The following is a 57318-nucleotide window of genomic DNA, read 5'->3' as shown; positions in this document are numbered from 1 at the left end:
CCCCGCTAGTGCAACGACCAATTCCTGCCACGGTTTTTCCGGCATCCGTTCGAGTCGGGCCACCCCGCCGATCGGCAGGAGGGTGATGTCCGGCGTGCGGATTCCGTAGCCACGGGCTGCGAGCGCGTGTCCGAATTCATGCAGCACCACGCATACGAACAGCAGGACGATGAAGGAGAGTCCCGCAACCGCGGCCTCGACGCCGCCCTCGGCGTAGTAAACAAAGCCCAGCCAAGCGAGCAGAAGGAGAAACGTGGCGTGAATCTTCACGTCGATGCCGGCGATTCGCGCAACCTGAAACGACCATTTCACGCGCGGCAAAGTCAGTCAGGAAGAGCGAAGCGGCAAGGGGAAAACCGCCCGCGGTCCTTTTTCGGACTGGCCTCCCTGATGCCGGCCGGGCAATTTTTGCGCCGGAATGACTTGGGAAATCGCAGTTGTGCTCGGACTTGTCGCCTTTGCGCTTGTGCAATTCGTGCGCGAGAAGTGGCCGCTCGATCTCACCGGTCTCGCGGTATTCGCGATCCTGCTTTTGCTTTCGCAGTTGCCCGGCGGAAGCGCATTTCCTGATGCGGCACGCTTGTTGAAAGTGTTCGCCAACCCGGCGCCCCTTACGGTTGCGGCGATGTTCGTCCTGACCTACGCCCTCGAAAGGACCGGAGCGATCAGTCGCGCGCTCGTTGCACTCGAGAGCGTCGGCAACTTGGGGCCGCGCGGTTTGCTTCTCTTGATGATGCTCGCCGCGGGCTTTGTGTCGGCCTTCATCAACAACACACCTGTCGTGGTTGTCGGCTTGCCCGTTGCGATCCACCTCGCCAAGCGCGCCGGCGTTCCGGCGTCCATTTTTCTGATCCCCCTCTCCTATGCGGCGGTTTTCGGCGGCTGTTGCACCCTTGTCGGCACCAGCACCAACCTCCTTGGCAGCGGCCTGCTTGCCGATGCCGGGCAGAAACCGCTCGGCATGTTCGAGATCGGAGCGGTCGGACTGCCATTGGCGATCATCGGCACCCTTTACACGGTGTGGGCTGCGCCGAAGCTTCTGCCCGTGCGACGGATGCTCGCCGAAGACCTCGGCGGCGAAGATGGCATTTCGGAATACGCCGTCGAGGCGACCGTGCATCCCCGATCGCCCGTGATCGGCAAGACCCTTGCCGAGGCGGGGTTCGGCCCGCGCACGGGCATGCGCATCATCGAAGTGTTGCGCCGAGGGGAACCGGTCTTCGACCCATTGGACACCGTGCGGTTGGAAGAGGGCGACCACCTCGTGATTGCGGGTGCGCCGAAAAGCGTTGCCTCGATTCTCGGCATGCAGGGGGTGAACTTGAAAGCAGAGAGCGGAAAGACCGGCGAGTTCCTTGCCGCGCACGAGACGCATTTGGCCGAGGCCATCGTCGGCCCGCTCTCGGAAATCGCCGGGCGCAGCCTTCGCGACATCAATTTCCGCCAGCGCTTCGGTCTCGTTGTTCTGGCGGTCCACCGTCGCGGTCTCAATCTCAGCCGCGGTTTCGAGTCCGTGCCGCTCCAGGCCGGCGACACTTTGCTGTTGATGGGCAGCGAACCCAGCCTCAACCAACTGCGCCGCAGCAGCGACCTGCTTCTGCTTGACCGGACGCGTGTCCCCACGTCCGCGCAGAAGGCGAGCGCCCCGTTGGTCTTCACGACACTCGCTGCGGTGATTGTTGTTTCCGCCTTCGAATGGCTTCCGATTGAAGTCGCCGCCATCGCCGGATGTGTGCTGCTGATGGTCGCGGGCGCTATCAAGCCCCGGGAGGCATACGGGTCGGTTGATTGGCCGCTGATGTTTCTTATCTACACGACACTGGCTCTCGGAGTTGCCATGGAGTCGACCGGCGCTGCGCGCTACATCGCGGAGGGCATGGTGCAAACGTCAGCCGGGTGGTTCAGCGATGCTTGGAAGCCCGTGGCCATGCTGGCTGCCATTTACCTGCTGACTGTCATAATCACGGAAGTGCTTTCGAACAACGCGACGGTTGTTCTCATGATGCCGATAGCGCTTGGTATCGCCACCCAGCTCGGTCTCGACGTCCGTCCTTTCGCTGTGGCGATCATCTTGGGATCCAGCGCCGGCTTCGCCACGCCGATCGGCTACCAGACGAACACTTTTGTTTATTCAGCGGGAGGATACAAGTTCACCGACTTTCTGCGGATCGGGTTGCCGCTCAATCTTCTCTACCTCGTGGGGGCCGCAATCCTCATCCCGCTCGTCTGGCCCCTGCACAAATGAAAAGACCCCGCGGAATTCCGCGGGGTCTTTGCAGAAACAACCGGCCTATCAGGCTTCTTGTGCCTTGAGGGCGGACGACATCGAGATGAAGAAGGCGCCGGTGAACATGAGGTTGATACCAAAGAGCAGTCCGAGCAGCCAAACAGCGGAGCCCGGGAAACCGCTGAATATCATCCACGACAGAACAAGTGAAACAACCCCGCTCAAGAGCATCATCCACATGGTTCCAGTCCCGGAGAAACGGAACGCGGAGATAATGGTGACTATGCCCTGCGCGGCAAAATACGAAGCCAGCAAAATGGTGAGCGTAAGGACGCCTGCTCCGATCTTGAACAACAGCAGCAGACCTGTGGCCAGCGTGAGAACGGCCCACAGGGCGGAAACCATGCGGTGGGCGAAGCCCGACTCCTTCCTGCCGAGGGCGGCGGCAAGGGCATAGCCGCCCGCAATGAGCAGCAGGGCGGCGAACAGTTGCTCCACCGCAATGCTGGCGACAAGCGGGAAGATGATGGCAAGCGCACCGAGCACGATGAGGAGGATTCCCTGGAACATTGTCCAGGCTGGCGAGTTCCGAGTGGTGTTGGAAGTCATGGCAAGCGAAAACGTGGCCGCGAATCCGGCGCGATGGAAGCGATTTTTTCGGGGAACCATCGGGCTTTGCTGTTAGCTTTCCTGCTTCTCTATGCCCTCCGCCAAGCGTCCCCGCCGCCTCCGCGCCGAGCGCACACCCGCCGTCCTCAGGCTGCGGAGTCGGCGCCGCCGCGCGCGCAGGCAGAGGACGCGGAAACTCGGGCGTCTGATCTTGGCGTGCTTCCTCCTTTGGGGATTGGTGGCCGCGTTCTACGCCGCATGGGCGTGGACGTTCGATATGCAAATGGTCGGGCGCATTCCCGAAAGTTCGCTTGTGCTTGATTGCCGCGGGCAGGTCTACACGCGGTTATCGGGGGAAAATCGGCGAACTGTTCCACTGTCCGCCGTCAGTCCGTGGTTTGTCCGCGCGGTTATTGCACGCGAAGACTCGCGGTTCATGGACCACTTCGGCATTGATCCCGTCGGGATCTTGCGTGCCGCGGCGAGGAACTTGGCCGCGGGTGGCGTTCGCCAAGGCGGAAGCACCCTAACGCAGCAACTGGCGCGCAACAGTTTCCCGCTCGGCGGCCAGACCATCCATCGAAAAATTCTCGAGGCATTTCTCGCCTTGCGGATGGAGGCCGTTTTGACCAAGGACGAAATACTCACCCACTACATGAACCGGATCTACTTCGGGTCGGGTCTCTTCGGAGTCGAAACGGCGAGCCAAGCCTATTTTCACAAGCCCGCGTTGGAAATAACGCTGTCCGAGGCGGCTTTGCTCGCGGGGCTGATACGCAGCCCGAACCGCCTGTCACCGTTCCGCGATCCCGACGGTGCTCTCGCCCAGAGAAATCTTACTTTGCAGCAAATGGAAGACCAAGGGTTCATCTCTCCCGGTGAGCGTTTCGAGGCGCAAGCCGAACCATTGCTTCTGGCCGCGGAGCGGCCGCCGCCGCCGCAGGAGGACTGGGCGATGGAACTGATCTCGCGCGAACTCGAGAAGATCCTGCCGCAGGACGTGATCGATTCCGCCGGCTTGAAAATTTACACCACGCTGGATGGTGCGATGCAAAAGGCCGCTGTGGCAGCAGTGGAGGAACAGTTGCATTCCGTGGAGGAAAGGTCCGGCTATCCGCACCCGCGCAAGGCCGACGTCGCCAGTGTGGACCCGCAAAGCCGCGAAGGAACGCCTTACTTGCAGGCGGCGGCCATGGCGATCGACAATCGCAGCGGCGGCGTGCGGGTTTTGGTCGGCGGACGCGACTACGCGGCGAGCAAATACAACCGTGCGTATTTTGCGGAACGGCAGGTCGGGTCCGCGGTGAAGCCTTTTGTTTACGCTGTGGCTTTTGCCGGAGGCCTGAGCCCCGACTCGCCGGTGAGCGACAACCGCCTTTCGCCGGGAGAATTGCCGAAATCGTTCGGCAATTATGATCCGGGCAACAGCGATGACACTTACCGGGGCATGCTGCCGGCAAAGGACGGGCTGGTGCTTTCGCGCAACACGATGAGCGTTCGCGTGGGCATGATGGCGGGAATAGACCGGGTGCGGGAATGCCTTATGGCCGCGGAGCTGGCCGCGGACCTGCCGCGTTTTCCTTCGATCTTCCTCGGATCTTTCACCAGCACTCTGCGCGCCTTGACAGTCGCTTATGCCGCACTGGCTAACGACGGTGTCGCGCCGTCGCCTTACTTGCTCGAGCGAGTAGAGGATGCGCAAGGCCGCGTGCTTTATCGTCATCGCGGCACGCTGGGCAGGATTCTGACGGCTGGTCCTGCGAGGACAACTGTCGGGGTGCTGCGCGAGGCGATGACCCGCGGGACCGGTGCCGTGGCGGCCGCACTGGGATACAAAAATGACGGCTCGGCGGCGGGCAAGACGGGCACGACGAACGACTACCGCGATGCGTGGTTCATCGGATTCGACCGGGACACGACATGCGGGGTCTGGGTCGGATTCGATCAGCCCAAAACCATTGTCGATCGCGGCTACGGCGCGACCCTCGCTTTGCCGATCTGGACCAAAGTCATGGGCGCCAAGGCGGCGGAGAATTAACGGCTTCGCGCAAAGCGCAGCATTTTTTGCAGAACCTTTGCGGCCGCGCCGGAGTCGATCGATTCGGCCGCGCGCGACATCCCCTCGCCCCAAGAGGTCGCAATGCCGGCAACCAAAAGCGCGGCCGCGGTGTTGACCAGCACCAGGTCACGGGCAGCGCCGCGCATCTCGCCGGACAGCAACAACGTCATGATGCGCGCGTTTTCCGCCGCATCTCCTCCTTGCAAATCGGCAAGTTTCCCCTGGCGAACACCCATTTCCGCGGGATCCAAAGTGAATCTGCGGGAGTCTTCGGAAGAGATCTCCACCACCATCGTCGGCCCGAGGGTCGACACTTCGTCCATTACGCCATGATCGCCCGCCCGCCCGTGGACTACCCATGCCTTGGTCCGGCCGAGACCGCGAAGAACATTCGCGTAGATGTCGGTGAGTTGCGCGGCAAAAACACCGGAAAGCTGGAGTTCGGGTTGGGCGGGGTTGAGCAGAGGTCCGAGAATATTGAAAACGCTCGCGCTTCCGCGCGCGGAGAGGATTTTGCGCGCCGGTGCCACTGCTCGGAATGCCGGGTGAAAACTCGGGGCAAAGAGAAATGTGGCGCCGGCTTCCTCCAGCATTTTTTGCAGCTGTTTTGTTTCAAAGTCCAGTGGCAGTCCGAGTGCCTCCAGCACGTCGGCTCCGCCGCTCTTGGAGGTCGCGCCGCGGTTCCCGTGCTTGACGACCTTTGCGCCTGCGCCGGCGGCGACAAACATCACGGCGGTCGAGACATTGAAAAGGCCCAAGCGGTCTCCACCGGTGCCGCAAACCTCCAGCAGCGGGCCGATATCAGCCGGCGCTTCAAACGGCTTTGCCTCGCGCAGGAATCCCCGGGCGAAGCCGAGGATTTCATCCGGGGTTTCGCCGCGCCGGTGGAGAGCCTCGAGAAAATCCGCTTTTGCCTCGTCGCTGTGGCGCGAGGAAACCAAATCCGCCACGACGCCGGCCGTCTCATCGTCGCGAAGGGCAGAACCCGTGACGATACGCTGGATCCAGTCTTTCAAGGCAGCACCTCGCCGAGCCTCGCAGCAAGCACAGGAGCCTCCCACTGTCCCTCCACTTGTGCCCGGTCGAGGTAACCGTAATTGAGGTGCGACCCGGCTGCCGCGAGCACAAGGCGTGAAACGCGGCCGAGAGGCCCCATGCCCATCGTCGCCAGGCCAATCTGCGGGTGCGAAGTTTGAAGAAGAAGCAGTGTCGCCAGGTCGCGGGCACTGCGCAGGGTCGAGGCGATTTTCACAACATCCGCACCGGCTCGTCGCGCGGAGGCCACTTTTGCACGCAGGTCGGCAAGCGGAGGCGTGCGGCCGAAATCATGGAAGGAGAGCACGAGAGTTTTGCCCGCCCTGCGGACCGCGGAAGTCGTGTCCCGCATGTCCGGAACAGAGCGCAGTTCGACATCTACGGCGGAGGCCAAAGGAAGAAACTGTTCGAGCACGAAGCGGCGGTGTCCGGCAGGCACTCCGGAGGCGCCGCCCTCCCGAGGATGCCGCGCCGTGAAGAGGAGCGGACAGCGGATGAGCGGCCCAAATTCCGAGACGATCTCCGAATGACGCGCAAGGCAATCGAGCCGGATCTCCACAAGATCGATGCCCTTGGGCACGGAGCGCGCGGCTTGGCGTAACCCGCGCGGCGTATGGACCGTCGCAACCACCAGCGGGGCACGGCTCATCGCAGGCTTTTTCTTCCGTTTCATGAAAAAGTGCTTTTCATATAGCTATTCCGCGCGTTTGTCGCCATGCGTATTTCGCCGGAAATTTACCCCGACATGATTTCGCGAAGACAGGAACTCTCGCTGCAACTGAACCAACTTGCCGATGCGGCGATCTTGGTAGGCGCTCTGTATATCGGATTTGCCCTACGCCACTACCAGATGATCGACTTCGATGTTCTCCCGGATATCCCGCCGCTCCAGGCTTTTGTGTGGATGTTCATTGTGGTCGGCCTCTTCGGGCCTCTGCTTTTGGAGATGCAGGGATTTTATCAGTATCCTTTGGAAAAATCCGCGGCGCGGTCGTTGCGGCAGATTACCTACGCGGGAGTCTGGTTGGGGTTGATCCTCGGTGCCTGTGTCGTGTTTCTGAAACTCACGATTCCCAGCCGGTCGGCGTTTGTCCTTTTTCTTCTTATCGCACCCCCCGGCCTGTTGCTGCGGGAGGCTGCGTTTCGTCACTTGCGACTCCGCCGCCTGCGCAAAGGAGCGCACGGCGAAAGTGTGATTCTGGCCGGGGAACCGGAGCGGATGAGCGAACTCGTGGAAAGCCTCTCACCGGTGCAAAAACTCGAACTCAACATCGTCGAGCGGATCGATCTCGGCACCGAACCGGTGCAATCGCTGGTCGATGCCATACACCGCCACAGCGTCGGGCGTGTCATCCTGAGTTTCGGATCCCACGCCACGCCGGGTTTGCAGGAAGCAATCGCCGCCTGTGAAACGGAAGGGGTCGAGGCATGGCTCGCCGCCGACTTTGTGCGCTCGTCGATCGCCCGCCCCGCCTATGACTCGCTTGGGTCCACCCCGATGCTGGTCTTTCGACGGACGCCGGACCTCTCCTGGGCTCTCTTGGTCAAAAGCACGATGGATCGTCTCGGGGCGTTGCTTGGCCTTGTGCTTTTGATGCCGTTTTTCGTTGTCGTGGCGACGATCATCAAGGTCTCCTCCCCCGGCCCGGTCATCTTCAAACAAACCCGCGCCGGGCGCTACGGCCGCCCGTTCACCATGTTCAAGTTCCGGTCGATGAACCCGGGTGCCGAAACACAGCGTGACGAACTCCTGGCGCTCAACCAGATGAGCGGTCCCGTCTTCAAGGTTGCCGACGATCCGCGCGTGACAAGATTCGGACGTTGGTTGCGAAAAACCAGCGTTGATGAGTTTCCGCAACTGATCAACGTGCTCCTCGGCCAGATGAGCCTGGTGGGTCCGCGTCCTCTGCCGATCTACGAAGTGGACAACTTCGAACTCACGGCGCACCGGCGGCGATTGAGCATGAAGCCGGGCCTCACGTGCCTTTGGCAAGTCAGCGGGCGCAACGATGTGCGGGACTTTGACGACTGGGTGAAGCTGGATGTCCGATACATAGACAATTGGTCGCTCTGGCTCGATCTGAAGATCCTGCTGCGGACCATACCCGTGGTTCTTTTGGGCCGCGGTGCACGCTGACGCTTAAGTTCTCGAAAATTTGCCGGCCGTCCTGTAGTCTTTCCAATTCATGTCATCTTCCTCCAAGCATGTTTCCCTCGTCACGGGCGGCGCAGGCTTCCTCGGGTCGCATCTCTGCGACCGGCTGCTTGCCGAAGGACATCAAGTCATCGCCATCGACAACTTGATCACCGGCAGCATCGACAACATAGCCCACCTGGCGGGCAATCCCGACTTCCGCTACATCAAGCAGGACGTCACGCAATACCTCTACATCCCCGGCAGGATCGATCACATCTTCCATATGGCTTCGCCGGCCAGCCCGATCGACTATCTCGAGTTGCCGATCCAGACCATGAAGGTGGGGGCTTTGGGGACACACAACGCCTTGGGGTTGGCGCGAGCAAAGGGAGCGTCCTTTCTGCTGGCCTCGACGTCGGAATGCTACGGCGATCCGCTTGTCCATCCGCAGAGCGAGGAATACTGGGGCAACGTCAATCCCATCGGCCCGCGCGGCGTCTATGACGAAGCCAAGCGATTCGCCGAGGCCATGACCATGGCCTACCATCGCTTCCACAAGATGGACACTAAGATCGTGCGAATCTTCAATACCTACGGGCCGCGCATGCGTCTGCGCGACGGTCGCGTCGTTCCGGCTTTCATCGGCCAAGCGCTCGCCGGGCAGCCGATCACTGTCTTCGGCGACGGCTCGCAGACCAGAAGTTTCTGCTTCGTCTCGGATCTGATCGACGGAATCTTCCGGCTCATGATGAGCGGCTTCCACGAACCTGTGAACATCGGCAATCCCCACGAAATGACGATCAAGGAGTTTGCCGAGCGCATCCGCGACCTCATAGCGCCGGAAAGCGAGATTGTTTACCGCCCTCTCCCGGTTGACGACCCCAAGGTGCGTCAGCCCGACATCACAAGGGCCCAGCGCGAGCTGGGCTGGCGGCCGACCGTGGCGTTCGACGAGGGCATCGCCCGCACCATCGACTATTTCCGCGGCCGCGTCCCGGCGGCCTGAACCAACACATCCTCCAACAACATCGAACAACACCATGAAAAGACACATCCTACCGACACTCGCGATCATGCTGGCCACGCCGCTTTGCGCCCAGCAGACCCCGAGCGGCGACTTCGCCATCGCCAAAATCACCCCAGAATATGTGAGCACGCCGGACTACCAATTTTCCCTCGGCCCGACCGGCAAGAAGGTCAGCAAAAACAAAGATTTTCTGGCCGTTGAAGTGAATTTCGATTGGCAGCCTCGCCAGAAAAAGCCCGAATTTCTCGATGAGATCACGATCAATTACTATATCCTGCTAAACAACAAAGACCGCGAGAATCCCAAGGGAACCCTTCTCTCCGGTTCTGTCACTCACGTCGCGATTCCCCAAGCCAAAGGCCTCAACTCCGTGATGTATGTCAGCCCGCGCACCCTTGAGCGCTTCTTTGGCGGCAGGGCCCCCTCGACCGCCGCGTCGGCCGTCGTCGATGTGGGAGTAACCATCTCGCAACAGGGCCAACTCGTGGCCGAGGCCAGTTGGAAGGGCAAGGGCAAGTGGTGGGAGCAGCAGACAACCACACAAGGATATGTGCTCAACAAAAACGAAACGCCGTTCGCTCCGCTTGTGTGGGACTATTACGAGGCGATCAAGGCCCGTCCCGCTGGAATGTAAGGCCCCGCCAGCTACAGATCCCGCTTACCAAGACTGCTGATATGCCAAAAGCACCGTCCCGCGTCGCCACCCTGAACCTTGGCATGCAGACCGTCACCATGGCGGTCTTCGAGGCGGCGAACGATGGTATCTCGCTTGTTTCCTACGCGCAGACGGACCTCCTGCCTGATCCTGCCGCTGATGACAGCCGCCCTGGACAGCTGCGCATCGCTCTGAGTGAGCTCAAGGCAAAAACAGGCTGGAATCACGGCGAAGTATACTGCGCCATCCCCTCTCAGGGGGTCTTCGCGAGATTCGTGAAAATCCCCAGCGTGGCGCCGGAGAAGATCGGCCAGATGCTGTTTTTCGAGGCGCAGCAAAACGTGCCCTACCCGATCGAAGACGTTGCGTGGGCCTATCAATTGCTGCCGGATAAAGACGAAGCCGGCATGCACGCGCTGATCATCGCAACCAAAGTGGATGCGTTGGAGGACACGGTCGGTGCTCTCAAAGGGGCGCGCCTTACCCCTGCCCTCATCGAGCCTTCCCCGACAGCACTCTACAACGCCTTTCGCTACAATTACCCCGAGGCGCAGGGCTGCTCACTGCTCATCGACATCGGTTCACGCGCGACAAACCTGATCTTTGCGGAGGGCGAAGATATTTTCATGCGCACCCTGCCGATCGGCGGGAACTCGATCACGGCAGCTTTGCACAAGAAGTTCGAGTCACACACTTTTCATGACGTCGAGGCATTGAAGAAAAGCGAGGGCCTTATACCCCCGCCCGGCAACTACGCGGGGGCGAAGAGCGAAGAAGTGACGGAAATGGGAAAGATCGCAAGGACCGTGATGACCCGCATCCACAACGAAATCACGCGTTCCATCACTCATTACCGCACCAACCAGAAAGGCGGCGCACCGATGAGGGTTTTTCTCGCGGGTGGCGGGGTTTCGCTTCCCTACACGCTAGAATTCTTCAACGAGAAGCTTTCCCTGCCGATCGAGTTTTTCAATCCGCTCAGACGCGTGGGTGTGGCGCAGACCGTGGAGACTTTGGGCCTCTCCGGCAAAGCCCACCTTCTGGGCGAATGCGTCGGTCTTGCTCTGCGAGCGATGAAGCCGGAGTGCCCGATCGAAGTCTCGCTGAAATCACCTTCCCTCGAATCCGAGCGCAAGACCGCCCGCAAAATGCCGTTCTTCGCAGGCGCGGTTTTGCTCGCCCTTGCCTCTTTGGCGCTCTTAGCCCTCTATTTCCGGGGCGCGGAAGCCCACATCGCCGGGATCAACGCGGCCATCCAGTCGCAGATCGCCCCGCTGCAGGATACAGCCGCCCGTATCAAGTCTCTTGAGGCGAAGAGGGACAAGATGCTCAAAGATGCCTCCGATCTGGCTTCCGCCCCGTTCATGCGCACGGCATGGCCGGAAATCCTCAACGAGTTGAGCCGCCGCCAGCCACCCAAGTTCATTTGGATCACAAAACTCCAGCCATCACCCGCCGTTCCGGGCTTCGCGCTGCCGGATGGCGGCAAGCGTCCAAACCAGACAGCCTCCGCGGAGTCGTCCGACAAGACGGCAGCGGCAGTCACGGCTTTGAGTATCGAGGGCCTTTATATCGAGGCAGGCAACCCTCAGGGGGCCGGCGTGGTTGATGCCTTCGTGGATGCGCTCAAAGATTCCAAGCTCTTTGCGGTGACCGAGGAAAACAAGGCGGACGTGGTGAAGCTCCGCACCACTCCCGACGGTGAGTCTTGGGCTTACCGCTACAAGCTGCTCGTGCCGCTGCGGCGCCCGATCCCCCTTTGATGCGATGAACTGGTTCCGACAAAATCCCAAACTCAGCGCCGCCGCCATCACCGCGGGTATTGCGGCCGCCGCGGCAATCTACCTGATCTATACGTTTCACGCATCCTATGTCGCGGCGTCGGAAGCCTACGCCGAAAACACGTCCATCTTGGCACGCTTGCAGAGCGGCAAGCCGTTTCCGAACAAGGAGAATTTGGACAAACTGGAAGCCGAGCTGAAAGACGTCGAGACCACACTCGCGTCATTGTCCTCGGTCATGGCCAAGGATTCCGGAGTTGTCGAGGCAGACATCGATCCGCAGGAGTTCCAAGACCGGCTCAACAAAGCGGTGGGCGAGATCACGGCGGCGGCGGAAAAAGCCGGCAGCAAGCTGCCGGAGGACTTTTACCTGGGGTTTGACAAATACCAAACCGAGCTGCCGAGCGTTGAAGCAGCTCCTTTGCTCGGTCAGCAACTTCTTGCCGTCGCCTCCGCAGTGAACCAGCTCTTGGCTGCCAAAGTCGAATCCGTCACCCAAGTCAGCAGACGTCCCCTGCCCGTGGAGACCGCAGACCAAAAGCACGGCGACAAAAAGCAAAGCGAAACCTCCACGGTCATGTCCCTTGCGCCTTTCGACATCGCTTTCACCGGCGACCAGAGCCGCTGCCGTGATGCGTTTGCGCGAATCGTGGCATCCAAGCCGATTCTCTTCGTCCGTCTTGTCGAGATCGCCAATTCCACGCCCGACCCGCCGGCCAAAAGCCAATCCGCCGCAACTCCGCCTCCCGCGGCACCCGACATGGGAGTGGCGGGACAAGTCCAAGGCGAGGCTCGCATTCCGGTGATCTTCGGCGAGGAAAAGATTTCCATGATTTTGCGTTTGGCCTCGCTCTCCGGAAACGGCGCTGCCGCGCCAACAGCAAAATAGCAGACGCACCAATGGACTACCTGAAAGCCAACTACGAGCGCCTCCTGTTGATTTTAGCCGCACTGTTCCTGCTTGGTGCCGCCTTCTTCGCTGTCACCGGAATGCAGGAGTGCCGCACGACTTTTGTCTCTCCGGCCCAAGCCGGAAGGGGCGCGGCCTTCGCCCCGAACGAGTCGCTCGCCGCACTCAAGTCCGAGTCCGCCAAGCTTGCCGAACCGGGAGAATTTACTTGGGATGCCGCCGACGGCTCGCTGTTTGTCAGCCGCGTTTACCTGCTCCGCGATGGCGAATTGGTCGATATTTTCGAAAGCAACACGCAGCTCTATCCGGGAGTTCCAAACGAATGGATTTTGCAGCACGAATTGGATTACGCCGACCGCGATTTGATGATGAAGGACGCCGACGCTGATGCCTTCACCAACGAGGAGGAATTCCGGGCGGGATCCAACCCGCGTGACCCTGAATCCAAACCCCCTCTTTGGTCCAAGCTCCGTCTGGCTTCCTACGAAAAGATACCTTTCCGCATCAAATTTATGGGCGCGCCCAGCTCGAAGCCTTGGGATTTGCCGGAAGGCTCCAAATCCTTCCCGGCAGACACGCTCTTCGCCATCGCCAATCCCACCGACTCCAATGAGCCCACCCAGTTTCTCAAGATCGGAGATAAGATCAAAGGAACAGAGCTGAAAATTATCGAGGCCATTCCAAAAATGACCAAAAACCGCATTGGGGCGGATATCGATGTCTCCGAGCTTGTGGTTCAAGATCTTGGAACTAGCGACAAAATTGTCCTGACAGCCGAAAAGGAAGTGGACTCGCCCTACTCCTACGCAATTTTTAACTATGCCGTGACAGGCGAAGATATTCGGGTTGAAAAGGGCAAGACATTTCCCCTGCCGCCCGGTCGTGACTCCTACAAACTCATTGACGCAGATGCCACGGGGGCGGTAATAGAGTCCGTATCTGTTCCGGGTGAGCGTCATACGGTGCCACCGGCTTCGGCCCAGACAGCACCAGCCCCGGAATCTCTGCCGTCCCCATGACCACCGTGACCAAGTCCCGATCCCACCAGCGGCTGGGTGCACTCAAGCAGCGTTTCGTCTGTGCAATCCTGGTTTTCACTGCCTCGCCGGCGTTGTTGAATGCAGGCGGCACGTCGGGCCCGGCCCCTGCATCCGGTGTCGAGGCCCAGGCAGAATTGGAAATTGCCAAGCGCATGAAGCTTGCGGAGGACTATGCACCCCAAGCCATGCAGAGGGGCTCCGTGGCGCTGATGGAGCGCGACTACGAGACGGCCTACGCTCAATACAAAGCGGCGGTGGATGCGCTTCCCGATGCTCCCCGTGTTCGCGACCTGCGCACCACGGCAATGGACGGATTCTCCAAAGCATGCATGGGCTTGGCCGAGCAGCGCATTGCCGAGGGAAGATGGGAAGATGCGAAAGAAACCGCGCAAAAGCTCCTCGAATACAATCCGAACTACAAACCAGGCCAGCGGTTGCTGGCCCGCCTCGAAGCTCCCGACTATTTCAACAAAACGGTAACCCCCGGCCAGGTGGCGAAGGTCGAGGAGGTCAAGCAGCTCCTCGTCGAAGCCCAAGGCCTCTATGATTCAGGACGCTTCGACGAGGCAACCGCGCGCTACGAATCTGTCCTGCGTCTAGACAGATACAACGTCGCGGCGCGCCGCGGCATGGAACAGGTCAATGTGGCCAAGATGCGCGTCGCAGATACTGCTTACAGCGAAACGCGCGCCGGCATGATCACCCAAGTGGACAAGGCGTGGGAAACGCCGGTCAAGCGGGTGGATCTCGGGCCGGCCGCAGTCATCGAGCAGCCCGTCCTCACAACCCGAGGCACGCAGTCCCTTAACCGCAAGCTCGACGAAATTATAGTGCCGAGGATCAACTTCACCGATGCTACCGTTCGCGAGGCTGTCGAATATCTGCGGCAACGATCGGCTTCCCTCGATACCGGGGCTGTTGATGCCGCGGATCGCGGCGTCAATATTGTGCTAAAACTCGACGCGGCAGCCGCTTCGCAGACCATCACCATCGACCTCTCGAACATCCCGCTAAGGGAAGCGCTCGATTACATCACACGCTTGGCTAACCTCAAAATAAAGGTGGAGCCATACGCGGTGCTGATCGTGCCGCTTTCCGAGCCGACGGACACCCTCCTGACAAAGGAATACCGCGTGCCGCCTGATTTTCTCACCAGCATGCCGTCGGGCAGCGGCGCACCTGCTGACACCGCCGGAGGCACTGCGGGCAGCAGCACGGCGAAGGCTTTCCTGGAGTCGCAGGGAGTCCTGTTTCCCGCCGGAGCCAGCGCGAACTTCCTTGCCAGCAGCAGTCGCCTCATCGTGCGCAACACCCAAGAGAATCTGGACCTCGTCGATGCGCTCGTCGAAAACGCAGCGGGAACGGTCCCATCTCAGGTCGAGATCGAATCCAAATTCGTCGAGATCACCCAAAATAACCTCAAAGAACTCGGCTTCGATTGGCTGTTGGGGCAGTTCGCTTTACCCGGCGGCTCCGGCATTTTTGCCGGCGGCGGCACCACGGGCAACCAGTTCAACACCGTCGATCCCAGCACTCCGGGAGCCGCGCCGTATTACCCCTTTTTGAACCCGGGAGGCACGCCAGTCGGGCAAAATCCCTTGACCGCAGGCAACCGCACCGGACAAGCAGCCATTTCCGCCAGTGCTCTGGATGCGCTCCTCTTCGGCTCTCCCGTAGGGCCAGCCGCCGGCGTTCTTTCTCTGGCCGGTGTGTTTACCAACCCTCAGTTTCAGGTTGTTCTGCGCGCACTCAACCAAAAGAAAGGTGTGGATGTTCTATCCGCGCCGAAGGTTACGACCAAGAGCGGACTGTCCGCCAACATCGAGATTGTCCGCGAGTTTCGCTATCCCTCGCTTTACACTCCTCCGGAGGTTCCGCAGGATCAGAATTCCGGCCCCCAGCCTGTGTCGCCGGCCACCCCGACCGAATTCACCATGAAACCCACAGGAGTTCGGCTGGAGGTCCAGCCGAACGTTGGTGCGGACAACTACACCATCGACCTGCGCCTGCTTCCTGAAATAACCGAATTCGACGGCTTCGTGAATTACGGTTCACCCATTCTCAGCCAAGGAGCGGTGCTCACGGAAAACGAGATCAAGTATCCTGTCTTTTCAACGCGCAAGGTTGAAACCTCGGTGAGCATTTATGACGGCCAGACCGTTGTTCTCGGCGGCTTGATCCGCGAAGACATCCAAAAAGTGAACGACAAAACGCCTCTCCTCGGCGACATCCCGATGGCTGGTGCGCTTTTCCGCTCGCAAGCCGACCAGCACATCAAGCGCAATCTCATCATTTTCGTCACGGCCACTTTGATGGATCCGGCTGGCCAGCCGCTTGCCGCGGCCAAGGACGCCGCCCTCACGGATGAAGAAATCCCGCTCGATTCCACGGCTCCGCTGCCGCCTGTCGAACAGGCCCCTTACTTGAAATGACCACGCTGCGCTTAGCCATCTCGTTGTCCGCCGTGTTGATTGCAGCGGGCCCGATAACTTCCTTGGCAGGAACCGGAGCAGAATCTTATTCCGGCGGGCTCGAGGCCGGCGCCGAACGGGAAATTATTCGCCGGCAGGAAAACGCCGTCCTCTCGGAAGAAAAGCTCCGCGAGGGAGATGCCAAGCTCAAGGCCGGCAATGTCGAAGGCGCCTACCTTGCATACAAGGAGGCAGTCAACCTTGCAGCCGATGGCGATCCAACCAAGGGCCTGCACGCCCGCGCCCTCTCCCGCTTTTGCTCTACCGCCGTTCGCTATGCGGAATATCTCGTCAGTCAGGGGGAATATGCAAAAGCCGAAGCCGTGGCGCGCGAGGTGCTCGAGCCGGCGTATAACCCGGACTACCGGCCAGCTGCGCTGTTCCTTTCGCGCCTCGAACAACCGGACTACTTCAACAAAACGATCACACCCGAGTTTGCCGAGGACCGTTCAAAGGTCGAACAATTGCTCATTGAAGCCAACGGCTTTTACGACTCCGGACGCTATGACATGGCTTTGAAGCGTTATGAGCAGGTGCTTTCCGCGGACAAATACAATGCCGCGGCGATGCGCGGAATGGAACAAGTTGAACTCGGCAAGCAACGCTACTACGACAGCGCTTACAACGACACCCGCTCACGCATGCTGTGGGAAGTTGACAAAGCCTGGGAGCGCCCCAGGCGCAAGTTCGTGGAGGCGCGCACCACCGACTCCACGGCGCTGCAGGAGGAGAAGCGTGGCACGGAAATGATGCTGGCCAAATTGAACCGGATCATCGTGCCCCGCATCGACTTCAAAGATGCCACTGTCCGCCAGGCCATCGGCTTCCTGCAGCAACGAAGCCGCGATCTCGACACGGGCGAAGCGGATGCCGAGCGTCGCGGGGTCAATATCGTCCTGAAGTTGCCGACTACGCCGCCAGTCACCACGCCCGCGGCAGGGGCGGAGGGAGAGGAAGCAGCGGCACCCCCTGCACCTGCCGGCGACGGCAGGATCAACCTCAGCCTCAGCAACGTTCCGCTCTATGAAGCGCTGCGCTACGTTGCGACCTTGGCCGGCCTCAAAGTGAAAGTGGAGCCTTTCGCTGTCTCTATCGTGCCCCTGTCTGAACCAACTGATACCCTCGAGCAAAGGGAGTTCAAAGTTCCGCCCGGTTTCATTCCGAGTAACGCGCTCACTGCCACCGCCGAGGAGCAAGCCGCAGCCCCGGGCCGCAGCGATGTTCCCGTCACCGGAGCTTCCCGTCTCTCTGCGCGCCAAAGTGCCCGGCAGTTCCTCGAGTCTCAAGGTGTGGAGTTTCCGCCCGGCGCGAGTGCAAACTTCATAGCGGGAAGCAGCCGGCTGGTGGTGCGAAATACCGCGCCGAATCTGGATCTCATCGAATCTCTCGTCGATGCCGCCATGGCCGAACAACCGACCCAAGTCGAGATCGAGTCGAAGTTTGTCGAGGTGTCCCAGAATAATTTGAAAGAACTCGGCTTCGATTGGGCTCTTGGTCCCTTCAGCATTCCCGGCTCAGACGCCGTGTTCGGGAGCGGCGGCACCACGATCAACGACCCCACCGGAACGTGGCCGTTTGTCAATCCGGCCACTGGCACCCCGATTGGCACAGACAGCGTCACCAGCGGTATCCGGTCCGGCACGGGTCTGAGTCCCGGGAGCGCAGTAAGCGCGAACTCGATCGACGCCCTCCTTTCACAAAGTATCTCCGGCCGCAACTTAACCGCACCGGCGCCGGGCATTTTTTCGATATCGGGTGTTTTCACCAATCCCCAGTTCCAGATGGTGATCCGTGCGCTCAACCAGAAGAAGGGCGTGGATCTTATGGCTGCACCCAAGGTCACGACCAAAAGCCAGCAGAAGGCGCGGATCCAAATCACACGCGAATTCCCCTACCCGGAAACTTTCACACCGCCCGATGTCCCCAACCAGGTCGGGAACAATAATAACAATGCAATTGTTGGCCAAGCACAGGCGGATCCGATCGTGACTCCAGCTTTTCCCGAGACAATGACGACGCGGGAGCTTGGCGTGATCCTGGAAGTCACGCCACAGGTCGGCCCCGATGGCTATACCATCGATCTCAACTTGAGTCCCCAAGTAGTCGACTTTGACGGCTTTGTGAACTACGGATCTCCGATCTACATGGTTAGAAACAGGGTCATTGGCCAAGTGATTGACAATACCGTCCCGGGTCTTCCGGTGTTGAGGAATCTCTTTGCTGTTGATCGCTCGCTGATGACTGAAAATGTCATCAACCAGCCGATCTTCAGCGTTCGCAAAGTGACCACCAACGTGAGCATCTGGGACGGCCAGACGGTGGCCTTGGGCGGCTTAATTCGCGAAGACGTTCAAAAAGTGAACGACAAGGTGCCTATCCTCGGCGACATTCCTTTGGCCGGCGTTGCGTTTCGGTCCGAGGTCGATCAAAAGATCAAAAAAAATCTGATCATATTTGTCACGGCGCGCCTGATGGACGCCGCCGGCCAGTTGTTGCGGCCGGAAGATGATTCGGACCAGGAAGAAATCGTCGACCCTCTTGGGTTGCCCAAAGATTTGAAAAAGCCAAGCATGTCGGCCAAAGGATTCCGCCAGAAATAAGTCCGCGGGACGGCTCTTTTGCTGAGTCGGTGCATTAGTCCCGAGTCGCCGCACTATATCCATTTTCTATCTGCATAACCATGATTCTCGCGGTCACGGGAGGAATTGCATCGGGCAAGTCCGCTTTTTCGCACGCTCTTGCGGCTATTCAGCCCTTCGTGTGCTTCGACGCCGACGCCTTTGTTCATGAATTGCTTTCGTTGAATCAATCCGTCATTTCAGAAATTCGCGCGGCATTCGGCGATCGTGCCCTGGCGCCGGACGGAACAATCGATCGGCATGCCCTGCGCAGCAGAGTATTCGCCGACGTCGAGGCTCGAAAACGCCTCGAAACAATCATTCATCCCCGAGTGCATCGCCGCTGGCAGCAACTGCGGTCCGAATGCCTGGCCGAAGGACGCGACTTTCTTGCTGACATCCCCCTGCTCTTCGAAGTCGGGGCGCAGGAATGTTTCGATGCTTCCGTTGTTGTCGGTGCATCACCCTCGGTCCAACTCGAGCGGCTTTCCGGGCGGGGTCTTACCCGTGAGCAGGCGCAGGCCATGATCGCGAGCCAATGGCCTTTGGCGGATAAACTGGCCCTCGCCACGGTCGTGGTTTGGAACGATGGTTGCCATCCTCGGCTCGAGCATCAGGCGGCGCTCTTGGCCCTTCGTCTGGGTCTGCCACAACGATGAAAAGCGCGACCGCCACCACGCAACCGAACCAGTCTCTGGCCTGCCTTCCGTCGGACGCCAGCCAAGTGGCCGGTGCCGCACTGGACTTGGACTTGCTACAAGCGCTGTCCCACGCGCAGCTGGCCGAGTTGCTGGCAAGATACTCGATGCGCGTGCGCCCAGACGGCACCAAGAGACACCTGGTTTTCGACCTTTGCCGCTTTTACCTGGCTGGCGGCGCGAGCATTTCGTGCCGCGGCATGATCGAGGATGTCGGCGACCATGCCATGTTGCGCTGGCCTCGTTACAATTTCGCTGCCGGCCCGGACGACGTCTTCGTATCAATAGGACTTGTGCGAGACCACGGACTGCAGACCGGACTGGAGATTTCCGGGGTCTTGCGCACACCGGGAGATCGCGACCGCTACTGCGGCTTGGCGGCAATCACCGACATCGAAAGAGTGCCGCTTGCCGAATGGAAGCCGCCCATTCCTTTTGACAAACTTACTCCCCTTTTTCCGCAGGAACGCATCCTGCTGGAACCCGTCAAAGACCCGGCCCTCACCACGCGCGCAGTCGATCTTATCGCGCCGCTCGGGAAGGGTCAGCGCGCGCTCATCGTCGCCCCCCCGCGCACAGGCAAAACCATTCTCATGAAGGACATGGCGCAGGCAATCCGGGCGACGTCGCCCGACGTGCGCTTGATACTTTTGCTGGTCGATGAGCGCCCCGAGGAAGTGACGGATCTCCGCCGGTCGATTGACGCGGACATCTACAGTTCCACCTTCGACGAGTCGCCGCAGAGGCACACCCAATTGGCCGAGTTTGTCATCGAACGGGCCAAGCGGCTTGTCGAACAGCGGCGCGATGTCGTGATCCTTCTCGACAGCATCACCCGTCTGGCTCGCGGATTCAACAACCTCCAGCCCGGCAAAGGGCGGATCATGTCGGGAGGCGTGGATACCAAGGCATTGATGAAGCCCAAAAAGTTCTTCGGCGCGGCACGCAACACCGAGGAGGGAGGAAGCCTCACCATCGTCGCAACGGCCCTTATCGAAACCCAGAGCCGGATGGACGACCTGATTTTCGAGGAGTTCAAGGGCACCGGAAACATGGAAATCCATCTCGACCGCACGATCGCCGACCAACGGATATTCCCCGCCATTCACGTGACCAAGTCCGCCACGCGCCGCGAGGAAAACCTTTACCACCCCGACGAATTGTCGCGTGTCGTCGTCTTGCGCAAGCAACTCAACGAGTTGCCTGCTGTCGAGGCCATGGAAACCTTGGTGCGGAACCTGCAGCGCACGAAAACCAATGCCGAGCTCCTGCTTGGCGGACTCCGTTGAGCCATGGACACGCACGGCGCCGCAGACGCGAACTTCGCGCGGCAGATGAATCCGCTGGAACAGCGCATGGGATACAAGTTCCGCAACTCATTGCTGCTTGCGGAAGCACTCACCCACCCCAGTCTGTCTTTCGAGCGCAAAACATTCCACTTCGACAACCAGCGGCTTGAATTTCTCGGCGATGCCGTGCTGCAGCTGATCATCACGCACCACCTCTACCGCCTTTTTCCTGCGTTCAGTGAGGGGCAGCTGACAAAACTTCGCTCGCGAATCGTCTCACGCGAAGGCCTCAAAAAGCATGCGCTCGCACTCCGGCTCGGCGACTACCTCATGCTCGGCCGTGGCGAGGAAGCAAGCAAAGGCCGCGAGCGTGCGTCCACCTTGGCGGACGCGTTCGAGGCGCTGGTTGGGGCCATCTATTTGGACAGCGATTTGGAAACCGCCCGGCGTTTCGTTCTCAAGGTTGCATCGACCGAGCTTGGTGCCCTCGCCCGCGAACCTGCCGAGCACAATCCCAAGGGCGAATTGCAGGAGATTATCCAGGCGATTTCGCCCGTCAGCCCCGCCTACGAGGTTGTTTCCGAGACCGGTCCGGACCACCAAAAAGAGTTCGTTTGCCGCGTCATGTGGGAAGGGCGGGAACTCGGCCGCGGTTGCGGCCAGAGTAAGAAGCAGGCAGAGATCAACGCCGCTGCCGCGGCGTTGCAGCACAGAGCTTGGGAAGCGAGGGGTTGACCGGATCGTTTTCCTTCCGCTTCTCCGTCCGCGCGGTTGACACCGCTGCCGCCGCTTGGGAGAAAAAGCGGTGACAAAATTGCATTTCACGAAAATGAATGGTGCGGGCAATGACTTCGTCATGCTCGACAACCGGGATCGCCGGATTGTCCTCACCGACAGTCAGATCGCACGTCTTTGCGATCGCCACCGCGGCATCGGGGCCGACGGCCTTCTGATGGTTGAGCCGGCGGAAGGCAATGCCGACTGGCGGATGCGCTACTACAATGCCGACGGTGCTGAGGTGGAAATGTGCGGCAACGGAGCGCGCTGTTTCGCCAGATTCGCACACCGCATTGCCCAGTCCGCCGCCAACACTGTGAGCTTCGAAACGCCCGCAGGCCTTATTTCAGCCGATCTTGCCGGCGACAGTGTATCGCTTGCGATGAGCGCGCCCGGCCCGCTTGCCGAGGGCGTCGAACTCGATGCCGCGGGGGAAAAGCTGGTTGTTTATTCCATCAACACGGGAGTTCCGCACGCGGTTGTTTTGGTGGACGACATCGAGGATGTGGACTTGAAAAAGCTCGGTCCCGCCCTCCGCCATCACCACCACTTCCAGCCGCGCGGCACCAATGCCAATTTCGTTCGCCAGCTCGGGCCCCAGGATCTGGCCATCCGCACTTACGAGCGCGGGGTCGAGGATGAAACGCTCGCCTGTGGAACCGGCGTGGTGGCCAGCGCCCTCACGGTTGCCGTGCTTGCCGGAGCCGAATCCCCGATTCGCGTCCGGGTCAGGGGTGGCGACACGCTTGTGGTTGCTTTCCGGCGCAACGCCGATGGCTTCTCCGACGTGGTTTTGACGGGTCCGGCCGATTTTGTCTTTGAAGGCGACATCGCCGTCTAGTTCACTGATCCGATGTTTGCAGGAACCCACACAGCCCTCGTCACGCCGTTCCGCGACGGCTCGGTCGATTACGAGTCCTTTGGTGAGTTGATCGAGGCCCAGATCGCGGGGGGCGTGGATGGAGTTGTGCCTGTCGGCACCACGGGCGAATCGCCCACGCTATCCCACGAGGAACACCGCGACGTCGTCAAAGCTGCGGTCGCGACCGCGAGTGGCCGCGTCAAAGTGATTGCCGGCACGGGGTCCAACTCGACTGACGAGGCAGTCAGCCTTACCCGCGATGCGGAGCAAGCCGGAGCGGATGCCGTCCTGGTCGTTGCACCCTACTACAACAAGCCCTCGCCGGAGGGGCTTTACCGACATTTCAGGGCCGTCGCCGGCGCTACCAAGCTTCCCCTTGTCCTCTACAGTATTCCCGGACGCTGCGGCATCGAGATCGGAGTTCCCGTGGTTGCCCGCTTGGCGGAAGAATGTCCGAACATCGTGGCAATCAAAGAAGCTGGCGGCTCGGTTGAGAGGGTAAGCCAGTTGCGGCAATCTCTCCCGGACGCGTTCGAAATCCTGTCCGGCGACGATTCGCTGACATTGCCATTCATGTCGGTCGGCGCAGTCGGAGTGGTGAGTGTCGCCTCGAATCTTGTCCCGGCCCCCGTTGCCGATCTTGTCCGTGCCGCGCGTGCGGGCCAGATGCACCAGGCCGCGGCAATCCACCGGCGGCTTTACCCGTTGTTCAAAAACCTTTTCATCGAGAGCAATCCCTCGCCGGTCAAGTATGCGCTCTCGCTGACATCCGGCTTCTCACCCGCATTGCGGCTTCCGCTCGTGGAAATGTCCGCCGACAACCAAGCGATCGTCCGGAAGACTCTCGAAGATCTCGGTCTGCTTTCATGAAGCCGCCTCTGCGTCTCTGCATTTATGGATCCAAAGGCCGGATGGGCCGGGCGCTGATCTGCTGCGCTGAAGAAGACCCTGCCCTGAATGTGGTAGCGGAAGTCGATGCTGGCGATGACTTCGCCGACGCGTTGCGCGTTTGTGATGCGGTCATCGACTTCTCCGCCACGCATGTAACCCCGCAGGTGGCGCGCGATTGTGCGGCCGCGGGCAAGACCCTCGTTATCGGGACCACGGGTCACGAGCAGAAGGATCGCGAACAAATTCAGCTCGCGGCGAAACAAATCCCGCTGGTTTTCTCGCCCAACTACAGTGTGGGTGTGAATGCTTTGTTCTGGCTCACGCGCAAAGCCGCGGAAATTCTCGGGCCCGGCTTCGACTTGGAAGTTGTGGAAATGCATCATCGCCTCAAAAAAGATGCTCCGTCAGGCACTGCGCGCCGCCTCGCGGAAATTCTGGCCGGGGTTCGCGATCTCGACTACGCGGAAGCGGCGCGGCATGGCCGCGCCGGAATCGTCGGTGAGCGCACAGACTCCGAAATCGGGGTGCATGCCCTGCGCGGAGGTGATGTCGTCGGAGATCACACGGTCATTTTTGCGGCACCCGGCGAAAGACTGGAACTCGTGCACAAAGCTTCGAGCCGCGATACGTTTGCCCGCGGGGCACTGCGCGCCGCAAAGTGGGCGTCTAACCAGCCGCCGGGCCTCTACGACATGCAGGATGTTCTCGGTCTCAAGTAGCCGGTCCGGCCCCCATTCCCGGCGCCGCCCTACTTGAGCATTCTGCGAAAATCTTTGGGCTTGTGCACAAGAAGCGATTTTCCCCTGCGCACTGCATCATGCCTCAAGACCTCTTTGCTGCGGGCAAGGTCCGCGGGAACGTGCAGGCCTTGGTCTTGCAGCCAACTTTCGGCGAGGCAGACATCTTGAATTTCTCCGAGGATTTCGCCCAGTCGGTCAACACGAGCGGTGAATCGCGCGAGCCTTGCCCGTCCGCCGAGATATTCGCACTGGTATAGCAGGCGCTTCAGCCTTCGTCGCCATTCGTGGAATGCGGTGTCAGACGCGTTCTTCCGCCGTGCCTGCTTCCATGCGTTGCGCGCCGCGCGGTAGGTTCCCGTTGCGCGATCGGCGATGCCTTCCCAATCCGCGGCTTGCCATCCTGAAAAGCGCCCAATCTCCAGGAGTGCCGCCAGCACTCGGTTTGCCGCCGCCTTAAGGTCGGGTTTGGGTGGCTTGAGCAGCTGCGAACCTCTGCCGGGCGCGTATTTTTCCGCCAAAGCACCGACAATCGTTGCGTCTCGTGTCGGCGCAAAAATGTCTTTGAGTTCGCCGCACGGACGCAGGAAATCTTCGCGCCACAAAGAGGCATGAGGCACCAATCGCGAAAGGGATTGCAGACGTTTCACCCGCGTGCGGATCAAATGTGCTTTGCCGCAAGGGTCATCGTCAAAAGTCTCCACGGCCCGCCGCGCCTCCCTGAGAAGTTTCACCATGGACGAACGAAGGAGGCTGCCGGGTTTCTGGCGGGGGCGGGCCATAGCAACTGGCATCATCGACCCGGCGTTCTCATGCAGCAAGTGGAACCGCTGAAGCTGCCTCTTGGAAGCGCAGCCAGTCCTTAACTAGCGCACCTGCGCCGCGTCCTCATGTTTGGGGCCACCATGATGCGGTCCGCGTTTCGCCACAGGCTGCAGCGCCAAAAAAAGTATGATCGCGAGTCCTGTTCCGAACCCGGCCACCAGCGGCCACGAATGCCTTCTGGCCGCCACTTGCCAGAGCCAACGCCAGTGGAGCGCAAGGTGCGAGACGATCAGAACCAGAAAGACATATGACAGCCATGTGTGCAGCCAGCCCCAGTCGTGACGTCCCCACCCCATGGCTGCGAGTCCGGCCCCGCCGCGTGACCCGGGCGGAAGGCGGAAGGCGAGCAGAAGACCCGTTCCAGACATTCCGCAAAAAACAAGCCACAGCAAGATGTTCAGCACCCGGGGCAACGTCGAACGCGAAACATGAGGCCGCCCCCCTGAAGGGGCATCAGCCGACACCTTCATATTTTTAAACGTAACGCACTTGCCGCGATTTGGCGAGGCCGCGGCGACATTGCCATTGACCTCGCACAGCCCTGAAATCATAAACCTTTCCTCACTCGTGACGTCTCTGCACATGCGCCCGAAGCCCCGTAAAAAGCACAAGCGCAGCGCGGGCAGCCCCAGACTGGCGGCTTTGCCGATGGAGAAGATGAAAAAGTCATGGGCGCACGCACTCGCCCGGATTCCCGGTGCTGGTCTCAAAGGAAAACTTTTCCCCAAGAACGTTCTCGGAACGCTCATGCACAACGGGGAAATTTTCGGCCCGTTTCTCGATTACTGGGTGGGCTGCAAGCTGCACATGGGGCTTACGGTCCGCGAGCAAGAGCTCATCATACTGCGCATGGCTGTTCTTTACCGATGCGAGTATGTCTGGAAGCACCACGTGCCGGTCGCCCGCGAATTCGGTGTCCAGCCGGCCGAACTTGCAGCGGTGAGGAGCGGCAAGTTCGGCCGTGTTTTCCCGCCGAAAGAGCGCGGGCTGCTTCTTCTCACGGATGAACTCGTCGAGCATCGCACGATCCGCGCCGGCGTTTGGCGGCGCTGGCAAGATGCACTCACCCCGGCGCAGTGGATCGCCCTGGTCAGTCTGGTTTCCCAATACGTCCTCTTTGCACTGACAAACAACGCGTTTGCCGTGCGTATTGAAAGGCCCCTGCGCAAAATACCCGGACTGTAGTCGCCGCGTCATGCAAAGCCCCGAAGACAAGCAAAACGCCGACCGGCCGTCGTCCGATGTTCTGGGCCAACTATTGCCCGCCGAAAGACAGGAGCTGTTGGCGCATCTCGAACCTCGCGAATTTCCCGCTGGAGCTTGCATCATGCGTCAAGGCGGCGAAGGCGACGGCTGTTATTTGATCCGCGGGGGAACGGCACGGGTCGAGTTGGCCCAGGAATCCGGCGGCCGCACGATTGTTCTCGGCTATCTCGGCCCCGGCGAGCTTGTCGGGGAGATGTCGCTGGCGGGTGTGCCCAGACGATCCGCTAGCGTTTACGCGGAGGACCATGTTTCCGTGCACTGGCTTTCCAAGAAAGCTTACACCGCGCTGGGGAAAACATCCCCGGCCGCCGCCTTGGCCTTCTCGCGGATCATCGCGCGCGACATGGCTCGCAAAATGCACGATACCAACGAGAGATTGCTCAGCTACGTTTCGCCGGAGACCACGGCATCGGAGGCGGAGAATCTCGTGGCTCGCGCCGTCGCCGGCCACAGCCCTTTCGCTTCTTCGTGGGCCGAGGAGTTCCTCTCCACCGTCCCCACGGAAAAGGAAATCGTCGATGAGTTCGTCGCGTCGGGGATGGACACGTTCTGCCTCGTGGCGGACTCGGTTTTCGCCACCATGGACCAATACATCTCCGACCTTGCTAGCGCGGGAAAAGTGAACCGCTGGGTCGTCCCGTCCGAACGATCCATTCCCGCGGTCGCCGTCGGGCGCTGGTTGGCGACAGGCAAACTCACCGTCATGTCCATGCAGAACAGCGGATTCACAAATGCCATGGATTATCTGCGCACGGTAATGCTGGTCCATCGCGTCCCCGGTTTGGTGATATCCAGTTGGCGCGGGTTCGATGCCCTGCTTGATGACAGCGAACCCCACATCCTTGTGGGCGACGTGACCGATGCGGACAACCGCAACACCTTGGGCGAAGAGCATGTTTTCGGCCAAAGGAGCGGAGTCGGCCTGCTGCGCGACTTGCGGGAAGCGATCGAGGACGCGAAACGTGGAAATCTTTCGTGCCTTCGCATTTCGCCGCCGGGGTTCTCCAGAAATTATTCTTTGAAACGCGTCGCCGACAATATCGTCCCTTACCTCGACCCGGGAAGTTACGAGGCAATCACGGCCCGAAAAGGAAAGCCTTTCGCCGATGTTCAAAAAGAGCCGCTCATCAGTCGTGAGGACGCGCTCTGCAACATCCATGCACAAATGACGCACCTCGATCCTTTCTACATCGTGGGAAACGGGTTCAATCCGCGCGCGATGCAGGGTCTGCGCCTGACGGAATACACCTTTGAAAATGCCGGCGGAATGGGCAGCACCCTGGCGATTGCTTGGGGCGCGGCAAAATCGAACCCCGACCAAGTCTTCGTTGCCATCGACGGCGACCAGAACGCGGTGATGAACGAGATGGAAAAAGTCCTTTCGTCGGATTACCCGGAAAATCTTTATTGGTTCATCTTGAACAATGGCACGGGCGAATCCGTTGGACCTTCCGTGAGCCTGCCGCTTTCCCCCTGGCATTACCAACTCGCGCACGTCATCAACACCAAGAACCAAGAACCGGGGAGCTTCAAGCACAGCCGGATCAATGCCTCCGGCCTGAAATTTGCGAGCCCTGAGGCGTCGGCTATCGCGCAGCAGATCGGAAATCTCCCCGCCCAAGCACACGTTGCGCGTCAGTTGCTAAAAAGCATGGACTCGCAGCGCAGAAAGCGCTGAATCCAGTGGTCTGCTGATGGGGCGACCGAGCGCCCGAAGACTATTAGGCCGGCTAATAGTTTGCCCAGGCCGGAAAGGTCGTTTAAAAGAGTGGAATACGAGTCTTCGCAACCGGGCAAATCACTCCAAAACTTATGAAGAAATCATCAAAGTTGGTAAACGAAGTGCTCGATGTGGTTGCGCACCGGAACGCGGGTGAACCCGAGTTCCTGCAGGCGGTCAACGAGGTGCTGGACTCGCTGGGCCCCGTGCTCGAGCAATGCCCGCAATACGCGGAAGCCGGGATTCTTTTTCGCATCGTTGAGCCGGAACGACAGATCATATTCCGTGTGCCGTGGGTCGACGACCAGGGCCGTGTGCAGGTCAATCGCGGCTTCCGCGTGCAGTTCAGCAGCGCGATCGGACCTTACAAGGGTGGACTCCGTTTCCACCCGAGCGTGAATATCGGCATCCTCAAATTCCTTGGATTCGAGCAAGTGTTCAAAAATTCCCTCACCTCGCTTCCGATGGGCGGGGGAAAAGGCGGCTCCGATTTCGACCCGAAAGGCAAGTCGGATGCCGAAGTCATGCGTTTCTGCCAGAGTTTCATGAGCGAACTTTTTCGCCACATAGGAGCCGACACCGACGTTCCGGCGGGTGATATCGGCGTCGGTGCGCGAGAGATCGGATTCCTGTTCGGCCAATACAAACGCCTGCGCAACGAATTTACCGGTGTGCTCACCGGCAAAAGCTTGAATTGGGGCGGCTCGCTCATCCGCCCGGAGGCAACCGGCTACGGCGCGGTCTATTTCGCCCAAGAAATGCTCGCCACACGAAACCGCTCGCTGGAAGGACTCCGCTGCGCGATATCCGGTTCCGGCAATGTCGCACAATTCACTGCGGAAAAGCTCCTCCAATTGGGCGCCGTCCCCGTGAGCCTCTCCGACTCCCACGGCACGGTCTATGACAAAGACGGCATCAACCGCGAAAAGCTGGACTTCGTCATGCACCTCAAAAACGTCCGTCGCGGGCGCATCCGCGAATATGCCGAGAAGTTCGGGGCGGAGTTCCGGGCCGACCGCAACCCGTGGTCGATCCCCTGCGACTGCGCTTTCCCGTCGGCTACGCAGAACGAGTTGGACGAGGAAGACGCCAAAACCCTGCTGAAAAACGGCTGCACCGTTGTCTCCGAGGGCGCCAACATGCCTTCAACGCCGGCGGCCGTGGAGCAATTTCTCAAGGCAAAAATCCTCTACGGTCCGGGCAAGGCTGCCAACGCCGGGGGCGTCGCCACTTCCGGTTTGGAAATGTCCCAAAACTCCATGCGCCTGCGATGGAGCCGCGAAGAAGTGGATGGCCGGCTGCGTGAGATCATGAAAAACATCCATGCTGCCTGCGTCGAGACGGCCGGCCGGTTCGGGCTCGAGGGCAATTACGTCGCGGGCGCGAACATTGCCGGCTTTACCAAAGTTGCCGACTCCATGCTCGACCAAGGGGTCGTTTAGCAAAACTACCGGAAACGGACCAAAGATGACCGCGGGTTCCGGAGATTCCCCTCCTCCCGCTGCCACCACCGGTCTGCCAGGACTTGACGCCGTGCTCCACGGCATCCGGCCCGGTGACAACATTGTCTGGGGCGTGGACTGCATCGAGGACTATGCCCGGTTGGTCCAGCCCTACGAAAAGGCCGCGCGCGAGGCAGGCCGGCGGGTCGTTTACTTCCGGTTTGCCCGCCACGCCCCGCTTTTTCCCGGAACTTATCCGATCCGCGTGCATGAGATCGATCCGACGCCCGGCTTTGAGCACTTTGTGCGCGAGGTGCATCGCATCATTGAGGACTGCGGCCCCGGCACGGTTTACATTTTCGACTCGCTGAGCAGCCTTGCCGACGCATGGTTCTCCGACCAGGCGCTTGGCAATTTTTTCGTCCTCACGTGTCCGAGGCTTTTCGACCTGCATACCGTCACCTACTTCGCCATCGAGCGCGACCGGCACTCGATCCATGCCATCGAGCCGATCCGCAGGACCACGCAATTCTTTCTCGAGGTGTTCACGCAGGACGGAGGCTTCTATATCCGCCCGATCAAGGTCCAATATCGCTCGCAGGATGTGATGGACACGCTTCATGTGGAGCAGCAGGGCGGCGAGTTTGTCCCGGTGGAGGAAAGCGCCGTGCTCGCCCGCATCCTTTCGAAAACCCGCTGGCCGCGGCTCATGCGCAACAGGCGCTCCGGCTACTGGGACGGTATGTATCAGGAAATGGACCGCCTCATTGCCGGCCGAGCAACCGGCATCAGTTCCCCCGCCGAGGAAGCCGCGCTCCTGCACAAGGTCCGTGCCGCATTCCGCGTGCACCGCTCGGGCATCGCGGCACTGGTGGAAAAATGGCTCGGGCTCGAGGACTTCCAATCTATCCGGCAGCGCATGATCGGCATCGGCTCGATCGGAGGCAAAGCTTTGGGAATGCTGGTCTCGCGCAGCATCCTGCGCGAGCGCGAACCCGATGTCGCCGCGAGGCTCGAGGTCCACGACTCGTTTTTTGTCGGCGCGGAGGTCTTTGTCACCTTTCTCGTGCGCAACGGCGTCTGGTGGATACGCGAACGCCAAAAAAGCGGCCAAGGCACGGCTGAAGAACTCGAGGATGGGCGTCGCCGGATCCTCACGGGGGTCTTCCCGCCCGATGTGTTGCTCCAATTCGAGGGCATGCTCGACTACTTCGGCGAGCGCCCCTGTATCGTGAGATCCAGCTCGATCCTCGAGGATGCGCGCGGCAACGCCTTTTCCGGAAAATACGAGAGCGTGTTCCTTGCGAACCGAGGTTCGCGCGAGGAACGCTTGGAGGCTCTGCTCCACGCGGTGCGCGAGGTTTATGCGAGCGTGCTGGATCCGGACGCCATCCTTTACCGCAAAGCTCGCAATCTTCTTGCCAGCGAGGAGCGCATGGCCCTGCTGATCATGCGCGTGTCCGGGCGGCAACGCGGATCCTTCTTTTTTCCGCAGGCGGCGGGAGTCGGGCTTTCCTACAACCCATGGTCGTGGCATCCCGACATCGATCCGGAAGCCGGCGTCGTGCGCTTGGTCTTCGGCTTGGGAACGCGCGCCGTGGACCGGGCCGACGATGACTACACGAGGCTGGTGAGTCTTTCCGCCCCGCTCCGCCGCCCGGAAACTTCGCTCGACGAGCAGCGGGACCATTCCCAGCGACGCATGGATGCGATCGATCTCGGCGCACGCGCTTTGGTTTCGCGGCCGGTGGAGGATCTGGTTCCGCTCTGCGGCGATTTCCCGGTCCGCCACTTCGTCGATTTCGACAGCGGACAGCCGTGGGTGACATTCAACCGCCTCATCAAAAACACGGGCGTCGTCGCCGATTTCCGCCGGATGCTCTCCGCTCTCGAAGCCGAATACGATGCGCCCGTGGACATCGAGTTCACCATCAATTTTCTCGATCCCGAGAATTATGCCATCAATCTCCTGCAGTGCCGGACATTCCAAGTGCGAAAGCACGTTCTGCCCCTGACGGCCGCTGCAAAGCCTCCGGCAGGTCGCGCCATACTCTTGGCGCGCGGTGCGGTAATCGGCTTGGGACGCGAAATCCCCGTCGATGACATCATCTATGTTCCCACGGCCTCGTATGCCGCACTGCACGAGCAGGATCGTTACGGTGTAGCGCGACTGATCGAAAACCTGACCCAGGCACACGATCCAGCCCGGAACCTTGTGCTTATCGGCCCGGGACGATGGGGAACTGCCATGCCTGCCTTGGGCATTCCCGTGCGTTCGGGGCGCATCGCGCTTGCATGTGCGGTCTGCGAAATCGTCGCCATGCACGCCGGTCTTGTCCCTGACGTGTCGCTCGGAACCCATTTCTTCAACGATCTTGTGGAACACGACCTTCTTTACCTCGCGTGCTTCCCCGGGAAGCCGGGCAACATGATCGACGAGAAGTGGTTCAGTGCCGCCGTGAGCAAGACGCCACCGGGAGCTAAGTTCGCCGGCTGCGTGCGTCTTATCGACATGTCCTCGACCGGGGCTGTTCTGACTGCGGACACGCTCAACCAAACGGCAGCCATCCGCCTCCCCGGCGAAGCGGGCTGAGGCCAATCAACGGCATACCCTCCGCAGGGTATTGGCCCGGAGCCGCTGCCGCTTAAAATTGGCCGGCTGTTTCCAGCGCGGGCTGCCCGACATTTTGAGCCCTTGCCGTCCGTGCTTTTGGAAGCAGCGAATCCGACAGTTCCCATGATTATCACTGCACGCACGAACGGCGCGCCCAGTTTGTTCCGCACGCACGAGTTCCGGATCGCGCTTATCGGCTCACTAATGCTTCTCGCGTTCGTTTTGCTCGCGGGAAAACTTTGGTATCTGCAGATGGCCCGCGGCGTCCATTACGCCGACCGCATGCGCGCAACATCCCAGATTCGCGTCAGGCTTCCGGCTGTGCGGGGTGAAATTCTCGATCGCACCGGGCTGCCCCTCGCCCAAAATCGCGCCAGTGTGGCGGTGGAGTTTTATCTTCCGGACATTGTGCGTGAATACCGTCGGCGCTTCGGCGACGTGCCCATGCACAACTACCGCGTGGTTGCAGCCGGCGCGCAAAAAGAGAAGTCCGAGCCGGACATCGTCCGGATCGTGAACGAGACAATCATGCCGAAGTTGGCCGAGCTCGGGCTCACCCGCGACTACAACGCCAACCAGCTCCGTCTTCATTACCGCAGCAGTTCGGAAATTCCTTTCCTTTACCTAGAGGATCTCGACTTCGACACTATGGCGAAGTTTACCGAACACGACCTCGCTCTGCCCGGCATCGATGTGAGCGTGCGCCCGGTCCGCCATTACACCTACGGATCGCTCGGCGCGCATTTTCTCGGCTACGTCGGCGAGCCGGAGGAGGTCGATGCGAAGGAAGCGGAGCAGTTTGACTTCTACCAGCAGGAGGCCGAGGGAAAGACGCAGCTCGAGTCGCTTTTCGACGACGAACTGAGAGGCACGGCCGGCGCCCGCGTTCTGCAGCGCAACGCAAAGGGCGTGATCGAACGCGAGGTTGCGGTGGAGCCGCCGATCCCCGGATGCAACATCGAGCTGACGATCGACGCACGCATCCAGTTCATCGCCGAGAAAGCTTTGCGCGCCGTGGGCCGCGGTGCCGCCATCGTCGTCGATGTGCACAGCGGCGACATCCTCGCCATGGCCAGCGTGCCTTCGTTTGATCCGAACAGCTTCATCCCGGCGATCGCTTCGGAAGACTGGAAACAACTCGCCACCGACGCCACGCATCCGCTGCTCAACCGGGCCACCAGCGCCTACGCACCCGGTTCGACCTACAAAGTGGTTCCCGCGCTTGCAGGCTTCCGCAAGAACATCGGTGACAAATCGTTCACCTGCAACGGCGGCGTCCAATACGGCACGCACATGCTCAAGTGCAGCGGGTCGCACGGGACGATCGATGTCGGCTCGGCCCTCCGCGTATCGTGCAACGCATTTTTCTGCCTCTACGGGAATGCTGCTGGAATCGATGCAATCGATGACACCGGACGGTTGCTCGGGCTGGGGCAGAAAACCGGTCTCCCGCTTTCGGGCGAATACGCCGGCATTCTTCCCGGACCCGAGTGGCTCGAAAATCAGAAACTCAAGGAGCAATGGTCAACCGGACAGACCGCCAACACTTCGATCGGCCAAGGATTCGTGCTCGCCACCCCGCTGCAGATGGCGATGGTCGCTGCCACATTGGCGAACGGAGGCACCAGCTACTACCCTCGCCTGGTCCGGAGAGTTGTCGCGAGGGACGGCAGAGTCATCCGCGAAGAACCCGTGAAGATCCGCGCCAACCTTCTGGAAAACGGATTCACTCCGGAAGGTATCGAGGCTGTCCGGCGCGGCATGTGGGACGTGGTCAATCGCGGGGGTGGCACCGCGCCGGGAGCACGCATCAAAAATTACGAGGTCGCGGGCAAAACCGGGACGGCGCAGTTCTGGCGGCGCGGGGCGAAGGACAATCACACATGGTTCATCACCTTTGCCCCGTATCACAACCCGCGCTACGCAGTGTGCGTGATGGTCAACGGCGGATCCTCGGGCGGCGGCGTCGCCGCACCGATCGCCTCGAAGATCCTGTCCGACATTTTCAAGATGGAAGAGGGCAACGAGGTGCAGCTCGCCAGCCTCGCTCCGGCCAAAGGAAGCTTCGGCTATGTGTCGAGCGTGGACTTCGGGCGCGCCATTCCTGCCGCTTTGGCTGCGGCACCTCCCGGCGAACCGGGAGAACCGGGCGGCACAGCCTCTGCTCCGCAACCGAAGGTCAAGCCCGCCGCGGACTCCGAGGGCAGCGTCACGAAAAAGCCCAACTTTTTCCAACGGCTCTTCGGCCGCAAAAAGAAAAACTCGGCCGAGGGCTGACCTCGCCACCGGCGGCTGATCCCCGTCACTTCGGAGAAATTATTCTGCTCCGCTTGGAGAGGATCGCGACCTCGTGCTTTTTGACCTCCGCGATCCACGACGAGTCACCGGGAATATTGTGACGAGAGCAATACTCCTGCCAGACGGCCCCGAAAGGCGGGGTCTTCGCTTCCTCCATGAGCGCGAGACGCGTTATGAAATGGCCCTCTTCTTCGGCCTTGCGCAACAAGTCCGATGGCTTGAGCAGGGCGGCAAGAAGCGTCTTGATCGTCGAGCATGTGCCGATGACCCATGCGGCGATGCTTTTGCGGTCGAAAGGCATGTCCTTCGATCCGTCGGGAATCCAAACGTTCGTCACCGTAGGCGTGCCGAGTTGGCAGGCGATCTCCGCGCCGATTCTTAGGAATTCATAGAGGTTTGCTACCGGGCAAAAACATACGCGATCGGAGCGGCGCGGGAGATACACAGAATTTTGAAGATTGGCTCCGGACTGGACAGTGCACGCCAGAGCTTCGCCAAAGCCCGGTTTGCAAAATCAGGTGACAAAGACGAAATAGCCCTGCACAATAACTCCATACCGCAGAGGTATATTTCTTTTCGGGCTGTGGCTCAGCTTGGTAGAGCGCTGCGTTCGGGACGCAGAGGCCGTGGGTTCAAATCCCACCAGCCCGACCATCTCCTCACGTAGGTCTGACAATTTTAGGCTCACGCCTCAAAAGACGGGGTTTCGCGCCCGGCACAATTTCGATCGTTGCGCAGGCCATTGACACGCCGGCCGGAATCATCATTCCGCAAGCGTCAAGCAAGCAGGGCTCCGTAATCGCGATTCCGAACTTTCCACGAGCCGCATCTCCTGCTCATATCCGCCGCATGTCATCCCCAGACACTCCCACCAACCGCGACTATACTGCAATCGTTGGTTCCCAGACGGACATCGCGCCGCTCGGCCGCACCGGGCGGAAACCCGATCATGAATTGACCGCGGAAGAGGACGGCGGGCGGCCTCTATGGACGAGCATTGCCGCCGATCCCGGCTTCGCCGAGTTGCGGCGATCGAAGCTGCGCCTCATTGTTCCGGCCACGATCTTCTTCGTTGTCTATTATTTCCTCCTGCCTGTGGGGGTCGGGTGGTTCCCTTCCCTGATGGAGAAAAAGATCTGGGGTGATATGAACATCGCCTATTTTTATGCGCTCTCGCAGTTCTTCATGGCGTGGATTCTCGCCGGCATTTATGTGGCGGCGGCTGCCCGCTGGGACAAAAGCGAGCACGAGTTGCTGAGCAAATACGGGGCGCAACACCGCTGAGTCATGACAGCCGCACCCGCTTCCTCCGGCAGCCAGACTTCGCTCTGGATGTTCCTCGCCTTCGTGGCGGCAACGCTGGTCATCACATGGATCAGCGCGCGCAAATCGTCGGACGCCAGCGCCTTCTTCGCCGCCGGGCGCCGTATCACCGGATGGCAAAACGGCCTAGCCGTGGCCGGCGACTACATGAGCGCCGCCAGCTTTCTCGGGATCGCGGGAATGATCGCGATGAACGGTTACGACGGCTTCATGTATTCCGTCGGATTTCTGGTGGCATACCTGACCGTTCTTTTCATCGTGGCCGAACCCCTCCGCAACGCCGGAAAATACACGATGGCGGACGTGCTGGCCTACCGGCTCAAACCTCGCCCCGTTCGCGCTGCCGCGTCGCTCAGCACTTTGACGGTTTCCGTTTTTTACATGATCGCCCAGATGGTCGGTGCAGGTGTGCTTGTCCGCCAACTGATACCCGGTGCCTCCTACGAAGTCGCGGTGATCGGCGTGGGTGTGCTCATGGTCGTTTACGTCGTGTTCGGCGGCATGCTGGCAACTACGTGGGTGCAAATCATCAAAGCCGTGCTGCTGATCGCCGGCAGCATTTTACTCAGCATCCTCGTGCTCGAGCGCTACCACTTCAACCTCGGCGAATTCTTTGCTTCCCTCACGGCGATCACCTCCACCGCGGCCGACGGACAAACGGTGACGCGGAACTTTCTAACGCCGGGCCTGATATTCAAAAATCCCTGGGATCAAATTTCCCTCGGCATGGCGCTTCTCCTCGGGACCGCCGGCCTGCCGCACATTTTGATTCGTTTCTACACAGTGCCGGACGCCAAGACGGCGCGCGCCAGCGTGGTCTGGGCCATGCTGATCATCGGTCTGTTTTACATCATGACCACTTTTTTTGGTTTCGGCGCCGCAAGTCTTTTGGGCCCGGACCACATCGCGGCCAACGGGGGAACCAACATGGCGGCACCGGAGTTGGCGCGCGTGCTTGGTGGGGAAGTTTTCTTCGCATTTATCTGCGCGGTGGCCTTCGCCACGATTCTGGCTGTTGTCGCCGGGCTGACCATCAGCGCAAGCACGAGCTTCGCCCACGATTTCTTTGTCAATGTCATCCACCACGGCAAGGAACAGGCACCCGGGGAGGAGGTTCGCGTTGCCCGCATCACGGCTTTTGTCGTCGGCGCGGCGTCTATTGCGATAGCGATCGCCTTGGGCCCCGGCGTCAATGTCGCCTTCCTCGTCGGCCTCGCTTTTGCTGTTGCCGCCAGCGCCAACCTTCCCGTGATGGTCTTTTCGCTTTACTGGAAAAGGTTCAACACGGCAGGTGCCGTCGCAGGGCTGCTGACCGGTCTTGTCTCCAGCATTGTTCTCATCTTGGTCAGCCCCGACCTCATGAAGGAGCCTTTGTTCCCGCTCAAAAACCCGGCACTCGTCAGCATACCTTTGGGATTCTTCGGAGCTTGGCTCGGAACAATGTTGTCCAAGGACATTCCCTCCGCAGACAAATTCACCGAGATGCAGGTTCGCGCCAACACCGGTCTCGGCGCCGAGAAGGCTTCGGCGCATTGAAAAGGGCGGGTGGCCGTAAGCCGGATTCTGTCGGACGGCGAACCGTCCGGGCGGCCATTTCTCTCACCGGCTCGCGCCGGCGCCCCGCTTTCGCAGGGTGCGACTAATACCCGGAATGTGCCCTGCTTGCGCGGGGCGGCCGGGGCGGGCCGTCATTCCTGTTCTGTCTTGCACCGCACGGGGTTTGTCCTGCCCCCTCGATTGCTCTCGGGGCGGTGGGCTCTTACCCCGCCATTTCAACCTTACCCGCCGAAGCGGGCGGTATATTTTCTGCGACACTATCCGTGGCGGCGGACTTGCGTCCGTCGGCCCCGCGCTTGCGCGCGGCGTGCTGCCCCGAGGTGTCCGGACTTTCCTCTGCACGGGCGAACCGCGCAGCGGCCGCCGGCCACCCGCCAAAGGAAAATTAGGCGGAGACCGAACCTTCTGCAACCGCCGCGTGCACCGGCAATTCCATCCACCGGCCATGCTCTTTGATAAGATCGACGAGCCGGTCCACGGCCTCAGCTTCGGGAATATTGAATTTCACCGGTTTCTTGCCCACGTAAAGATTCACTTTGCCCGGCGCTCCCCCCACGTAGCCGAAGTCCGCATCGGCCATCTCGCCGGGACCATTGACGATGCATCCCATGATGGCGATTTTTACGCCTTTGAGATGTTGCGTTGCGGCTTTGATCCGCGCTGTTGTTTCCTGAAGATTGAAGAGCGTTCGCCCGCAACTCGGGCAAGCCACATAGTCGGTCTTGAAAATACGCGCACCGACGGCTTGCAGAATGTTGTAAGCAAGCCGCAGGGTCTGGCCCGGAGCATCCTCGGTGCGCAACAGGACCGCATCGCCGATCCCGTCACACAGGAGCGATCCCAAGCGCGCCGAGGCAGCCAGCAATGTCCGAATAAACGGCGTCTGGGGGTCCGGATGGGGGACGAGCGTGTCCTTCAGCAAAATGGGATGCCGTGACTCGACTCTCGAAGCGAGAAGGCGGAACGCGGCGATTACCGGCATGCCGATTCCGTCTTTGACCGTCACAAGACAGGGCTCCTTCCGTCCGTTCACTGCCGCGACATCCTGCAAATCGCGCGGGTCGATCTCGACCGCTGCCAGATCCTCGTAAACGAGTTCCGGCTGGAAGTCCCCCAGCCCGGCAAGTTTGTGGGCCACCGCATCGTAATGCTTGCGCGTGACCACCACGCGCGGAACTTCGTCGGCGCCGACCGCCACGCCGTTCACCAGCATCCGCGCACTCGCGCGGCGCGCGTAGGTGAACGGATCGAACGAAACCCTCTCCGGACCGGTCCACCCCTCGCACTTTCCGGCGAACAAGTTCACCAACTCACGGGCGACCGGAATCTCGTGAATGCTGTCCTCCGTTAGGCTGACACGGATCGTGTCGCCGATACCGTCTGCAAGAAGTGCCCCGATCCCCACCGCGCTCTTGATGCGCCCGTCCTCGCCGTCCCCGGCTTCGGTCACGCCGAGATGGATCGGATAATTCCAATCGGCGCCCTCGGCCTCGAGCCGCGAAACAAGCAGGCGGTAGGCCTCGATCATCACCTTGGGATTCGACGCCTTCATGGAAAAAACGAAATCGTGGTAGCCGAGGTCGCGCGCAATGCGGGCGAATTCCAGAGCGCTTTCAACCATGCCGAGCGGCGTGTCGCCATACCGGTTCATGATCCGGTCGCTGAGCGAGCCGTGGTTCGTGCCGATCCGCATTGCCACCCCGCGCTCGCGGCACGCTTGAACCAAGGGTGCAAATTTTTCCCGGATTCGCCCGATCTCGGCCGCGTATTGCTCGTCGGTGTATTCCCGCACGGCGAATTTTTTGGAATCCGCGTAGTTTCCCGGGTTCACCCGCACCTTCTCGACCCACTTTGCCGATTCCATCGCCGCCTCGGGCTTGAAATGGATATCTGCCACCAACGGCACATCGCAGCCTCCGTCTCGAAGTCCTTTTGCGATGACTTCGAGATTGCGGGCGTCCTTCACCGTCGGCGCTGTGATGCGCACAATCTCGCAGCCCGCGTCTGCCAGCGCCCGTGACTCCGCCACGCTCGCTTCCGTGTCCATCGTGTCGCAGGTGATCATCGACTGCACACGCACGGGGTTGTCACCCCCGAGGCCGACATCGCCGATGCGGACTTCCCGCGAACGGCGGCGACTCGGGTAAAACGGCGGCGGAAGCCGCTGCGTCATGGCACGGTTGGGGCCGGGGTGGTTTTATCCGGCGAGAATTTCAACTCCGGAGCGGACGGTTCGGGTGCCCGGCGCCATGGCAAATCGACGACATCGAAAAACGTTATGTAAAGCATGTAGCCGATGATGAGCATCGCGAAAGCGCCCTGGACTTTTTCCAAAACGCGCGCGCTTACCGGGCGACGCCGCACCGCTTCGATGATAGCAAGCACGATGTGGCCGCCATCCAGCACCGGAATCGGGAGAAGGTTGAGAAGAGCCAGATTGACGTTCAAGACGACGCTGAACCACAGCGCCAAACGCCAACCGTCCGGCGACTCGAACAGCAAATAGTAGATGCGCATGATGCCCACGGGCCCGCTTAAATGCTCGGCCTTGATGTCGCTGCGCGGGGAAAAGACGGCCGACAGCGTGTCCAGCATTGTTCGCACGCTTCCCACCACAAGCTCCCACGGATTGGGATGGACGAGGGTCGTCAGGCCGCGGTCGTCCCACAAAATTCCGATACGCGGTTTGCTGTCGCCTTCCGGCACCTGGGGGATGACCGTGACGGCGAGCGTTTCTTGATCGCGTTTGACCGTCAGCGTCACCGGTTCCCCGGCCTTGTGCGTGTCCAAATATTCACTGAGCGAGGCGAGACTTCTCAACGGCTGATTATCCACGGCGACGATGAGGTCGCGCGGATGCAGGCCGGCAAGAGCTGCGGGGCTGTCGGGAAAAACACGTGCCACCATGGGCGTCTGGGCCGGGCGGATACCGATGTCGCGAAGCTTTTTGCGCCCCCACCCTTCACGGACGGGCAGCGTCGGTTCGACCTCCACGGTCTTGATGACCCCATCGCGTTCGAACTTCACCGGAACAAGCGGTTCTTCGCTGCGCACCACGTTCCAGCTGACGCTCTGCCGCATGTTGCCCATGCCGGAGAACTTGGTCACCGCGTGGTTGTTGACCTCAAGAATCCGGTCACCCGGCAGCAAGCCTGCCTTGGCCGCCGGACCATCGGGGACCACATAGCCGATGACCGTAGTGCTCTCGGCTTCGCTCACGGGACGACCGACCGCCCAGACCAGGACGGCGCAGAGCAAGGCCAAGGCCATGCTGGCCGCGGGACCCGACAGCGCGACGATGATTTTGTCCATCGCGCTGACAGGCGGAAGAGCGGAGCGGTCATGCTTGCTCTCGCCCTCGACGGACTCCATCGGGGCGAGTTGTGGCAGCGCGACAAACCCGCCTGCCGGAATGGATCCGAGGCTGTATTCGACCCCTCCTATCGTCTTTTTCCACAGTGGCCTGCCGAACCAGATGCCGAACTTTTCCACCACCAACCCGCGCCAGCGCGCAGCGAGAAAATGCCCGAGTTCGTGGGCGACAATGATAAGGTTGAAAAGCAGCAAGACCTCCAGAAGGATCCCGGCCACCCGCAGATAGTCAGTCATAACAAGCGCACAACATAGCACACTCGTGGCTACCTTCACGCCCCAATTCCGGTGCGATTCAGGCGCAAGGCATTGGCGATTACCGACACCGAACTCAGGCTCATGGCCGCCCCGGCGACAATCGGACTGAGAAGCCAGCCGGTCAGCGGGTAAAACACTCCTGCAGCGAGAGGAATCCCGAGCAAGTTGTAGGCGAACGCGAGAAACAGATTTTGCCGAACGTTGCGCATGATCGCTTTGCCGAGGGCGAACCCCCGCACGATCCCCTGCAGCGAACCGTGAACCAACACAAGATCAGCCGTCTCCTTGGCCACGTCGCTGCCGGCTCCCATGGCGATGCCGGTATCCGCCGCAGCGAGCGCAGGCGCGTCGTTCACGCCATCACCCGCCATGCAGACCACCCTTCCGGCCGACTGGAGGGCGCCGACCACTTCTGCTTTTTGAGCAGGCGTCATGCCCGCATAAAATTCCGTGATGCCCAAAGTTCTCGCAACGTGTTCGCCGACACTTTCGCAGTCGCCGGTCAACATCACGATCTTCCTTCCCCCGCTCTGAAGTTCGTCAAGCGCTGCCCGGGCCGACGGCTTCACGGAATCATCCAGCATCAGCGTGCCTATCCAGCCGCCATCGACTGAAATGTCCACACGCGAGCGCGCGCCCTGCCCGTGCACCGGAGTATCGCTCGTCCCAACGAACGCCGGCGTCCCGGCGCGCACTTGCAAGCCGCGGCACATGCCGCTGACGCCATGCCCCGCTTCGGAGTGGAAGTCCGTGACCGCAGCTTGCTCCGCACCGCGCTTCACCGCCTCCCGCGCAATCGCCTCGGCCAAAGGATGCCCGCTGCGCGATTCTAGGGAACCGACCAAGCACCAAAAAAGCGACTCATCCGCGCCCGGAGCAAGAAGGCATTCCACGACTTCGGGCCGTCCTTCGGTAAGCGTGCCCGTCTTATCCACGCAGATAGTGTCGGTCTTTTCCATGCGTTCCAGCGCGGCGGGCTGCCTCACCAAAACACCTTCCCTCGCTGCGCGTCCAACGCCCACGGCGATGGAAACGGGCACGGCAAGGCCGATGGCGCACGGGCATGCGATGATAAGGACGGAAACCGATGCCGTGATCGCGGAAGACAAAGATCCGCTGAAAAACATCCAGGCGGCAAACGACAGCAGCGCAGAAACAACGACTGCAGGGACGAAAACCGCAGAAATACGATCGGCAAGATCCTGCACTGGCGCCCGCGCCCTCTGGGCCTGCGCAACCATGCCGACGATTTGGGAGAGCAAGGTTGCGGCTCCCACTTCTTCCGCACGCAAATCGATAGCTCCGGCAAGATTGAGTGTTCCGGCGCGCACCTTGGACCCGGCAACAACCTCCACAGGCCATGACTCGCCAGTGAGCATGGATTCGTCGAGGGAGCTATGTCCCGAAATCACAGTTCCATCCACAGGGATTTTTCCTCCGGGTTTGACCCTGATAACGTCGCCTTTGCCGACCGTCTCAAGAGCCACCTCGTCCGCCCGGTCGTTGGCGTCAACTTTCCATGCCGTTGCCGGCGAGAGGTCCATGAGAGCACGAAGTGCGTCACCTGTGCGGCGGCGCGCGCGCAATTCGAGGATCTGCCCGAAGAGCACCAAAGCAACAATGACCGCGGCAGACTCGAAATAAACGGGGCCACTCGTCGCCGAAAAAACCACGACGGCCATGCTGAATCCCCACGCAGAGAGCGTCCCCACCGCGATCAAAGTGAACATGTTGGCTGAACGGTTGACGACCGATCGCCATGCGCGGAACAGCAGCGGCCATCCGCATCCGAAAAGAACCGCTGTGGTCAATACCGCCTGCAGCCAGAGCGAGAACCGTCCCATGCTCCAATGCGCCAACGCGGAACCGGGAAAAATGTGCGCCATGGCGAGGACCACCACGGGCACTGACAACACGGCCGCCGCCACGAACCTGCGCGTCATGTCCCGCAGCTCGGAGTCGTCCTGCGCCGACGTGATGCCCTCAGCCTCCAAAGCCATCCCGCATTTCGGACAGTCACCGGGATGATCCTGCGAAACGTCGGGATGCATCGGACAGATGTAACGCGCACCCGCAGCCACGATCACCGGCTGGCGCTGGAGCTTGGATTTACCGTGACAGCACTGGGTCATGAAACCTCCATCATTTACGATTCTCGCATGCGAAAAAAGCCAAGTCCTCCGGCAACCCGCTCTCCGCCTGGCGAAAACCCTCGGAGGTGGGAAACTCAAGTCTGCTCGCATGCAGCGCGTGACGCGGCAAGAGGAGTTCGTCCGCCAACGCGGGGGTCCATCCCCTTTCGATAAATTCCAGGTAGGCGGCGCCCCCGCGCCCGCCGTAAATTTTGTCACCGACGAGAGGATGTCCTGCATGGGCGAGATGGACTCGGATCTGGTGCGTCCGGCCGGTGCGCGGTCGCGCGCGCACAAGGGCAAAGCGCTCGCCGCGCTGCTCGAAACGCTTTTCCACCTGCACCGTCGTCAGTGCCGCCGCCCCGCGTTCATCCACGCAACGCTTCAGCCAGACGTCCGACTTGCGCACTTCACCCTGCCTCTCGATCGGCGCGTCGATCACGGTCTCCTCCCATAAAGGCCAGCCGCGCACGATGGCTTGGTATTCCTTGGCAATGGCGCCGCGTTGCATGGCCAGGCCCAGAGAACGCGCGCATTCCCGCGTGACCGCCAGCAGAACCAAACCGCTGGTCTCGCGATCCAAGCGCGTGATGATGGAAATCTTGCCGCGGTTGGCCATTTCGTAGGCCAGAAGCGACCGGAGTCCTTCCCACAAAGTCGGAGTGCCATCCGGCCGGGTCGGATGAGTGAGCAAACCTGCCGGCTTGTCCACGACAATCCAGCCTTCGCCCTCCGCGACAACGCTGAAACTGTCCGCACCGACACTCTGGCCGGCTCCGGTGCGTTCGATTGGATGCGCCATTTCTGGAAAATTATCGCTCGCCGGGACATCAAGTGCACGCCTAGCGAACCGGCCTGATCCACAGTCGTCCCCGATCCGTCTCGAAGATTGCCTCGAAGCGCCCGTCCGACTCATACTATTTCAAATCCATCGCTACGTGCCCCGATGGCGACATCGTGCGGAGTCTTTGCGATGGCCGCCTCGGCCTGCCACAAAACGCAACTCCTTCGCCCACATGCAAAATCAACGCACTCTTGCTTCTGCCGCCTCGCTTTCCGGCGTCTCTCTCCACACCGGTGAAAAAGTCACCCTGACAATCCACCCCGCGCCGACCGACCACGGGTTCAAGTTCCGCCGGTCCGACCTCAAGGATGCGCCTATCGTCGATGCGCTAGCGGCCAACGTCCGCACTGTCGAGCGCGCCACCACTTTGGTTGATGGCAATGTGAAGGTCCACACCGTGGAGCACATCCTCTCCGCACTCACCGGGCTCGGTGTAGACAACGCGCTCATCGACATGGACGCCAACGAGCCGCCGATCGGCGACGGCAGCGCCGCGCCCTATGTGGCCTTGATCAAAAAAGCGGGCATCGTCGAGCAAGACGCACCTCGCCGCTACTGCGAAATCCGCGAGCCGGTCGCCATCCAGACGAAAAACGGATCGATCCTCGTTGTCCTGCCGGACACCAGCTTCCGCGTCTCTTGCACGCAGGCGGGACCGGACGGGAACCACACGCAATACCTCAGCGTGGAAATCACCGCGGAGAACTACGAGAAAGAAATCGCGTCGGCCCGCACGTTTGTCCATTACGAGGATGTTGAACCATTGATGCAGAAAGGCCTGATCCGCGGCGGCAGTCTGGAGAACGCGATCGTGATCCGCGGCGACTCGGTTCTGAGCAAGGAACCCCTGCGCTTCCCCGACGAATTCGTGAGGCACAAGATCCTCGATATCGTCGGCGATCTTGCCCTGGTCGGGCGCCCGATACTCGGGCATGTCGTGGCCGTGAAACCCGGCCACGGGCCCAATACCGAGCTGGCTGCGGCAATCGCCAAGGAACACGCGAAAATGATGGCGATGATCCCGCCGGCCAAGCTGCCCGTCGGGGAACGCGTGCTTCCCACCACGGAGATCATGAAGATTCTCCCGCACCGCTATCCTTTCCTCATGGTCGATCGCATCGTGGCATTCGAGGGGGACTCGAAATGCACCGGCGTGAAGTCCGTCACCATCAATGAACCCTTCTTCCAAGGCCACTTCCCGGGCCACCCGGTGATGCCCGGTGTCCTGCAGGTCGAGGCCATGGCGCAGGTCGCCAGCATCCTCATGATGCTCAACACGCAGAACTCCGGAAAAATCGGCTACTTCATGAGTGCGGACGAGGTGAAGTTCCGGAAGCCTGTCTTTCCCGGCGACACGTTGTTCATCCACTGCGAACTCACCCGCTCGCGCAAAACCATGGCCCGGGCCGCCTGCTCCTGCACGGTCAACGGCGAGGTTGTGAGCGAGGGCACACTTCTTTTCGGCCTCGTCTCCGAATGATCCACCCCACCGCCATCGTGGATCCCGCGGCGCAGGTGCATTCCGGCGCGCGTATCGGCCCCTACTGCATCATCGGGCCGGGCGTCGTCATCGGCGAGGATACCGAACTCCAGAACCACGTGACCATGATGGGCCCGACCCGCGTCGGCCGCGGAAACTTTTTCCACGCCTACACGTCGATCGGACAAAAGACCCAGGATCTCAAATACGAAGGCGAGCCTACCTTTCTCGAAATCGGCGATGGAAACGTGTTCCGCGAATTTTGCACGGTCAACCGCGGCACTCTTCCGGGCACGAAAACCATCATCGGAAACGGTGGAAATTTTCTCGCATACTCGCACATCGCGCATGACTGCTTGGTCGGAGACAAGGTGATCTTCTCCAACAACGGCACGCTTGCGGGGCACGTGCATGTTGGCGATCACGCGGTCATCGGCGGCCTCACCGCCATCCACCAATTCTGCCGGGTCGGGCGGCACGCCATCACGGGCGGATGCTCGAAAATCGTCCAAGACGTTCCGCCCTTTTTCATCGCAGACGGCAATCCTGCCGAAGTCCGCGGCGTCAATCAGGTAGGCCTTGAGCGCGCAGGCTTCGCGCCGGAGACCATCCGCGCGCTCAAGGAAGCTTACCGCATTCTCTATCGCGGCAAACTCAACGTGAAGCAGTCGGTCGAGGCCATCCGCACAGAATTGCCGGGCATTCCCGAGATCGCGGAACTCTGCGCATTCATCGAGTCGAGCGAGCGCGGCATCATCCGCTGATCCCGTCAGCGGCGCCGGATCTGCTGCGACGTTGCAGCGGACTTCAGCGACCTTGATCTAGTCGTCCGTCTCGTCCGGAACAGCGCTGTCGTCTTCCGGCTCCACTTCCATGGGTGCGAACTTCCGCTTGCGCTTGTTTGCCGGGAGCGGGCTCATGGTCATGTTGATAGCGCGACCGACGAGCTTGGGCTCCATGTCGACATGACCCATGGTGGCAAGATCCTCGCGGACGCGCTTGACCACGGCCATTCCCAATTCCTGGTGCGCCATCTGGCGCCCGCGGAACTGCAGCTGGATCTTGAGCTTGTTGCCTTTGTCGAGGAACTCCTCGGCGTGACGGACCTTGGTCAGGTAGTCGTGGTTGTCGATGTTCACCCGGAACTTCACTTCTTTGACCTTGCCCGCGTGCGACTTGCGGTCCTTCTCCTGCTTGGCCAGTTCGTAGCGGTATTTCCCGAAGTTGACGATGCGGCAGACGGGCGGATTGGCATTCGGCGCGACTTCGACGAGATCCAAACCCAATTCTTCGGCTTTCCGGAGGGCATCGGGCAACTTCAGCACGCCGAGTTGCTCGTTGGTGGCGCCGTTGATGACGCGGACTTCGCGCGCGCGGATGCGGTGGTTGACCCGTATCGCGGGCGGCTGTGGAGTGCGTGAGAAGGACAAGCGTTTGCGGTGATGTGATCCCGTGAGCGTGCGGGATGTCAGGAGTGACTACAGGACTCGTTCACTGATTTCGTTTTTAATGCGCTCAACAAAGTTTTCCAGGCCCAAGGCGCCTTCGTCACCGGCTTTACGGCTTCTCACAGAAACCTGCCGCGACTCGGCCTCCTTGCCGCCTACCACGAGCATGTAAGGCACTTTCTCGACCTGCGCAAGGCGAATCTTGGCGCCGAGTTTGTCCTGCGACTCATCGGCCGTCGCCCGGACGCCGGCCGACTTGAGTGCTTGCACAACTTCGCGGGCGTAGTCCGCGACCTTCTCGGAAACGGGAAGCACGCGCGCTTGCTCGGGCGAAAGCCACACGGGAAAAGCCCCGGCAAAGTGCTCGATGAGAACGCCGACAAAACGCTCCATGGAGCCGAACGGTGCGCGGTGGATCATCACAGGGCGGTGCGGCTTGTTGTCCGCGCCCGTGTAGTGCAACTCGAAGCGCTCCGGCAGTTGGAAATCGACTTGAACCGTCCCGAGCTGCCACTCGCGCCCGATCACATCGCGCACGACAAAGTCGATCTTCGGCCCGTAGAACGCGGCCTCTCCCCTCTCCTCGGTGTAGGGAACACCGAGGGTCTTGGCGGCCTGACGGCAGGCCTCTTCGGCGCGCTCCCAGTCCTCGGGGCGTCCGACATATTTGTCCGAGCCCGGCTCGCGCAAGCCGAGCCGCACGCGGTAATCGGCCATGCGGAAAACGGAGAAAACTTTTTTGACCAGGTCGAGGCACCCCTGGATTTCCGCCGCCATCTGGTCCTCGGTGACAAAGAGATGCGCGTCGTCCTGCGTGAAGCCGCGCACGCGGGTCATGCCGTTGAGTTCCCCCGACTGCTCCCAGCGGTAAACGGTGCCGAACTCGGCCAGGCGCACGGGCAAATCGCGGTAGCTGCGCGGCTGCGAAGCAAAGATCTTGATGTGCATCGGGCAATTCATCGGCTTGAGCAGATAGCCTTCGGCCTCGCCCTTCTCGAGGCGCGCGGCCAGATCGGCGCAGGAACACCCATCCTCCGCAAGGCGATGGAGTGTCTCCCGCTCGACCAGCGGCGGATATTGCGAGTCGGAGTAGTAAGGATAGTGGCCCGACGTGCGGTAAAGCTCGAGGCGACCGATGTGCGGCGTGAACACTTGTTCGTAGCCCTGCTTGCGGAGTTCCTCGCTGATGAAATCCTGCAATTCTTGCCGGACCACCGCACCCTTGGGAGTCCAAAGGATGAGACCTGCGCCGACCGCGTCATCCACGTGAAAAAGTTGCAGCTCGCGCCCGAGCTTGCGGTGATCACGCTTGCGCGCCTCTTCCATCATTTCGCGCCATTTCGCGAGTTCGTCCTTCGTGGAAAACGCGATGCCGTAGATTCGCTGGAGCTGCGGATTTTTCTCGTCGCCCTTGTAGTAGGCGCTGGCAACCGCGGTGAGGGCAAATGCCCCGATTTTTCCCGTTGAGGCAACGTGCGGCCCGGCGCAGAGGTCGGTGAACGCGCCATTGCGGTAAAGGCTGATCTCCTCGCCGTCGGGTATGCCTTCGAGAATATCCAACTTGTAGCGACTCGGAACGCCGCGCTCGCCCAGAGCCGCAAGCTTGCCATGACGTCCGAGTTCCATTGCCTCCGAGCGCGAAACCACGCTGCGCTCGAACGGCTGATCGTCCGCGATGATCCTCGCCATCTCGGCTTCGATCTTGGGAAAGTCCTCGGGCGAAATGCGGTGGGACAAATCGACGTCGTAGTAAAAGCCCTGCTCGACCGGGGGACCGGCGGCAAATTGCGCTTCGGGCCAGAGGCGCAAAACGGCCTCCGCCAACACATGGGCGCAAGAGTGGCGCAGTGTCTCAAGCTCGGTCATGACAGCACCTCCGAAACCTCGTCCGGCAAAAGCACCGGAATCCCGTGGTCCATGCGGTAAGCCAGCTTGCCATCCTCCGTCACCAATCGTCCGCCTTCCTCATGCAGCTTTTGCCCCGTGCGCGGGCAGCGCAAGACTTCGAACAGGAAATCCATTTCAGTAGGCGAATCCATTTTTGCGGACGCGGATCATCGGCTCCCCTTCCTCACGGTGCAAGCAGCCTTCCATGACTTCGGCCACATACACGACGTGGTCGCCGGCGGCGACCGAACCGCGGCACCGGCACGCGAGCCACGCCAACGCATCGGCCAACTGCGGAAGACCGTGGCCGTTGTCCAACAGCTTGAACGAAGCGAAGGGATCCTCCTCACGCCCCGAGGCGAAGGCCGCGAGAATCTTTTTGTCCTCGGATCCAAGAATATTGACGGCAAAAAGGCCACCATGCTCCAGGACGGCGCGGAGCGGCCTGTCTTTTCCGAGCGAGATGCTGATCATCGGCGGCTCGAACCCCGCCTGTTCGACAAAACTGCACAACATTCCCGTGCGCCGGCCTTCAAGTGTTGCGCCCACGGCATAGAGCCCGCTCGGAATACGGCCAAGCGCCGCTTTTAGTCCTTCTTCGCCTGTCAAAATCGAATGCACGTGTGTGAATGTTAGTAGGTCGGAACGCCAGAGTCGATTTCTTGCGACCACGCGGCGATTCCTCCCCGCACGTTGACGGCCGCGCCAAAACCCGAGCCTCGCAGAAACTCCACCGCGCGTGCACTTCGCACGCCGCCATGGCACATGACATAGACCGGGATGTCGCGCGGAATCTCTCCCGTTCGGGCCGGCAACTCACCCAGCGGAATGTGCAGGCAAGGGTCCAGCCGCGCGACGGACAGTTCCCAGGCCTCGCGCACGTCGAGGAGGACGTGAGGACGTCCCGATTTACGCACGGCATCGAGTTCGCCAACATTGATTTCGTCGATGCCCGGATCCATCCCGCTTGCGCAACCCGTCCCCTCCTGCGCCAATGGCTTGTCGCGACGGCCGGGCGCACAGCGCTCGCACTGGGGATCATTCCGCAACCCGAACTCGCGAAATTTCACGCCGAGCGCATCGATGTGCAGCAAACGTCCGAGCAGCGGATCGCCGATGCCGGTGACGAGTTTCATCGCCTCGAGCGCCTGCAAGATTCCGACGAGTCCGGGCATGACGCCGAGCACGCCGGCCTCTGCGCAGGAGGGAGCTTCGCCCGGTTCCGGCGCACGCGGATTCACACACCGGTAACAAGGTCCGCCAAGGTGCGGGGCAAAGACGGCCACCTGCCCTTCGAAACGCCACACGGATCCATAAACATTCGGGATGCCCAGCACCACACAGGCGTCGTTGGATGCATAGCGTGTCGGAAAATTGTCCGAACCATCGATCACCACATCCCACCCCCGGATCAGCTCCACGGCATTCTCCGCCGTCAAGCGGTCGCAGATCGCTTTCACGCGCACATGCGGATTCGCGGCGTGCAGGCGGTCTTTGGCCGAGTCAACCTTCGGGCGCCCGCGGTCCGCGGTTCCATGGAGGATTTGCCGATGCAGATTCGACAACTCGACTTTGTCCGGATCGACAATGCCGAGGGCGCCCACGCCGGCGGAGGCCAGATAAAGCGCCGCCGGCGAGCCGAGTCCCCCCGCACCGACAAGAAGAACACGCGCCCGCGCCAGCTTTTCCTGCCCCTCATGTCCGAACTCCGGCAGCGCCATCTGCCGCGCATACCGTTCGATCTCGCCGGAAGCTAATGTCCCCATATGAAAAACAAATAGCCGTGCACGCCGCGTCCGCAAAGAAAACAGCCCCGGAGCGCGGCCCCGGGGCTGTGACAAGACGCGCCGGGACAGCCCGGCAAAATCCGCTTACTTTTTGTTCGCTTCGATGTATTTGACCACATCGCCGACGGTTTGCAGCTTCTCTGCCTCCTCGTCGGGAACTTCAACGCCGAACTCCTCCTCGAAAGCCATGACCAGCTCCACGGTGTCGAGCGAATCGGCACCGAGATCCTCGATGAATGACGCGGTAGGCGTCACTTGCTCGGGATTGACACTGAGCTCTTTGACGATGATTTCTTTGACTCTTTCTTCGATGGGTTTGTCGGACATAAGAATTTGGTTGGATTGAATGGAAACGCTTATTGGCTGGATCAAGCGATTGCAATAAAGAAAACCATCCCCGGCTGGAACCGGCACCCCGATTTTCCATGGCTCTCTACACGCGATCGATCACCCTGCCTGCCAGTCCCTGCAGGCTCTGGAGGTTCCACGAAAACCCCCGCAACCTTCGTATTGTCGCGCCGTCGGGCATGAATATACGCCGGATCGAGGCGAAGGAGACCGCCGCCGTCGGGGAGCAATTCACCGTGGTTGTGCAGACGGGGCCCTTCGTGCTTCGCTGGACCGGGCAATGGCAAAAAGTCGATCCGCCATCCGTGCTGGTCGATACCGGCGTGGAGTGCCCGTTTTCTTTTTGGCAGCACGAGCACCTTTTCGAACCGGCGCACGACGACTCGGGCACGGTCATGACCGACCGCGTCACATTCCGTCTTCCACCCCGGCGCGGCGGGCGGCCGGCCGACTGGGTGCTTGCGCGGTTTGTTTTCCCGGTCATTTTCGCGGGCCGCCACAGGGCAATGCTCGATTGGCTCCAGCGGGAGCGAGCCTGAAAAACCTCTGGCCGGGCATGCCCGCCCCTGCCAGACTCCCGGCTCCTATGAAATCAGTCATCCGCCGGGCAGCCGCCCTTCTGTTTGTCTTCACTGCGTGCTCATTGTCGCTTCACGCGCAGACTCCCAAAGGCGACGCCAAAAGCGAGAGCGTCGATCTGCCGGATCCCGTCGCCGTGGTCGAAGGCGAAAAAATTTCCCGAGCGGATCTCCAGGACGCCTTCAACAATGCCCTCGCCTCATCCGGCATGAACGCGGCGGATCTCACGGCCGAACAAAAAATGGCCGGATATCGCGAGATCCTCGACCAACTCATCATCGACAAGCTCGTCTCGCGCAAAGCTTCCTCCGTTGAAATCAAGGACGCCGACTTGGAGGCCGAAATCAAAAAGATCAAGGGCCAATTCCCCAGCGAGGACGTCTTCAAGAGCGAAATGACCAAAGCCGGCGTCACCGAGACCGCGTTCCGCGACGATGTTAAGCGCAGCATGCAGCAGCAGACTTGGATGAAGTCCCAGATCGCCGACAAAGACAAAGTTGCCGATGCGGACGTGAAAAAATTCTACGACGAGAACAAAAAGGAGTTCGAGCAACCCGAGTTGGTTCGCGCCAGCCATATCCTCATCCGCATCCCCGAGGGCGCAAACGACGAAGTCGTGGCCGAGAAAAAGAAAGCCGCAGAAGCCGCCCTCGAACGCGTGACCAAGAAAAAAGAAGACTTCACCGCAGTCGCCAAAGAAGTCTCGGAAGAACCCGGCGCCAAAGAATCCGGCGGCGACCTCAACTTTTTCCCGAAGGAGCGCATGGTTCCGGAGTTCGCCAATGCCGCTTTTGCCCTCAAAGAAGGCGAAATCAGCAAGGAGCCGGTGAAGACCCAGTTCGGCTGGCACGTGATCAAAGTCACCGGACGCAAAGCTCCCGGCACGCTGTCCTTTGACGAATCAAAGGAGCAGATCAAGCGCTACCTCGAGGAGCCCAAGCGCCGCGAGATCGTCCGCGGCGTGATCGAAAGCATCCGCTCGGAGGCCAAGGTCGAGAACAAGCTGCCCGCCCCCGCGCCGTCAGCCACCGCCCCGGCCAAGAAAGAAAGCTGAGCCGTCCCGAGATGAAGCAGTGCCTCCGCGCCTTGGTTGCCGGCGTGATCCTTCTCGCCGCGTCTGCGTCTTCGCACGCGCAGCAACTCGGCCCCGATGTGGCCGTGATGGATGTCAAAATCGGTGACGACCGCGATTTGCGTCGCGTCGTCATCGGCCTCTATGACAACGCCGCCCCGCAGCACGTGGAAAACTTCAAGACGCTCGTCCGTCAAAAATATTACCGCGGAATGCAGTTTCACCGCGCGTTTCCCGGGACGCTCGTGCAGACGGGTGACCCCTACAGCAAGCGCGGCCCGACAGACCGCACCGGCACCGGTGGCCCGGGTTGGACCGTGCCGGCCGAGATCCGTCTGCCGCACGTCAAGGGATCCGTCGCCGCCGCGCGCCTCGACACCAAGATCAATCCCGCGCGCGTCTCCAACGGCAGCCAGTTTTATGTCACGCTCAAGCCCATGCCTGCGCTCAACGGTCAATACACCGTCTTCGGCCGCGTGCTTGATGGTCTCGACGTGCTCGATGCCATCAGCCGGCAACGCACTGACCGCAACAACTTTCCCTTGGAAAAAATCGTCATTAAACGCATAGTCCTCGAACCGCGCGTCGGTTCTTGAGACATAGACGACGCGCAATTCAGGGCAGGTTCCGGAGTGGCCAAACGGGGCAGACTGTAAATCTGCTGGCTCTTGCCTTCAGTGGTTCGAATCCACTCCTGCCCACTCCCCTCATAAGGAGAGACGTGCGCTGAAGCGCCGTGTCATGAACACCCACTTTGGGCCTCGCCATAAAGGAGTAAAAACTCCTGGGAGAGGCCTGAAATTGGCCGTTTTTTGGCCGTGAAAATACCACCCTTGGGGATCACCCATCATCTAAAACTCCCCATCGCCAATAGTCCTACCCCAGCCGCTTTAACAACTCGTCGGCCTGCTTTCTGAATTTTTCGGGGTTCGTTTTTTTGAGTTTTCGCAAATTTTCCTGCTTCCACCGTAGCGCCGGCAACTCCGCCAGATGCTCGAACGGCATCAAGCTCCACTCCGGCTCGGCGCGTGCCACGCTGAGCAGGAAATCCCTATGCCGCAATTCCAAGGCGTTGGCCAAACATGCCCTCAGATGCGAACGCGCCTCTTTCAATTCGTCGAGCGAGACAGATTCACGGGTTAGGCCAAGAAACTCCCCCTCGTAGGCGAGGTCGAGAGGTTGATCTGTGGAAAATAAAACCTCGTGAATTGGGCGGCTATGCCCTGCGAGATAGCAAACAAAGCAATCAACCACACCCTCCCCAAGTCCGTTTGCGGCGAGTATTTCGCGAATATCGAATAAATCACGCGGATGCTGCCTATCCAGAGCGGCAACCATTTTGCTGCCGTAAAGCTCGTCTTCCCCGAGCACCGGCAAGTTCACCTCGACGGAGAAAAGTTCGCCCGCCTCCGCAACAATGGGACGCTTCTCCACAGGCAGAAGCGTGCCTCGAAAATTGTAGTTCACCTCGACTTTGACCTGAGCCTTGTCTTTGCCGACAAGAATCTTCGCCTCCTCCCCTTCCTGCGTTGATAGAGTCCGCGCAGACAAACCCGAGCCTTTCAACTCGCCGACCAATTGGGACAGCGAAGAAGCTATTTCCGCCAAGGCAGCTTCTCTTGGCATCGTGTGCTCGACAAACACAACGTCGATATCCACCGATAGCCTGGGCAGGTTCCGCACGAACAGATTCAGCGCGGTGCCTCCTTTCATGGCGAAGCGAGAATTGCGGAAAACTCGCGGCGCAACCTCCAAGAGAAGGCGGACAGTATCGATATATTGCTTGTCCATCAGGCTTTCAGGATGAGCCGTTTGCCATCTCGCGTAAATCCGCTCCACTTCCCGCGCCCGAGGTTTCGGGCCGCCGCTTTCCGCGCCGTCGCCGCCCAAGGGAGTCCGAGATCCTCGGACCACGTTACGCAAAGACGCACAACCTTCACTCTGACACAGCACTTGAGTAGGACCCCAAGAACATCTCCTCGTATTGAAACAAGCAGTTCCATGATATGCCGAGCCTCCTCCACCCCCTGCTGTTGCCCGACATCGCTCAGCATCTCCAGCAGGGCTCGCTCCGGAACGGACACCAGCGCGCCGTCGGCAGTTTCGGGGAGCGGCTTCAATCCAAAATCTTTGGGCAACTCCGCTGAAAAAAGATGTTTCGAAACATAGCGGGCTGGAAATTGCGCGAGAAACCACGCAGGCAATTTTCCACGTGCATCGCCCCACAAGACGAGACGCTCTCGCACCGCAAGATTGTGGCGGAAGCCCCGCCATCCAAGCGCCGTCTTGCCCCCGACATGAAGGCCAGACAGCCGCGTCGCCAAGAGCTTGATGCAAGCATCGCGCTGCAACTTATCGTGCGGAAAAGCAAAAACACCGCGCTCCAAACGCACGAGCCATCCGCTTTTCAAATAATGGTAAGCCAAAGCCGAAGACACTCCCTGTCCCCTCATTGCTTCCGTAGTGAGCGGACAGCCGCGGGGAAGTTCCGTCTGGACTGCTTGGAGTAAGTTTTGCCTCTTAATTAAAGCCACACTTGAACTCATAAGCATGTTTTACACCTCCCGCAAGGAATTCATTCTGCGGAAGCTGGGCACAAGCTTTGCGAGAGCCCCCGGTCTCTTCTTTTGCGTCCGTATAAATCGCGCAGGTGTGGCGCCCCCGTGAGGAGGCTACAGAAGATCCTTCGAGCGAGTCCGCTGAGTGTGCTGCCTGTGCATCGACGGACAAGAACACGTGGTCGCGGCATCGCCAACGGCGACATCTCGATACCACCCCCCGCAAAATGTTCGTCGTATTGGAAGGTCGCCACATCCCGCCCCACATCGAGCGAAACTGCGCCGATTGTTCCACCCGCGCCCGCTTATGACACGCTAGAGGCTTGCGCTTGTCTCGCGGAAGCCCGGAGATGGGGTGATGATGCACTACTTCCGCCCTCGTTGGGTGCTATTTGCTTCTGGATACGCAATAGGGGCTTTACTCTGACCAGATATGAAATGGGTTGCCCCCTCCGCGAGTAACGAAGCCCAGACGACCCTCGAAAAGCGGCTTTGGGATGCCGCCGACCAGCTTCGCGCCAACTCCGGCCTGACCTCGGCACAATACTCCCAGCCCGTCCTCGGTCTGATTTTCCTTCGCTTCGCCGATGCCCGCTTCGAGGCTCGACGAAAGGAACTCGAAAAGCAGTCCGCCAAGTCTTCGCGGCGTGCCTCGCCTGTCGATGACCCGGCGGCGTATCACGCGGAGCGTGTGATATTCCTACCCGAGGGCGCACGCTTCGGGGAACTGCTGGAGTATCCCGAAGGCGGGCGCGGGGGAAAGAGCCTCGGGCAGGCTGTCAACGACGCGATGAGCGCCATCGAGCGAGACAACCCGCAACTCGCGGGCGTGTTGCCGAAGGGCTACCAGTCTTTCGATGCGCGGCTCCTCAAGGAGCTTCTCAAAGCTTTCTCGACTATCCGCGCAGACATCGGCGGCGATGCATTCGGGCGCATCTACGAGTATTTCCTCGGTGAGTTTGCGATGAAGGAGGGACAAGGCGGCGGCGAGTTCTACACGCCCGAGAGCATTGTCCGCCTACTCGTGGAAGTCTTGGAGCCGTTCCACGGGCGCATTCTCGACCCAGCCTGCGGCTCTGGCGGAATGTTCGTCTCGTCAGCCCGCTTCGTTGCGGAGCACAAAGCGAACCCTACCGCGAAGTTATCCATTTTCGGGCAGGAGAAGGTTGCCGACACAACCAAGCTTTGCCGGATGAACCTCGCTGTCCACGGACTTGAGGGCGACATCCGTGAAGCCATCACTTACTACGACGACCCGCACAAACTCACCGGCAAATTCGACTTCGTCCTCGCCAATCCGCCCTTCAACGTGGACTCGGTCGATAAGGAGCGACTCAAAGACCAGACAGGCGCGGGAAGACGTTTTCCGTTCGGGTTGCCACGTGCTGACAACGCGAACTACCTCTGGATTCAGCTTTTCTACGCCGCACTGAACGACGCGGGTAGAGCGGGATTCGTGATGGCAAACTCTGCCTCCGATGCCCGCTCCTCCGAGCAGGACATCCGTCAGCGGCTCATCGAGGCGCAAGCTGTCGATGCCGTCGTGGCAGTCGGCTCGAATATGTTCTACACGGTGACGTTGCCCTGCACGCTGTGGTTCCTCGACAAGGGCAAGAGCAAGACCGACCGCAGGGACAAAGTTCTCTTCGTTGATGCGAGGCATATCTACCGCCAAGTCACCCGCGCCGTTCGCGACTGGACACCTGCACAGATTGGCTTCCTTGCCAACATTGTCCGCATCTACCGAGGCGAAGAGCCCGATTACACGCTGGGCGACGGCGAGACGGAGGAGAAGCTCAAGGAGGTTTTCGGCAAGAAGCCGAAATACACGGACATTGCGGGGCTCTGCAAAGCCGCCACGCTCGATGAAATTAAAGCACAGGGTTGGTCGCTGAACCCTGGTCGCTACGTCGGCGTTTCGGCGGGCGAATCCGTTAGTGACGAAGACTTCAAGGAGCAACTCGAAGCGCTCAACGAAGAACTCGAAGCCCTGAACTCTCAAGCGCATGAGCTTGAACAAACCATCGCCCGCAACGTGGCGGAGATTTTGGAGGCGTGACGATGGCTACACTGCGACGAGCGCGAATGGAGGAGCTTTGTGAGTTGGTGACTGATGGCACGCACGATTCCCCCAAACTTCAAAAGGACGGCGTGCCGTTCATTAAAGGAAAAAACATCTCCGGCGGCACGGTTGATTTCTCAACCTGTGATTTCATCACGCAGCAAGACCACGAAGAAGCCTGCAAGAGAGTGAAGCCTCGACGGGGTGACATCTTGTTCAGCAACATTGGTTCAGTTGGTGACACTGCATTAGTCAAAGATGACCGCGAGTTCAGCATCAAAAACGTCGCGCTATTTCGCCCAAACAGCCACAAGGTAGAAGGTAGCTATTTTTACTATGTCGTTTTGAGCCCTGAGTTCCGGTCAAACGTAATAAATGTGCGCTCAGGCGCCGCTCAGCCGTTTATCAGCCTCGCGAACCTCCGAGCCTTCGAGGTCAGCTACATCGAAGACTTCAACACACAGCGTCGAGTTTCAGGCATCCTTTCCGCATACGACGAGCTGATTGAAAACAGCCAGCGGCGGATTCGGATTCTGGAGACGATGGCTCGCTCCCTTTATCAGGAGTGGTTCGTCAACTTCCGCTTCCCTGAACACGAGAAACACCCCCGCGTCACTTCACCC

Annotated in this window: 48 protein-coding genes, 2 tRNA genes and 1 other RNA gene; 31 read left to right on the top strand and 20 right to left on the bottom strand. The window is 60.4% G+C overall.

From position 1 onward, the window contains the following. Nucleotides 1-312: site-2 protease family protein (locus tag FGM15_07435; GenBank protein MBU3665691.1), on the bottom strand; the 312-nt coding region annotated here is incomplete at its 3' end. A 106-nt stretch (nt 313-418) separates the two neighbouring features. Between FGM15_07435 and FGM15_07430 the strand changes: the two genes are divergently transcribed. Next, nucleotides 419-2245, top strand: a complete 1827-nt coding sequence (locus FGM15_07430) for an SLC13 family permease (GenBank protein ID MBU3665690.1) — start codon at nt 419-421, stop codon at nt 2243-2245. A 48-nt stretch (nt 2246-2293) separates the two neighbouring features. Here FGM15_07430 and FGM15_07425 read toward each other — a convergent pair whose 3' ends face one another. Then, nucleotides 2294-2896 carry an HdeD family acid-resistance protein gene (locus FGM15_07425; protein ID MBU3665689.1) on the bottom strand — a complete coding sequence of 201 codons (603 nt, stop codon included), beginning with the start codon at nt 2894-2896 and terminating at the stop codon, nt 2294-2296. A gap of 31 nt (nt 2897-2927) precedes the next feature. Here FGM15_07425 and FGM15_07420 point away from each other — a divergent pair, with 31 nt between their 5' ends. Continuing rightward, complete coding sequence (locus FGM15_07420; GenBank protein MBU3665688.1) at nt 2928-4874, top strand: hypothetical protein; 1947 nt, start codon at nt 2928-2930, stop codon at nt 4872-4874. Here the strand turns inward: FGM15_07420 and trpD are convergent. Together trpD and FGM15_07410 are read right to left on the bottom strand one after the other, a co-directional pair. After that, nucleotides 4871-5956, bottom strand: a complete 1086-nt coding sequence (trpD, locus tag FGM15_07415; protein MBU3665687.1) for an anthranilate phosphoribosyltransferase — start codon at nt 5954-5956, stop codon at nt 4871-4873. The genes FGM15_07420 and trpD overlap by 4 nt on opposite strands. After that, nucleotides 5908-6603, bottom strand: a complete 696-nt coding sequence (locus FGM15_07410; protein MBU3665686.1) for a type I 3-dehydroquinate dehydratase — start codon at nt 6601-6603, stop codon at nt 5908-5910. The genes trpD and FGM15_07410 overlap by 49 nt, the downstream gene beginning before the upstream one ends. 72 nt (nt 6604-6675) lie before the next feature. Here FGM15_07410 and FGM15_07405 point away from each other — a divergent pair, with 72 nt between their 5' ends. From FGM15_07405 to FGM15_07340, 14 genes are all read left to right on the top strand, one after another. Next, complete coding sequence (locus FGM15_07405) at nt 6676-8067, top strand: sugar transferase (GenBank protein ID MBU3665685.1); 1392 nt, start codon at nt 6676-6678, stop codon at nt 8065-8067. 49 nt (nt 8068-8116) lie between these two features. Then, nucleotides 8117-9073 carry an SDR family oxidoreductase gene (locus FGM15_07400; protein MBU3665684.1) on the top strand — a complete coding sequence of 319 codons (957 nt, stop codon included), beginning with the start codon at nt 8117-8119 and terminating at the stop codon, nt 9071-9073. A gap of 34 nt (nt 9074-9107) precedes the next feature. Next, a complete protein-coding gene (locus FGM15_07395) occupies nt 9108-9728 on the top strand; it encodes a hypothetical protein (GenBank protein ID MBU3665683.1) in 621 nt (206 codons plus the stop codon). A 41-nt stretch (nt 9729-9769) separates the two neighbouring features. After that, nucleotides 9770-11512, top strand: coding sequence for a hypothetical protein (locus tag FGM15_07390; protein ID MBU3665682.1), 1743 nt, complete (start codon nt 9770-9772; stop codon nt 11510-11512). A gap of 4 nt (nt 11513-11516) precedes the next feature. Further along, entirely contained in the window at nt 11517-12419 is a 903-nt protein-coding gene (locus FGM15_07385) for a hypothetical protein (GenBank protein ID MBU3665681.1), read from the top strand. 11 nt (nt 12420-12430) lie between these two features. Beyond that, on the top strand, nt 12431-13459 hold the full coding sequence (locus tag FGM15_07380; GenBank protein ID MBU3665680.1) for a hypothetical protein: 1029 nt from the start codon (nt 12431-12433) through the stop codon (nt 13457-13459). Beyond that, a complete protein-coding gene (locus tag FGM15_07375; protein MBU3665679.1) occupies nt 13456-15912 on the top strand; it encodes a tetratricopeptide repeat protein in 2457 nt (818 codons plus the stop codon). The genes FGM15_07380 and FGM15_07375 overlap by 4 nt, the downstream gene beginning before the upstream one ends. Then, nucleotides 15909-18551: a type II and III secretion system protein gene (locus tag FGM15_07370; GenBank protein MBU3665678.1), complete on the top strand. Its 2643-nt coding sequence runs from the start codon at nt 15909-15911 to the stop codon at nt 18549-18551. The genes FGM15_07375 and FGM15_07370 overlap by 4 nt, the downstream gene beginning before the upstream one ends. 80 nt (nt 18552-18631) lie before the next feature. Beyond that, nucleotides 18632-19228, top strand: a complete 597-nt coding sequence (locus tag FGM15_07365; GenBank protein ID MBU3665677.1) for a dephospho-CoA kinase — start codon at nt 18632-18634, stop codon at nt 19226-19228. After that, nucleotides 19225-20556 (top strand): transcription termination factor Rho, encoded by a 1332-nt coding sequence (gene rho, locus FGM15_07360; protein ID MBU3665676.1) that lies wholly within the window; start codon nt 19225-19227, stop codon nt 20554-20556. The genes FGM15_07365 and rho overlap by 4 nt, the downstream gene beginning before the upstream one ends. A 45-nt stretch (nt 20557-20601) precedes the next feature. Beyond that, entirely contained in the window at nt 20602-21291 is a 690-nt protein-coding gene (rnc, locus tag FGM15_07355) for a ribonuclease III (protein MBU3665675.1), read from the top strand. Nucleotides 21292-21385: 94 nt separating this feature from the next. Next, on the top strand, nt 21386-22174 hold the full coding sequence (locus FGM15_07350; protein ID MBU3665674.1) for a diaminopimelate epimerase: 789 nt from the start codon (nt 21386-21388) through the stop codon (nt 22172-22174). 12 nt (nt 22175-22186) lie between these two features. After that, complete coding sequence (locus tag FGM15_07345; GenBank protein MBU3665673.1) at nt 22187-23065, top strand: 4-hydroxy-tetrahydrodipicolinate synthase; 879 nt, start codon at nt 22187-22189, stop codon at nt 23063-23065. A gap of 8 nt (nt 23066-23073) precedes the next feature. Then, a complete protein-coding gene (locus FGM15_07340; protein ID MBU3665672.1) occupies nt 23074-23805 on the top strand; it encodes a 4-hydroxy-tetrahydrodipicolinate reductase in 732 nt (243 codons plus the stop codon). A 29-nt stretch (nt 23806-23834) separates the two neighbouring features. Here FGM15_07340 and FGM15_07335 read toward each other — a convergent pair whose 3' ends face one another. Both FGM15_07335 and FGM15_07330 read right to left on the bottom strand, forming a co-directional pair. Further along, nucleotides 23835-24620 (bottom strand): CHAD domain-containing protein, encoded by a 786-nt coding sequence (locus FGM15_07335; protein ID MBU3665671.1) that lies wholly within the window; start codon nt 24618-24620, stop codon nt 23835-23837. A gap of 69 nt (nt 24621-24689) precedes the next feature. Continuing rightward, a complete protein-coding gene (locus FGM15_07330) occupies nt 24690-25397 on the bottom strand; it encodes a DUF4405 domain-containing protein (protein ID MBU3665670.1) in 708 nt (235 codons plus the stop codon). On the opposite strand from FGM15_07330, the gene FGM15_07325 reads away from it, so the two are divergent. The 5 genes from FGM15_07325 (at nt 25231) to mrdA (ending at nt 33967) form a co-directional block, all read left to right on the top strand. Further along, entirely contained in the window at nt 25231-25833 is a 603-nt protein-coding gene (locus FGM15_07325) for a carboxymuconolactone decarboxylase family protein (protein ID MBU3665669.1), read from the top strand. The two genes, FGM15_07330 and FGM15_07325, sit on opposite strands and share 167 nt — an antisense overlap. Before the next feature lie 10 nt (nt 25834-25843). Next, the gene (locus FGM15_07320; protein ID MBU3665668.1) at nt 25844-27592 is read left to right on the top strand and encodes a cyclic nucleotide-binding domain-containing protein; all 1749 of its coding nucleotides are present in this window, start codon (nt 25844-25846) and stop codon (nt 27590-27592) included. Nucleotides 27593-27726: 134 nt separating this feature from the next. After that, nucleotides 27727-29076: an NADP-specific glutamate dehydrogenase gene (locus tag FGM15_07315; GenBank protein ID MBU3665667.1), complete on the top strand. Its 1350-nt coding sequence runs from the start codon at nt 27727-27729 to the stop codon at nt 29074-29076. 25 nt (nt 29077-29101) lie between these two features. Beyond that, nucleotides 29102-31669, top strand: coding sequence for a pyruvate, phosphate dikinase (locus FGM15_07310; protein MBU3665666.1), 2568 nt, complete (start codon nt 29102-29104; stop codon nt 31667-31669). Nucleotides 31670-31813: 144 nt separating this feature from the next. Beyond that, nucleotides 31814-33967: a penicillin-binding protein 2 gene (mrdA, locus tag FGM15_07305; GenBank protein ID MBU3665665.1), complete on the top strand. Its 2154-nt coding sequence runs from the start codon at nt 31814-31816 to the stop codon at nt 33965-33967. 25 nt (nt 33968-33992) lie between these two features. On the opposite strand, the gene FGM15_07300 is transcribed toward mrdA, so the two are convergent. Next, nucleotides 33993-34325 (bottom strand): hypothetical protein, encoded by a 333-nt coding sequence (locus FGM15_07300; protein ID MBU3665664.1) that lies wholly within the window; start codon nt 34323-34325, stop codon nt 33993-33995. Between the two features lie 240 nt (nt 34326-34565). On the opposite strand from FGM15_07300, the gene FGM15_07295 reads away from it, so the two are divergent. The 3 genes from FGM15_07295 to FGM15_07285 all read left to right on the top strand — a co-directional run bounded on the left by FGM15_07295 (nt 34566) and on the right by FGM15_07285 (nt 36847). Further along, nucleotides 34566-34642, top strand: a tRNA-Pro gene (locus tag FGM15_07295). 195 nt (nt 34643-34837) lie between these two features. Next, a complete protein-coding gene (locus tag FGM15_07290; GenBank protein ID MBU3665663.1) occupies nt 34838-35272 on the top strand; it encodes a DUF485 domain-containing protein in 435 nt (144 codons plus the stop codon). A 3-nt stretch (nt 35273-35275) separates the two neighbouring features. Continuing rightward, on the top strand, nt 35276-36847 hold the full coding sequence (locus tag FGM15_07285) for a sodium/solute symporter (protein ID MBU3665662.1): 1572 nt from the start codon (nt 35276-35278) through the stop codon (nt 36845-36847). On the opposite strand, the gene rnpB is transcribed toward FGM15_07285, so the two are convergent. From rnpB to FGM15_07260, 5 genes are all read right to left on the bottom strand, one after another. Continuing rightward, nucleotides 36848-37244: RNase P RNA component class A (gene rnpB, locus FGM15_07280), an RNA gene on the bottom strand. Nucleotides 37245-37253: 9 nt separating this feature from the next. Then, nucleotides 37254-39041 (bottom strand): (E)-4-hydroxy-3-methylbut-2-enyl-diphosphate synthase, encoded by a 1788-nt coding sequence (gene ispG / locus FGM15_07275; protein ID MBU3665661.1) that lies wholly within the window; start codon nt 39039-39041, stop codon nt 37254-37256. Then, on the bottom strand, nt 39038-40477 hold the full coding sequence (gene rseP / locus FGM15_07270) for an RIP metalloprotease RseP (protein MBU3665660.1): 1440 nt from the start codon (nt 40475-40477) through the stop codon (nt 39038-39040). Before rseP ends, ispG begins: the two co-directional genes overlap by 4 nt. A 35-nt stretch (nt 40478-40512) precedes the next feature. Beyond that, a complete protein-coding gene (cadA, locus tag FGM15_07265) occupies nt 40513-42630 on the bottom strand; it encodes a cadmium-translocating P-type ATPase (GenBank protein MBU3665659.1) in 2118 nt (705 codons plus the stop codon). Between the two features lie 10 nt (nt 42631-42640). Beyond that, on the bottom strand, nt 42641-43432 hold the full coding sequence (locus FGM15_07260; GenBank protein MBU3665658.1) for an RNA pseudouridine synthase: 792 nt from the start codon (nt 43430-43432) through the stop codon (nt 42641-42643). 214 nt (nt 43433-43646) lie between these two features. Between FGM15_07260 and FGM15_07255 the strand changes: the two genes are divergently transcribed. Both FGM15_07255 and lpxA read left to right on the top strand, forming a co-directional pair. After that, on the top strand, nt 43647-44954 hold the full coding sequence (locus FGM15_07255; GenBank protein MBU3665657.1) for a bifunctional UDP-3-O-[3-hydroxymyristoyl] N-acetylglucosamine deacetylase/3-hydroxyacyl-ACP dehydratase: 1308 nt from the start codon (nt 43647-43649) through the stop codon (nt 44952-44954). Then, on the top strand, nt 44951-45718 hold the full coding sequence (lpxA, locus tag FGM15_07250; GenBank protein MBU3665656.1) for an acyl-ACP--UDP-N-acetylglucosamine O-acyltransferase: 768 nt from the start codon (nt 44951-44953) through the stop codon (nt 45716-45718). The genes FGM15_07255 and lpxA overlap by 4 nt, the downstream gene beginning before the upstream one ends. A gap of 57 nt (nt 45719-45775) precedes the next feature. On the opposite strand, the gene FGM15_07245 is transcribed toward lpxA, so the two are convergent. From FGM15_07245 to FGM15_07220, 6 genes are all read right to left on the bottom strand, one after another. Next, complete coding sequence (locus tag FGM15_07245; protein ID MBU3665655.1) at nt 45776-46384, bottom strand: translation initiation factor IF-3; 609 nt, start codon at nt 46382-46384, stop codon at nt 45776-45778. Between the two features lie 48 nt (nt 46385-46432). Next, nucleotides 46433-48268, bottom strand: a complete 1836-nt coding sequence (locus FGM15_07240) for a threonine--tRNA ligase (GenBank protein MBU3665654.1) — start codon at nt 48266-48268, stop codon at nt 46433-46435. Beyond that, nucleotides 48265-48441, bottom strand: a complete 177-nt coding sequence (locus FGM15_07235) for a Trm112 family protein (protein ID MBU3665653.1) — start codon at nt 48439-48441, stop codon at nt 48265-48267. The genes FGM15_07240 and FGM15_07235 overlap by 4 nt, the downstream gene beginning before the upstream one ends. After that, complete coding sequence (locus tag FGM15_07230; GenBank protein MBU3665652.1) at nt 48425-48961, bottom strand: flavin reductase family protein; 537 nt, start codon at nt 48959-48961, stop codon at nt 48425-48427. The genes FGM15_07235 and FGM15_07230 overlap by 17 nt, the downstream gene beginning before the upstream one ends. Beyond that, entirely contained in the window at nt 48922-50055 is a 1134-nt protein-coding gene (gene moeB / locus FGM15_07225; protein ID MBU3665651.1) for a molybdopterin-synthase adenylyltransferase MoeB, read from the bottom strand. The genes FGM15_07230 and moeB overlap by 40 nt, the downstream gene beginning before the upstream one ends. Nucleotides 50056-50160: 105 nt before the next feature. Continuing rightward, nucleotides 50161-50403 (bottom strand): acyl carrier protein, encoded by a 243-nt coding sequence (locus FGM15_07220; protein ID MBU3665650.1) that lies wholly within the window; start codon nt 50401-50403, stop codon nt 50161-50163. Nucleotides 50404-50704: 301 nt separating this feature from the next. Between FGM15_07220 and FGM15_07215 the strand changes: the two genes are divergently transcribed. From FGM15_07215 to FGM15_07205, 3 genes are all read left to right on the top strand, one after another. Beyond that, nucleotides 50705-52057, top strand: a complete 1353-nt coding sequence (locus FGM15_07215) for a hypothetical protein (protein ID MBU3665649.1) — start codon at nt 50705-50707, stop codon at nt 52055-52057. 107 nt (nt 52058-52164) lie between these two features. Continuing rightward, nucleotides 52165-52671, top strand: coding sequence for a peptidylprolyl isomerase (locus FGM15_07210; GenBank protein MBU3665648.1), 507 nt, complete (start codon nt 52165-52167; stop codon nt 52669-52671). Nucleotides 52672-52693: 22 nt separating this feature from the next. Further along, nucleotides 52694-52776: transfer RNA gene (locus tag FGM15_07205), tRNA-Tyr, on the top strand. Between the two features lie 175 nt (nt 52777-52951). On the opposite strand, the gene FGM15_07200 is transcribed toward FGM15_07205, so the two are convergent. Next, nucleotides 52952-53866, bottom strand: a complete 915-nt coding sequence (locus FGM15_07200; protein ID MBU3665647.1) for a nucleotidyl transferase AbiEii/AbiGii toxin family protein — start codon at nt 53864-53866, stop codon at nt 52952-52954. Then, on the bottom strand, nt 53866-54627 hold the full coding sequence (locus FGM15_07195; GenBank protein ID MBU3665646.1) for a hypothetical protein: 762 nt from the start codon (nt 54625-54627) through the stop codon (nt 53866-53868). Before FGM15_07195 ends, FGM15_07200 begins: the two co-directional genes overlap by 1 nt. A 439-nt stretch (nt 54628-55066) precedes the next feature. Here FGM15_07195 and FGM15_07190 point away from each other — a divergent pair, with 439 nt between their 5' ends. Together FGM15_07190 and FGM15_07185 are read left to right on the top strand one after the other, a co-directional pair. Next, on the top strand, nt 55067-56692 hold the full coding sequence (locus FGM15_07190) for an SAM-dependent DNA methyltransferase (GenBank protein ID MBU3665645.1): 1626 nt from the start codon (nt 55067-55069) through the stop codon (nt 56690-56692). 2 nt (nt 56693-56694) lie between these two features. After that, the coding region (locus FGM15_07185) for a restriction endonuclease subunit S (GenBank protein MBU3665644.1) at nt 56695-57318 on the top strand (624 nt) is incomplete at its 3' end.

The organism is Chthoniobacterales bacterium (assembly GCA_018883245.1).
In the GTDB taxonomy this organism is placed as follows: Bacteria; Verrucomicrobiota; Verrucomicrobiia; order Chthoniobacterales; family JACTMZ01; genus JACTMZ01.
The sequence above is the reverse complement of the archived record's forward strand: the minus strand, read 5'-3'. Positions and strand labels throughout refer to the sequence as shown.

Bases quoted from the DNA above. Each gene is read 5' to 3' on its own strand.
- FGM15_07430 (MBU3665690.1), top strand. From the start codon at position 419: ATGACTTGGGAAATCGCAGTTGTGCTCGGACTTGTCGCCTTTGCGCTT.
- FGM15_07425 (MBU3665689.1), bottom strand. From the start codon at position 2,896: ATGGTTCCCCGAAAAAATCGCTTCCATCGCGCCGGATTCGCGGCCACG.
- FGM15_07420 (MBU3665688.1), top strand. From the start codon at position 2,928: ATGCCCTCCGCCAAGCGTCCCCGCCGCCTCCGCGCCGAGCGCACACCC.
- FGM15_07410 (MBU3665686.1), bottom strand. From the start codon at position 6,603: ATGAAACGGAAGAAAAAGCCTGCGATGAGCCGTGCCCCGCTGGTGGTT.
- FGM15_07405 (MBU3665685.1), top strand. From the start codon at position 6,676: ATGATTTCGCGAAGACAGGAACTCTCGCTGCAACTGAACCAACTTGCC.
- FGM15_07400 (MBU3665684.1), top strand. From the start codon at position 8,117: ATGTCATCTTCCTCCAAGCATGTTTCCCTCGTCACGGGCGGCGCAGGC.
- FGM15_07395 (MBU3665683.1), top strand. From the start codon at position 9,108: ATGAAAAGACACATCCTACCGACACTCGCGATCATGCTGGCCACGCCG.
- FGM15_07390 (MBU3665682.1), top strand. From the start codon at position 9,770: ATGCCAAAAGCACCGTCCCGCGTCGCCACCCTGAACCTTGGCATGCAG.
- FGM15_07385 (MBU3665681.1), top strand. From the start codon at position 11,517: ATGAACTGGTTCCGACAAAATCCCAAACTCAGCGCCGCCGCCATCACC.
- FGM15_07380 (MBU3665680.1), top strand. From the start codon at position 12,431: ATGGACTACCTGAAAGCCAACTACGAGCGCCTCCTGTTGATTTTAGCC.
- FGM15_07375 (MBU3665679.1), top strand. From the start codon at position 13,456: ATGACCACCGTGACCAAGTCCCGATCCCACCAGCGGCTGGGTGCACTC.
- FGM15_07370 (MBU3665678.1), top strand. From the start codon at position 15,909: ATGACCACGCTGCGCTTAGCCATCTCGTTGTCCGCCGTGTTGATTGCA.
- FGM15_07365 (MBU3665677.1), top strand. From the start codon at position 18,632: ATGATTCTCGCGGTCACGGGAGGAATTGCATCGGGCAAGTCCGCTTTT.
- rho (MBU3665676.1), top strand. From the start codon at position 19,225: ATGAAAAGCGCGACCGCCACCACGCAACCGAACCAGTCTCTGGCCTGC.
- rnc (MBU3665675.1), top strand. From the start codon at position 20,602: ATGAATCCGCTGGAACAGCGCATGGGATACAAGTTCCGCAACTCATTG.
- FGM15_07350 (MBU3665674.1), top strand. From the start codon at position 21,386: ATGAATGGTGCGGGCAATGACTTCGTCATGCTCGACAACCGGGATCGC.
- FGM15_07345 (MBU3665673.1), top strand. From the start codon at position 22,187: ATGTTTGCAGGAACCCACACAGCCCTCGTCACGCCGTTCCGCGACGGC.
- FGM15_07335 (MBU3665671.1), bottom strand. From the start codon at position 24,620: ATGATGCCAGTTGCTATGGCCCGCCCCCGCCAGAAACCCGGCAGCCTC.
- FGM15_07325 (MBU3665669.1), top strand. From the start codon at position 25,231: ATGCGCCCGAAGCCCCGTAAAAAGCACAAGCGCAGCGCGGGCAGCCCC.
- FGM15_07330 (MBU3665670.1), bottom strand. From the start codon at position 25,397: ATGAGCGTTCCGAGAACGTTCTTGGGGAAAAGTTTTCCTTTGAGACCA.
- FGM15_07320 (MBU3665668.1), top strand. From the start codon at position 25,844: ATGCAAAGCCCCGAAGACAAGCAAAACGCCGACCGGCCGTCGTCCGAT.
- FGM15_07315 (MBU3665667.1), top strand. From the start codon at position 27,727: ATGAAGAAATCATCAAAGTTGGTAAACGAAGTGCTCGATGTGGTTGCG.
- FGM15_07310 (MBU3665666.1), top strand. From the start codon at position 29,102: ATGACCGCGGGTTCCGGAGATTCCCCTCCTCCCGCTGCCACCACCGGT.
- mrdA (MBU3665665.1), top strand. From the start codon at position 31,814: ATGATTATCACTGCACGCACGAACGGCGCGCCCAGTTTGTTCCGCACG.
- FGM15_07290 (MBU3665663.1), top strand. From the start codon at position 34,838: ATGTCATCCCCAGACACTCCCACCAACCGCGACTATACTGCAATCGTT.
- FGM15_07285 (MBU3665662.1), top strand. From the start codon at position 35,276: ATGACAGCCGCACCCGCTTCCTCCGGCAGCCAGACTTCGCTCTGGATG.
- ispG (MBU3665661.1), bottom strand. From the start codon at position 39,041: ATGACGCAGCGGCTTCCGCCGCCGTTTTACCCGAGTCGCCGCCGTTCG.
- rseP (MBU3665660.1), bottom strand. From the start codon at position 40,477: ATGACTGACTATCTGCGGGTGGCCGGGATCCTTCTGGAGGTCTTGCTG.
- cadA (MBU3665659.1), bottom strand. From the start codon at position 42,630: ATGACCCAGTGCTGTCACGGTAAATCCAAGCTCCAGCGCCAGCCGGTG.
- FGM15_07260 (MBU3665658.1), bottom strand. From the start codon at position 43,432: ATGGCGCATCCAATCGAACGCACCGGAGCCGGCCAGAGTGTCGGTGCG.
- FGM15_07255 (MBU3665657.1), top strand. From the start codon at position 43,647: ATGCAAAATCAACGCACTCTTGCTTCTGCCGCCTCGCTTTCCGGCGTC.
- lpxA (MBU3665656.1), top strand. From the start codon at position 44,951: ATGATCCACCCCACCGCCATCGTGGATCCCGCGGCGCAGGTGCATTCC.
- FGM15_07240 (MBU3665654.1), bottom strand. From the start codon at position 48,268: ATGACCGAGCTTGAGACACTGCGCCACTCTTGCGCCCATGTGTTGGCG.
- FGM15_07235 (MBU3665653.1), bottom strand. From the start codon at position 48,441: ATGGATTCGCCTACTGAAATGGATTTCCTGTTCGAAGTCTTGCGCTGC.
- moeB (MBU3665651.1), bottom strand. From the start codon at position 50,055: ATGGGGACATTAGCTTCCGGCGAGATCGAACGGTATGCGCGGCAGATG.
- FGM15_07220 (MBU3665650.1), bottom strand. From the start codon at position 50,403: ATGTCCGACAAACCCATCGAAGAAAGAGTCAAAGAAATCATCGTCAAA.
- FGM15_07215 (MBU3665649.1), top strand. From the start codon at position 50,705: ATGGCAAAAAGTCGATCCGCCATCCGTGCTGGTCGATACCGGCGTGGA.
- FGM15_07210 (MBU3665648.1), top strand. From the start codon at position 52,165: ATGGATGTCAAAATCGGTGACGACCGCGATTTGCGTCGCGTCGTCATC.
- FGM15_07200 (MBU3665647.1), bottom strand. From the start codon at position 53,866: ATGGACAAGCAATATATCGATACTGTCCGCCTTCTCTTGGAGGTTGCG.
- FGM15_07195 (MBU3665646.1), bottom strand. From the start codon at position 54,627: ATGCTTATGAGTTCAAGTGTGGCTTTAATTAAGAGGCAAAACTTACTC.
- FGM15_07190 (MBU3665645.1), top strand. From the start codon at position 55,067: ATGAAATGGGTTGCCCCCTCCGCGAGTAACGAAGCCCAGACGACCCTC.